At 47.2% G+C, this 57,671-nt stretch carries 49 protein-coding genes, 11 tRNA genes, 3 rRNA genes and 1 other annotated feature (2 of these 64 cut by a window edge); of the genes, 2 read left to right on the top strand and 61 right to left on the bottom strand.

Annotated elements, in window-relative coordinates:
• The 6 genes from ACUC6J_RS18450 to ACUC6J_RS18475 all read right to left on the bottom strand — a co-directional run.
• Positions 1-350: the 5' portion of an adenine phosphoribosyltransferase gene (locus ACUC6J_RS18450; protein ID WP_013372637.1), read on the bottom strand. The gene continues 163 nt to the left of window position 1, outside the view; only the first 350 of its 513 coding nucleotides appear in the window; the start codon lies at positions 348-350; the stop codon falls past the left edge of the window.
• 65 nt (positions 351-415) lie between these two features.
• Positions 416-2,812 carry a single-stranded-DNA-specific exonuclease RecJ gene (recJ, locus tag ACUC6J_RS18455; protein ID WP_016819131.1) on the bottom strand — a complete coding sequence of 799 codons (2,397 nt, stop codon included), beginning with the start codon at positions 2,810-2,812 and terminating at the stop codon, positions 416-418.
• A gap of 33 nt (positions 2,813-2,845) precedes the next feature.
• Positions 2,846-3,802 (bottom strand): cation diffusion facilitator family transporter, encoded by a 957-nt coding sequence (locus tag ACUC6J_RS18460; protein ID WP_017427788.1) that lies wholly within the window; start codon positions 3,800-3,802, stop codon positions 2,846-2,848.
• Between the two features lie 140 nt (positions 3,803-3,942).
• Entirely contained in the window at positions 3,943-4,857 is a 915-nt protein-coding gene (secF, locus tag ACUC6J_RS18465; protein WP_016819133.1) for a protein translocase subunit SecF, read from the bottom strand.
• Positions 4,847-6,103: a protein translocase subunit SecD gene (gene secD / locus ACUC6J_RS18470; protein WP_016819134.1), complete on the bottom strand. Its 1,257-nt coding sequence runs from the start codon at positions 6,101-6,103 to the stop codon at positions 4,847-4,849. Before secD ends, secF begins: the two co-directional genes overlap by 11 nt.
• Positions 6,104-6,193: 90 nt before the next feature.
• Entirely contained in the window at positions 6,194-6,451 is a 258-nt protein-coding gene (locus ACUC6J_RS18475) for a post-transcriptional regulator (RefSeq protein ID WP_013372642.1), read from the bottom strand.
• A 308-nt stretch (positions 6,452-6,759) separates the two neighbouring features.
• Between ACUC6J_RS18475 and spoVB the strand changes: the two genes are divergently transcribed.
• Positions 6,760-8,331 (top strand): stage V sporulation protein B, encoded by a 1,572-nt coding sequence (gene spoVB / locus ACUC6J_RS18480; RefSeq protein ID WP_447249257.1) that lies wholly within the window; start codon positions 6,760-6,762, stop codon positions 8,329-8,331.
• Positions 8,332-8,337: 6 nt separating this feature from the next.
• Here spoVB and ACUC6J_RS18485 read toward each other — a convergent pair whose 3' ends face one another.
• Positions 8,338-9,114 carry a DUF421 domain-containing protein gene (locus tag ACUC6J_RS18485; RefSeq protein WP_016819136.1) on the bottom strand — a complete coding sequence of 259 codons (777 nt, stop codon included), beginning with the start codon at positions 9,112-9,114 and terminating at the stop codon, positions 8,338-8,340.
• 206 nt (positions 9,115-9,320) lie between these two features.
• Here ACUC6J_RS18485 and ACUC6J_RS18490 point away from each other — a divergent pair, with 206 nt between their 5' ends.
• Positions 9,321-9,710, top strand: a complete 390-nt coding sequence (locus ACUC6J_RS18490; protein WP_016819137.1) for a TIGR04086 family membrane protein — start codon at positions 9,321-9,323, stop codon at positions 9,708-9,710.
• A 69-nt stretch (positions 9,711-9,779) separates the two neighbouring features.
• Here the strand turns inward: ACUC6J_RS18490 and yajC are convergent, their stop codons facing one another.
• The 54 genes from yajC to hemC all read right to left on the bottom strand — a co-directional run.
• Positions 9,780-10,115: a preprotein translocase subunit YajC gene (gene yajC, locus ACUC6J_RS18495; RefSeq protein WP_102999039.1), complete on the bottom strand. Its 336-nt coding sequence runs from the start codon at positions 10,113-10,115 to the stop codon at positions 9,780-9,782.
• 35 nt (positions 10,116-10,150) lie between these two features.
• The gene (gene tgt, locus ACUC6J_RS18500; RefSeq protein ID WP_019688330.1) at positions 10,151-11,290 is read right to left on the bottom strand and encodes a tRNA guanosine(34) transglycosylase Tgt; all 1,140 of its coding nucleotides are present in this window, start codon (positions 11,288-11,290) and stop codon (positions 10,151-10,153) included.
• Between the two features lie 20 nt (positions 11,291-11,310).
• Positions 11,311-12,339 (bottom strand): tRNA preQ1(34) S-adenosylmethionine ribosyltransferase-isomerase QueA, encoded by a 1,029-nt coding sequence (queA, locus tag ACUC6J_RS18505; RefSeq protein ID WP_102999040.1) that lies wholly within the window; start codon positions 12,337-12,339, stop codon positions 11,311-11,313.
• Between the two features lie 7 nt (positions 12,340-12,346).
• Positions 12,347-14,440: a SpoIID/LytB domain-containing protein gene (locus ACUC6J_RS18510; RefSeq protein ID WP_330720489.1), complete on the bottom strand. Its 2,094-nt coding sequence runs from the start codon at positions 14,438-14,440 to the stop codon at positions 12,347-12,349.
• A 225-nt stretch (positions 14,441-14,665) separates the two neighbouring features.
• A complete protein-coding gene (gene ruvB / locus ACUC6J_RS18515; RefSeq protein WP_016819142.1) occupies positions 14,666-15,673 on the bottom strand; it encodes a Holliday junction branch migration DNA helicase RuvB in 1,008 nt (335 codons plus the stop codon).
• A 50-nt stretch (positions 15,674-15,723) separates the two neighbouring features.
• Positions 15,724-16,338: a Holliday junction branch migration protein RuvA gene (gene ruvA / locus ACUC6J_RS18520; RefSeq protein WP_031462078.1), complete on the bottom strand. Its 615-nt coding sequence runs from the start codon at positions 16,336-16,338 to the stop codon at positions 15,724-15,726.
• Positions 16,335-16,838, bottom strand: coding sequence for a crossover junction endodeoxyribonuclease RuvC (ruvC, locus tag ACUC6J_RS18525; protein WP_016819144.1), 504 nt, complete (start codon positions 16,836-16,838; stop codon positions 16,335-16,337). The genes ruvA and ruvC overlap by 4 nt, the downstream gene beginning before the upstream one ends.
• 230 nt (positions 16,839-17,068) lie before the next feature.
• Positions 17,069-17,770: a BofC C-terminal domain-containing protein gene (locus ACUC6J_RS18530; RefSeq protein WP_447249258.1), complete on the bottom strand. Its 702-nt coding sequence runs from the start codon at positions 17,768-17,770 to the stop codon at positions 17,069-17,071.
• Positions 17,771-17,883: 113 nt separating this feature from the next.
• Positions 17,884-17,957, bottom strand: a tRNA-Pro gene (locus ACUC6J_RS18535).
• 7 nt (positions 17,958-17,964) lie between these two features.
• Positions 17,965-18,044: transfer RNA gene (locus tag ACUC6J_RS18540), tRNA-Leu, on the bottom strand.
• Positions 18,045-18,056: 12 nt separating this feature from the next.
• A tRNA-Arg gene (locus ACUC6J_RS18545) sits at positions 18,057-18,133 on the bottom strand.
• A 6-nt stretch (positions 18,134-18,139) separates the two neighbouring features.
• Positions 18,140-18,214, bottom strand: a tRNA-Gly gene (locus ACUC6J_RS18550).
• Positions 18,215-18,249: 35 nt separating this feature from the next.
• A tRNA-Lys gene (locus ACUC6J_RS18555) sits at positions 18,250-18,325 on the bottom strand.
• Between the two features lie 28 nt (positions 18,326-18,353).
• Positions 18,354-18,430: transfer RNA gene (locus ACUC6J_RS18560), tRNA-Asp, on the bottom strand.
• A 26-nt stretch (positions 18,431-18,456) separates the two neighbouring features.
• Positions 18,457-18,533 (bottom strand) — tRNA-Met (locus ACUC6J_RS18565).
• 30 nt (positions 18,534-18,563) lie between these two features.
• Positions 18,564-18,639, bottom strand: a tRNA-Val gene (locus ACUC6J_RS18570).
• Positions 18,640-18,649: 10 nt separating this feature from the next.
• A tRNA-Glu gene (locus ACUC6J_RS18575) sits at positions 18,650-18,721 on the bottom strand.
• 17 nt (positions 18,722-18,738) lie between these two features.
• Positions 18,739-18,830, bottom strand: a tRNA-Ser gene (locus ACUC6J_RS18580).
• Between the two features lie 3 nt (positions 18,831-18,833).
• Positions 18,834-18,909: transfer RNA gene (locus tag ACUC6J_RS18585), tRNA-Asn, on the bottom strand.
• A gap of 18 nt (positions 18,910-18,927) precedes the next feature.
• Positions 18,928-19,044, bottom strand: a 5S ribosomal RNA gene (gene rrf / locus ACUC6J_RS18590).
• A gap of 150 nt (positions 19,045-19,194) precedes the next feature.
• Positions 19,195-22,141, bottom strand: a 23S ribosomal RNA gene (locus ACUC6J_RS18595).
• 357 nt (positions 22,142-22,498) lie between these two features.
• A 16S ribosomal RNA gene (locus ACUC6J_RS18600) occupies positions 22,499-24,052 on the bottom strand.
• Together the 16S, 23S and 5S rRNA genes with 11 tRNA genes alongside form the textbook arrangement of a ribosomal RNA operon.
• A gap of 549 nt (positions 24,053-24,601) precedes the next feature.
• Positions 24,602-26,416: a LysM peptidoglycan-binding domain-containing protein gene (locus ACUC6J_RS18605; protein WP_447249259.1), complete on the bottom strand. Its 1,815-nt coding sequence runs from the start codon at positions 26,414-26,416 to the stop codon at positions 24,602-24,604.
• Positions 26,417-26,574: 158 nt separating this feature from the next.
• Positions 26,575-27,459: a branched-chain-amino-acid transaminase gene (ilvE, locus tag ACUC6J_RS18610; protein WP_447249260.1), complete on the bottom strand. Its 885-nt coding sequence runs from the start codon at positions 27,457-27,459 to the stop codon at positions 26,575-26,577.
• Positions 27,460-27,476: 17 nt separating this feature from the next.
• Complete coding sequence (gene pheA, locus ACUC6J_RS18615) at positions 27,477-28,376, bottom strand: prephenate dehydratase (RefSeq protein WP_290404202.1); 900 nt, start codon at positions 28,374-28,376, stop codon at positions 27,477-27,479.
• The gene (thrB, locus tag ACUC6J_RS18620; RefSeq protein ID WP_447249261.1) at positions 28,373-29,341 is read right to left on the bottom strand and encodes a homoserine kinase; all 969 of its coding nucleotides are present in this window, start codon (positions 29,339-29,341) and stop codon (positions 28,373-28,375) included. The genes pheA and thrB overlap by 4 nt, the downstream gene beginning before the upstream one ends.
• Positions 29,342-29,368: 27 nt before the next feature.
• On the bottom strand, positions 29,369-30,655 hold the full coding sequence (locus ACUC6J_RS18625) for a homoserine dehydrogenase (protein WP_447249262.1): 1,287 nt from the start codon (positions 30,653-30,655) through the stop codon (positions 29,369-29,371).
• A 43-nt stretch (positions 30,656-30,698) separates the two neighbouring features.
• The gene (locus ACUC6J_RS18630) at positions 30,699-31,136 is read right to left on the bottom strand and encodes an ACT domain-containing protein (protein WP_013372659.1); all 438 of its coding nucleotides are present in this window, start codon (positions 31,134-31,136) and stop codon (positions 30,699-30,701) included.
• A 157-nt stretch (positions 31,137-31,293) separates the two neighbouring features.
• Entirely contained in the window at positions 31,294-32,604 is a 1,311-nt protein-coding gene (obgE, locus tag ACUC6J_RS18635; RefSeq protein ID WP_447249263.1) for a GTPase ObgE, read from the bottom strand.
• A gap of 13 nt (positions 32,605-32,617) precedes the next feature.
• Positions 32,618-33,355, bottom strand: a complete 738-nt coding sequence (locus ACUC6J_RS18640; protein ID WP_025365643.1) for a Spo0B domain-containing protein — start codon at positions 33,353-33,355, stop codon at positions 32,618-32,620.
• A gap of 146 nt (positions 33,356-33,501) precedes the next feature.
• Positions 33,502-33,819, bottom strand: coding sequence for a 50S ribosomal protein L27 (gene rpmA, locus ACUC6J_RS18645; protein WP_013311590.1), 318 nt, complete (start codon positions 33,817-33,819; stop codon positions 33,502-33,504).
• A 5-nt stretch (positions 33,820-33,824) separates the two neighbouring features.
• Entirely contained in the window at positions 33,825-34,163 is a 339-nt protein-coding gene (locus ACUC6J_RS18650) for a ribosomal-processing cysteine protease Prp (RefSeq protein WP_016818432.1), read from the bottom strand.
• Positions 34,164-34,176: 13 nt separating this feature from the next.
• On the bottom strand, positions 34,177-34,488 hold the full coding sequence (gene rplU, locus ACUC6J_RS18655; RefSeq protein ID WP_013311592.1) for a 50S ribosomal protein L21: 312 nt from the start codon (positions 34,486-34,488) through the stop codon (positions 34,177-34,179).
• Between the two features lie 13 nt (positions 34,489-34,501).
• Positions 34,502-34,588, bottom strand: a sequence feature (ribosomal protein L21 leader region).
• A 96-nt stretch (positions 34,589-34,684) separates the two neighbouring features.
• A complete protein-coding gene (locus tag ACUC6J_RS18660; RefSeq protein ID WP_016818431.1) occupies positions 34,685-35,869 on the bottom strand; it encodes an Rne/Rng family ribonuclease in 1,185 nt (394 codons plus the stop codon).
• Between the two features lie 48 nt (positions 35,870-35,917).
• Positions 35,918-36,796 (bottom strand): M50 family metallopeptidase, encoded by an 879-nt coding sequence (locus ACUC6J_RS18665; RefSeq protein WP_016818430.1) that lies wholly within the window; start codon positions 36,794-36,796, stop codon positions 35,918-35,920.
• On the bottom strand, positions 36,789-37,634 hold the full coding sequence (locus ACUC6J_RS18670) for a peptidoglycan DD-metalloendopeptidase family protein (protein ID WP_447249264.1): 846 nt from the start codon (positions 37,632-37,634) through the stop codon (positions 36,789-36,791). Before ACUC6J_RS18670 ends, ACUC6J_RS18665 begins: the two co-directional genes overlap by 8 nt.
• Before the next feature lie 292 nt (positions 37,635-37,926).
• Positions 37,927-38,724 carry a septum site-determining protein MinD gene (gene minD / locus ACUC6J_RS18675; protein WP_013372668.1) on the bottom strand — a complete coding sequence of 266 codons (798 nt, stop codon included), beginning with the start codon at positions 38,722-38,724 and terminating at the stop codon, positions 37,927-37,929.
• A 3-nt stretch (positions 38,725-38,727) separates the two neighbouring features.
• The gene (minC, locus tag ACUC6J_RS18680) at positions 38,728-39,390 is read right to left on the bottom strand and encodes a septum site-determining protein MinC (protein WP_017427422.1); all 663 of its coding nucleotides are present in this window, start codon (positions 39,388-39,390) and stop codon (positions 38,728-38,730) included.
• An 82-nt stretch (positions 39,391-39,472) separates the two neighbouring features.
• The gene (mreD, locus tag ACUC6J_RS18685) at positions 39,473-40,003 is read right to left on the bottom strand and encodes a rod shape-determining protein MreD (protein ID WP_013372670.1); all 531 of its coding nucleotides are present in this window, start codon (positions 40,001-40,003) and stop codon (positions 39,473-39,475) included.
• On the bottom strand, positions 40,003-40,824 hold the full coding sequence (gene mreC, locus ACUC6J_RS18690; RefSeq protein ID WP_016818427.1) for a rod shape-determining protein MreC: 822 nt from the start codon (positions 40,822-40,824) through the stop codon (positions 40,003-40,005). Before mreC ends, mreD begins: the two co-directional genes overlap by 1 nt.
• A gap of 55 nt (positions 40,825-40,879) precedes the next feature.
• Positions 40,880-41,914, bottom strand: coding sequence for a rod shape-determining protein (locus tag ACUC6J_RS18695; RefSeq protein WP_013311600.1), 1,035 nt, complete (start codon positions 41,912-41,914; stop codon positions 40,880-40,882).
• A gap of 106 nt (positions 41,915-42,020) precedes the next feature.
• Complete coding sequence (gene radC / locus ACUC6J_RS18700) at positions 42,021-42,713, bottom strand: RadC family protein (RefSeq protein ID WP_017427420.1); 693 nt, start codon at positions 42,711-42,713, stop codon at positions 42,021-42,023.
• Positions 42,714-42,727: 14 nt separating this feature from the next.
• On the bottom strand, positions 42,728-43,336 hold the full coding sequence (locus ACUC6J_RS18705; protein WP_102998278.1) for a Maf family protein: 609 nt from the start codon (positions 43,334-43,336) through the stop codon (positions 42,728-42,730).
• Positions 43,337-43,358: 22 nt separating this feature from the next.
• Positions 43,359-43,601: a DUF4321 domain-containing protein gene (locus ACUC6J_RS18710; protein WP_013372674.1), complete on the bottom strand. Its 243-nt coding sequence runs from the start codon at positions 43,599-43,601 to the stop codon at positions 43,359-43,361.
• A 121-nt stretch (positions 43,602-43,722) separates the two neighbouring features.
• On the bottom strand, positions 43,723-45,000 hold the full coding sequence (locus tag ACUC6J_RS18715) for an SPOR domain-containing protein (protein ID WP_017427419.1): 1,278 nt from the start codon (positions 44,998-45,000) through the stop codon (positions 43,723-43,725).
• 172 nt (positions 45,001-45,172) lie between these two features.
• Complete coding sequence (gene murC, locus ACUC6J_RS18720) at positions 45,173-46,546, bottom strand: UDP-N-acetylmuramate--L-alanine ligase (RefSeq protein WP_447250307.1); 1,374 nt, start codon at positions 46,544-46,546, stop codon at positions 45,173-45,175.
• Between the two features lie 6 nt (positions 46,547-46,552).
• A complete protein-coding gene (locus ACUC6J_RS18725; protein WP_016818421.1) occupies positions 46,553-47,929 on the bottom strand; it encodes a bifunctional folylpolyglutamate synthase/dihydrofolate synthase in 1,377 nt (458 codons plus the stop codon).
• Positions 47,930-47,965: 36 nt separating this feature from the next.
• Entirely contained in the window at positions 47,966-50,632 is a 2,667-nt protein-coding gene (locus ACUC6J_RS18730; RefSeq protein ID WP_193191203.1) for a valine--tRNA ligase, read from the bottom strand.
• 434 nt (positions 50,633-51,066) lie between these two features.
• Positions 51,067-52,398, bottom strand: a complete 1,332-nt coding sequence (locus tag ACUC6J_RS18735) for a LysM peptidoglycan-binding domain-containing protein (RefSeq protein WP_447249265.1) — start codon at positions 52,396-52,398, stop codon at positions 51,067-51,069.
• Between the two features lie 125 nt (positions 52,399-52,523).
• Positions 52,524-53,435 carry an RluA family pseudouridine synthase gene (locus ACUC6J_RS18740; protein WP_019688413.1) on the bottom strand — a complete coding sequence of 304 codons (912 nt, stop codon included), beginning with the start codon at positions 53,433-53,435 and terminating at the stop codon, positions 52,524-52,526.
• Positions 53,432-54,736: a glutamate-1-semialdehyde 2,1-aminomutase gene (gene hemL, locus ACUC6J_RS18745; RefSeq protein ID WP_025365649.1), complete on the bottom strand. Its 1,305-nt coding sequence runs from the start codon at positions 54,734-54,736 to the stop codon at positions 53,432-53,434. Before hemL ends, ACUC6J_RS18740 begins: the two co-directional genes overlap by 4 nt.
• A gap of 31 nt (positions 54,737-54,767) precedes the next feature.
• Complete coding sequence (gene hemB / locus ACUC6J_RS18750; RefSeq protein ID WP_017427414.1) at positions 54,768-55,766, bottom strand: porphobilinogen synthase; 999 nt, start codon at positions 55,764-55,766, stop codon at positions 54,768-54,770.
• 48 nt (positions 55,767-55,814) lie between these two features.
• Positions 55,815-57,371, bottom strand: a complete 1,557-nt coding sequence (gene cobA / locus ACUC6J_RS18755; RefSeq protein ID WP_430211726.1) for a uroporphyrinogen-III C-methyltransferase — start codon at positions 57,369-57,371, stop codon at positions 55,815-55,817.
• Positions 57,372-57,375: 4 nt separating this feature from the next.
• A protein-coding gene (gene hemC / locus ACUC6J_RS18760) for a hydroxymethylbilane synthase (RefSeq protein WP_039276194.1) crosses the window boundary here: on the bottom strand, positions 57,376-57,671 show its 3' end. Its footprint extends 631 nt past the window's final position; only the last 296 of its 927 coding nucleotides appear in the window; the start codon falls outside the window, past its right edge — the gene reads right to left on this strand; its stop codon occupies positions 57,376-57,378.

Here is a 57,671-nt window from a genome sequence, read left to right on the forward strand (position 1 = left end):
GCAATCAGAACATTTTGCCCCGGCTCAATCGCATCCTTATGCATAGCCAGAGTATCCTTACCATATTCCAAACCGTATGCTTCCTCAATGGTTTCTCCAGGCAGCTTGCCACTCTTACGGATGGGAATAAAACCAACACCAAGCGCATAAGCCAGAGGTGCACCAACAACGAATCCACGTGCTTCCGGACCTGCAATCAAATCAATTTTTAAATCAGATACCAGTTCCTTCATATCGTTGATCGCCTTGCGATACAGTTCACCATTTTTCATTAGGGTCGTAATGTCCTTAAAACTAATCCCTGGTTGTGGAAAATCGGAAATTACCCGAATATATTCTTTGTAGTCCAACTTAGTTCCTCCTACTGTAAACTTCTAATTAGTATATACATTTTACAAAACTGCAAGGTAATATCTCAAGACGCACCTTTCATAAGCGACATGATCCAGCTCGTCATCTGGGTGGTGTCCGCATCCAGTAAATACCGCTCCATCTCAGCCATATTGTACAATTCCTGATAGCGCGGAGAAGCAGTTAAATCCCGCTTGGGCGGATTGGATACAAAACGAAATTGACCATCTGTACGAGTCAAAAATTCAAGATCCTCGAAGATGTCCAATACTTTGGATAACATGCGCACTGAACACGAGCACTGCCTGCTAAGAGCAGGTAGCATTGCTTTTTCATCAATTAGCTGTGTTCCCATTCGAGAAAGCACAATGTAAATACGCTTAAACAGCTCCCTATCGGGGCTCACGAGCCGGCCGCCACGCTCACTGATCGAATGAAGAAGAAACACGTTCTCTACATTCTCAAAGGTAGACCATAATGCATGAAACTGCTCGGGTGTATCTGGCGGCTCCAGTACGAACAGCGACTTCACAGAGTGCTGTGTATCTTTTCGACCATCACTAGGAGTAACGCTGCCATCTTTATCGTATAACCATAAGGATTCAGCGCCCACGGAGCTCGATGTCCGAAGCCGGGATGACGGATGGATCAACACCGCAACATCATTCTTTCGTTCCTCTAAGCTTGGATGGAAGATCCTCAGCCCTCGCTCCAGTTCGGCAAGTGGGTCCGATACTCCACGATAATCAAAAATTTGCGGAGCCTGCACACGAATATCCTGCATCATCAGCTGAAGTGAACGTTTACCGTTCCACTCGTTAATTGATAACTCGCCCAACAGATCTATGTCCGTTTGCTGCTGTAAAAAATCAGCCAAATCGCCACGTCGGAAGGCAATCGCATCCAACGATAAACCATTCTGCTCCAGCAATAGCTTCACATGGTTTTTCTCACGTCCCATTTTACGAGCCTCGCGCAATTGAAGCCCCTGTAATATGAATCGTGGAGAAGGATTTCCCATCCCAAAAGGCTGAAGTAATTCCAGTTCTTCAACCACTTGTAAAGACACCTCATCCAGACGACAGACCATATCAGCCTCAGCTATAGGGATAAAATCCTCCGGTGCCAAAATGGAACCTGCATAGCAGTTAAGCCGTTCTTCGAATAATTCCAGATTGTCACGGGACAGCGTCATCCCCGCTGCCGAAGGATGTCCACCAAAATGCTCCATGAGCTCATGGCAATCTGTAAGAGCACTGTATATATCCAATGCAGGAATAGAACGAGCAGAGCCTTTGCACATGCCTGTCTCCGCATCTATGCCCAGAATAATGGTCGGACGATAATACCGATCCAATAGCTTGGATGCCACAATTCCGACGACACCAACATTCCAGCCCTCACCAGCCAAAACAATCACAGATGGAAGCTTGCCTTCATTTAGTTTGGATGCTAATTGCTGCTCGGCTTGCTCCACTATGTGTTCGACCACTTGTTGGCGCTCACGATTGAGCAGATCCAGCGCATGCGCAAGCTGGTCTGCTTCCTCCTCTTTTTCTGTCGTCAGCAGGGAAACTGCTCGTCCCGCATGATCCAGACGCCCGCTCGCATTAATCCGCGGAGCCAATGCAAATGCGATGTTGACCGAAGTCACTGTGGATATCTCCACACCCGCTACATGAAGCAACGCCCGAATCCCTGGGAATGCAGTGTTTCTCATCGATTGAATCCCTCTACGTACTATCGTCCGATTCTCACCATGTAGTGGCATCAAATCAGCTACCGTACCAATAGCGGCGATTTCAAACCATTCCTCGGGTACTTCACTCAACAGCGCCTGAGCCAGCTTCAGGGCAACACCAACGCCTGCAAGGCCTTTAAACGGGTAGGGACAATCCGGTAGCTTCGGATTGATCAAAGTATAAGCCTCGGGAAGCACAGCAGGCGGCTCATGATGGTCAGTCACAATCACATCGATTCCTAAGGAAGTCGCATAAGCAATTTGCTCTACTGCACTAATTCCGGTATCCACTGTAATGACCAGCGTCACTCCCTGCTGATGTGCCCAATCCAGAGCATGGTTATGCAGACCATATCCCTCATTAGAACGATGGGGAATGTAAATATCATAAGATGCCTTCAGAAAACGCATAAGCTGAATCATCAATGATGTACTGGATACACCGTCCGCATCATAATCGCCATAGATTAATATATGCTCGCCGCGCTCCAGAGCCTGGCGAATTCTCGGCACGGCCTCTTTCATGCCAAGAAGCAGAAATGGGTCGTGTACATCGTCCACACTTCCGTACAAAAAGCGGTTTGCTTCCCCGGCCGTAGTGACGCCCCGGTTCACTAAAAGCCGGGACAACAATGGTGAAATCCCCAGCTCTTCTGTTAACGGTTGAGCCGCTTCCAGGTTAACCTCCGGGGTCTTCCATCTGTACTGCGAATGAAGCAATCCTATTCACCTTTCTTTCATAGTCGGCCTGCCTTATTGAAGCAAGGACGACGCATCATTATCTGGCAGTTCATGATTGGATTTATAAGGATACCCGGCTTGGTAAGAAATGAACTGCATTTGTACATGAGTTACCTGTGGAAAACGGGCTAACAGTAAATTTTTGGCTCGATCAGCAATTTCCTGCGCCTCCTGCACCGTAATCCGCGGGTTAACACTTATCGTCACATCCACTGTTATGAAATGACCCGTTTCCTGAGCATGTAAGTGTTCAACCGTTACAATACCATATACCCGTTGAATCGTCTCCATAAAGCGCTGGGAGTCTTCCTCCTGCAAGGGCTGTGCAGGCACCTGGTAAGCGGTATTCATTACCATGAGATATCCTTTACGCAGCACCAGACAGGCTACCAGCAAAGCTGCAGTTGGATCAAGATATAATAATGCAGGCCATTCCATTGCCTCGCCAGTCATTGCACCGATCATGCCGATCAATGCAATCAGCGATGCATATAGCGAGTACCGTTCATGGTTAGCGTACCGATCCGCTTCCGCTTTATGGCCGTGTTTAATCGAGTAGCGATATTGAAACTGAAACAACGCTTCTCTCAACACCAAAGCAATAAACACGGTAATTAATGCGTACAAACCGGGAGCTTGCGGTTCCGAACTGCTTAATGAACGAATAGCAGAAATAGCTAGTTGAAGTCCGCTCATCAGCACTAAAATAGCCAGCACCACAGATATAACCGTCCGAACTTTTTCACCGTTCCGCAACCGCGCCAGCATTCCGTGATCTGCACCACCCTTGGAAAACAGCATCTCCTGCAAACGGGAAGCACTATCCGCAGCCGTGTGCAGTGCATCCCCCATCAACGCCTTGCTGTTTGCTGCATAACCGACGGTTCCCTTTAGAACAGCCAGCGCGAGATTCCCTACAATTCCGCTCAACGCCGCAGTTTCTAATGATCGGCTGCGTTCGCTATTCACAACGTTTCCCCCTCAATCCTGAACTAACCATTTCCCGATAAAGCTCCAATCCAATATAACCGAATTCTTAAAACCTTAGAAAACCGCGCCCAAGCAGACGCGGCTTTCTCTTTAATTTATACTACTGGTATTTGCGTAACTTAAGACTTTGCAGTTTTGGCTGCTCCACCAGTTGTTGGCGTCTTTTGTTTTCCCTTCAAAGCTACCCACAGTGGGCTGGCAATGAAGATGGAGGAGTAAGCACCGAACAGCAAACCGATAACCATCGCAAGCGAGAACATCCGAATGGACTCGCCGCCAAAAATGAATAGGCAGACGGAGGCAATAAACACTGTAAACACAGTTGCGAGTGAACGCGTCATTGTCTGTGCAATACTGTGATCGACGACTTGCTCCAAGTCGGTTCTGGACTTTTTCTTTGCAAATCGCAGATTTTCCCGAATACGGTCAAAAATAACGACGGTGTCATTAATGGAGAAACCGACAATCGTCAGAATAGCCGTAATAAAGGTCAAATCCACCTCAAGCCGGAAAATCGAGAATATACTAATGACGAGAAACGCATCATGCAGCAGCGAAACAATTGCAGCAACCGCAAAACGCCATTCAAACCGGATCGAAATGTAGATAGCAATAGCCACAGAGGCCAGCAAAATCGCCCAGATTGCATTTCGCTCCAGCTCTTGCGCCATTTCCGTATCCACCGTATTGACCTCAAATGATGCTTTCGGATCAAGCTCTTTGTTAAAAGAGGTTTTGAATTCATTCACTTGCTGATCCGTCAATACCTGTGAAAAACGAATGCCGAAACGCTCTTTACCTGGTGTATAATCCACCTCTTTGCCGATCCCGTTCTTGTTCAGCAAAGCTTGAATCTGTTCTTGTGTAACTGTCTTAGTCAAATTAACATCCACGTTGGAACCGGAACGGAAATCAACCCCGTAATTCAAACCAAATATCGATAAGCTCAAAATACCAAGCAATGTGATAATAATCGAGAACGTGTAAAACCACTTGCTCATCTTGACATATTTATAGTCCCAATTAAAGCGCACTGATATCACTCTCCTTCACACCAAAATACTTGGCCTTCTTCACAGCATCTGCTTTAACCAGCAGATTGAGCAAGAAGCGCGAGAAGAAGATATTTGTCAAAATACTCACGACAATATCAACGATGAGCACGAGAGCGAATCCTCGAACGGAGCCTGTACCCAGACCAAACATGACGGCTGCCGCTATAATTGTCGTAATATTGGCATCCATAACAGTACGGAACGATGCCTTACTGCCTGCAATGACAGAAGAACGAATCGTTTTGCCTGACTTGATTTCTTCTTTAATCCGTTCATACGTAATGATATTGGCATCCACCGCCATCCCGATCCCGAGCACGAAGGCTGCGATACCCGGAAGTGTGAGCACGAAACCGCCCAAATAAAAAATCGCAAGCACCAGCCAGGTATGAACGATGAGACAGAAGCTAGCTATCAGTCCCGGTACACGGAACATTGCAATCATAAAGATCAGAATGATGACCGAGCCGATCAAACCAGCACGGATCGTCTGATCCAGTGACAGCTGACCCAGTGTAGCCCCTACACTCTGAGAATATTTTTCCGTCAGTTTAAGCGGAAGAGCACCCAGGTTGATCGTATCTGCTAGCTTGTTCGCCTCATCACGTGTGTAGCTACCTGTAATCGAAGCACTGCCATCCGTCAATTCACTACGGACTGTAGGTGCAGACAGTAATTCATCATCCAGGAAAATAGCCAACTCTTTATTCATAAGTCGCTTTGTGATTTCTGCAAATTTAGCTTTGTCTTTTACTTTGATACTAATCTCAGGCTTGTTCAGCTGATCATAGCCTACCACAGCACCATTCTCCACAAAATCATTACCGCGGAGCTCAATTTTGCTGTATTGACCCGGCTTTTTAGCATCTGCTGCCGTTGCACTACGGAATGTTAACTCTGCGGGTTTTTTTAGCATGGAGCGGACTTCCGCCTCATTAGAGACACCAGCAAGCCGCACGCGAATACGATTGCTCCCCTCAGTTGTTACTTCCGGCTCAGTCGTACCAAGCGCATTAATACGTCTCTCCAAGCTTTGTGCTGTTTGTATCAGAGACTGGCTGGTTACACGCTGCCCGGCTTCCAAAGGCTGGGCTTCATATAAAATTTCAAAGCCTCCCTTTAAATCGAGGCCTAGTTTTAAACTTTTTAGTAGGCCCGGGCTTGTCCCGACCATAACACCAGTAGTTATGAGCACGACCACGATGAAACTTAGAATTCTTTTCATTCCGTCCCATGTTCCCCTTTCATTCTCAATATTCCTATTATAGCTACCCCTCAAAAAGCAGTCAATTTGAACGCAAAAAAAGACCCCCTTCTATTCGAAAGTGGAGCCCCGTAATGCGGACATCGTCAAATAGTTCATAAAGCTCGTCGCTTTAAGGGAAAGTATATCGTTAACGAGCTTGTGCAGCGGAGGAATACCCTCCTTTTCATATTTATGGCTGACGCAATTCCACACGTCCTTACTGGTGACATGTTCATAACCTACAAGGATCAGCTCGTCTGCCTTACTTTGACAGAGTATCTCAATTGCGTCATCCCAATCCTGCTCATCCAGCTCTTCCATACCCACGATGGCCGTTCCTCCTCCCAGCGACTATCGGTTCCGCAGATCAGCAATTAGCGGGGTTATTGACTGCTTTATAGAACATTTCTGTCCTGATCTTGGAAAACCCTTCTTTTCATCGAAAAATAGCCGTAAATCAACAATATATGCATTCATTTCGCTCGTCAATAGCAGAATTCACCACTCTCCCTCTTGTAGTCTGGATCACCTTGTTTCTAAGCTGAAAAGCTTGTCATGAACATGGACAGGTTCAGCATATCTTCTAAAGAAACACATAGACGCAGAATTTCATTTTGGGGAAGAGGGAGTTGCGATTGAAAAAGCAGACATTCATTCATGGAGCAATTATTTTATTGGCAGCGGGAATCATCAATCGGCTACTGGGTTTTATTCCCCGAATCGCACTCCCGCGTATCATCGGCCCCGAAGGAGTCGGCTTGTACCAGCAGGGGTATCCCTTTTTTATTGTACTAGTGACTCTTATTACCGGCGGCATCCCTCTTGCGGTAGCCAAGCTTGTAGCTGAAGCTGAGACGGCGGGGCAACCCGAAATGTCGCGGCGTATTTTGCACACTAGCTTGCGCTTCACCATTACACTCAGCCTGATCGCCATGGCAATCTGTCTTGTGTTTGCACCTTGGATCACAAGCCATCTCCTGACCGACAGCCGTGTGTATTATACATTCGTGAGTATGAGCCCAATGATTGTCATTGTTGCTGTTTCCTCAGCTTATAGGGGCTATTTTCAAGGAAAACAAAATATGATCCCTTCCGCAAGCTCCTCCATTGCGGAAACCGTCATGCGCATTTTTTGCGTCATTTGGTTTGCTTACTTGTTACTTCCCCATGGGGTAGCCTACGCTGCTGCGGGTGCCATGCTTGGTGCTTTGGCGGGTGAATTCATTGGCATGGTTGTGCTGCTGTGGCAATACGTCTGGAACCAGCGAAAAGATCACATTCTTCAACCGAAGGCGCCTTTACCTTCAGAAGTTCATACCGAGCAATCATCCGTTTTGTCACGTCTTATGTCGATTTCCGTTCCCGTTACTGCTGGAAGGCTTGTCGGTTCCTTATCTTATTTGCTCGAATCTATCTTATGCATGCGTAGCCTCGCCGTAGCAGGCATTGCAACTGGCGTGGCAACTGCACAATATGGAGCCATGCAGGGCATGGTTATTCCTGTGTTATTACTACCTGGAGCCCTTACCAGTTCGCTGGCTGTTTCACTCGTGCCTTCGTTATCCGAAGCAGCAGCAAAAGGGCATATTACCGCCATTCACAAACGTTTGCATCAATCGCTTCGTCTTGCTTTAGTCGCAGGAGCTCCATTTGCCGTAATTATGTATGTATTAGCAGAGCCGCTGTGTCTGCTGCTCTACAATAATGGCGATATTGCGGGCATGCTTAAACTCATGGCGCCCTTTGCACTTTTTATGTACATTCAGGCCCCGCTTCAGGCAGCACTTCAGGCGTTAGACCGTCCTGGAAGCGCCTTATTGAACACCTTTATCGGAGCCATTATCAAAATTGGGCTGATTGTATGGCTTGCTTCCCAGCCTCAGTACGGTATCTACGGAGCTGTCATCGCCATCTGTATTAACAGTGCTATCGTTACCCTCCTACATGGCTTCAGTGTCAGCAGACTGCTTCGCTTTCGTGTACGTTTACTTGACTTCTGGAAAACCGGGATAGGCATGATCATTATGGCGGCAGCGGTATTATATACCTACAGACATTTAACGATTTTCGATCAAATGTGGCTCCAGTTTATTTTTGCCGCAGGCTTGGGAATTATTCTGTACCTTTTCCTGATGACCTTGATCAAAATGATCGACTGGGACAACCTCACACGCATTCCAATCCTGAGAAGATGGTTTAAAGCATAAAAAAGCTTAATCTGAAGATTCTCCATAGACCGGCGGTGTAATATATACATCCCCTCTATGGTTGACCGAGCATAAGAAAACATCCTTAAAATCTTTGTGTCCCTTCGCTTGAATCTGATTTTTAAGCCAAAAACGGTTCATATCCATCCGTTCCAAATTTCGATCCAGCACCTTGCCATCCATAATTAATGGAATCGGCAGTCCCTCATATCTAAACTTTCCACCGATTTGTGGAGAAGGGTGGACTCTATTTTCCTGGTGCTCTTTGCTTATCAAATCATTCTCGCTTTGTTCCTGCTTTATTTTTTCGCGTTTAGCGCCATCGTAAATATCCTTGCTAATCACCGTGAGTTTACCTGTTGTTTCCAGAATGACATATTCAACCTCGTCCAAACTTTCTATATTTTGTTCACGAAGTTGTAACAGCAAGTCATCTAAGTTATAACGCTGCTTCGCCATTTCGTCCTTGTTTAGTTGTCCATTGGAGAACAATACACTGGGCCTACCATCAAATAGTAAGCGCAGACGCCGACTTTTCAGACTGAAATAGGAAATCCCGATTTGCAAAATTAACAGCACTCCTAAAGGAATCAACCCTTCATAAAGTGGACGTTTTATATCCTCCAGGCTGAACACAGCAATTTCCGCAATCATAATGGATATGACGAGATCGAAAACAGACAGTTTTCCGATCTCCCTTTTACCCATCAAGCGCATCACCAGATATACAATAAAATACATGAGCAGCGTCCGAAAAATATGAGCAAAAATATCGTGACTCAATAGGTTCGCCTCCTCTCCTGTACTTGCGACAAGACATTAGTCGTTCATTGTACACGTATTCTGACCGTTCCTCACTTGGCTCATACAAAAAACAAAAGGCTAAATTATTGAAATAAAGAGAAAGACTGCTTACGACTTGGTACTAACCCGGGAAGCTTGGCCATAGAATGATAATAGTTCAAACCTTGGTACAGGAGGAATTATCCATGGAGCTCATTCGCCGCTGGTGTTCGTTTCGTCTGGCCCATCCCATTTTATCCGGCTTATTTTATGCCTTTGCATGGATGCTGTTTGGCGCATTGATTCTTTCAATACTCTTGTGGATGACACAGATGCAAGAACAGGATTTATCATTGTATACGTACATCGTCCACGCATTCGCCATGCTATCTGGCGGCTTCGTCGCTGGTAAAAGATCCACGAACAAAGGCTGGTATCAAGGCGGTATTACAGGCATTCTGTATGGACTAATCGTTCTTCTGGTCGGTTTTTTGGCATTGGATGCAGGCATGAACGGTAAAGACCTGATGCACTTAGGAATCGCGTTTGTCATAGGAGCAGGTGGCGGGATGTTTGGCATTAACTTCAGCAAGTAAGTCGACATGTATGCAACACAAAAAAACCGAGCCTCCTCTAAGGCTCGGTTTTTGCATTACAATCGCATATTACGATTTAGAAACAACTTCCTCAGTTGCAGTGTCTTTTGCAATCGCATTACTAATTGCACTGCGGTCAAAGGTCAGCTTTGTCACATCATTCACACGCAAAACAACCACATCGTCCGTAATCTCCACAATTGTACCGTGAAGACCTCCGATTGTAATTACTTTATCTCCCTTTTTCAAAGCTTGAAGCATCGATTGACGCTGCTTTTGTTTTTTCTGATTCGGACGAATCAGCAAGAAATAGAAGATTACAAACATCAGAGCCAGTGGCCAGATCATTTGAAAAAGTCCGCCAGCTCCACCAGGTGCAGTCGCAGCTGTAGCAAAATGAAACACATTAAATCCCCCTTTCGTATACTCTCCCCTAAAACTTAAAAGCCTTTATCATTATCATGAAGACCGTACTGCTCAAAAAATTCATCGCGGAAATCAAGCAGCCTGTCATCCATAATCGCTTGTCTGACATTACGCATCAATTGTATTAAGAAATGCAAGTTATGATACGTTGTCAGTCGGAGCCCGAAGGTTTCATCTGCTTTAATTAAATGTCGCAAGTAAGCACGTGAATAATTGCGACAAGTGTAGCAATCACAAGCCGGATCAAGCGGGCCAAAATCGCTTGCATAATTCGCATTCCGAACGACAAGACGTCCTTGACTTGTCATCGTTGTCCCATTGCGAGCAATTCGGGTTGGAAGTACACAGTCGAACATATCCACACCACGAATGGAGCCTTCAATCAAAGCATCCGGCGAACCTACGCCCATCAGATAACGTGGTTTGTTGGTAGGAAGCAGAGGAACCGTATAATCGAGCACTTCATACATCAAATGCTTAGGTTCACCTACACTCAGTCCACCAATAGCATACCCCGGGAAATCCATGGAAGTCAAATCTGCCGCACTTTGCTTACGCAGATCTTCATGCATGCCTCCTTGTACAATGGCGAACAGACCTTGATCATGAGGACGCGCATGTGCCTCCAAACAACGCTCAGCCCAACGGCTGGTACGTTCCAGTGACTTTTTCACGTATTCATACTCAGCCGGAAACGGTGGACATTCATCGAAGGCCATCATAATATCCGAGCCAAGTGAGTTTTGGACTTCCATCGCCACTTCCGGAGAAAGAAACTTCTTATCTCCATTTAAATGAGAGCGAAAATGAACACCTTCCTCTGAAATTTTACGCATTTCACTTAAGGAAAACACTTGGAATCCGCCGCTGTCTGTTAAAATAGGACGATCCCAATTCATAAACTTGTGCAGTCCGCCCGCTTCACGGACAATATCATGACCAGGACGAAGAAACAGATGGTACGTATTACTCAAAATAATTTGAGCATCCATCGCTTTCAGTTCCTCAGGGCTCATCGTTTTAACAGTTGCTTGAGTTCCCACAGGCATAAAGGTTGGAGTCTCAATAACTCCGTGGGGGGTGTGTACACGCCCCAGACGTGCTCCTGATTGCTTGCAGGTCTTAATATGTTCGTATCTTATTGCTGGTGCCATATTTTCTCTACCATCCTTAATTAATATATGAACATAGCGTCCCCGAAGCTAAAGAACCGATATTTTTGGTCAATCGCCTCCTGGTAAGCATGCATAATATTCTCTCTGCCAGCTAGTGCGCTGACCAGCATAACCAAGGTGGACTTAGGCAAATGGAAATTCGTAATCATTGCATCCACCACACGGAATTCATAGCCTGGATAAATAAAAATCTGTGTCCAGCCACTGCTGGCCTGTAGCACACCATCTACGAAGTTATTGCCCACCGTCTCCAGCGTTCGGCAACTGGTTGTTCCCACTGCCACGACTCTCCCACCGCGTGCCTTGGTTGCATTGAGTATATCTGCCGTTTCCTGTGACAATGAATAGTATTCTTCATGCATAACATGTTCTTCAATCGTATCCACCGACATCGGTCTGAACGTCCCTAAACCGACATGAAGTGTGATAAAGGCAACCGTAACGCCCTTCTCTTTAATTTGGTCCAGTAATTCTTCTGTAAAATGTAACCCTGCCGTTGGTGCCGCAGCAGAACCTTCGTGCCGAGCATAAACGGTTTGATACCGCTCACGATCATCCAGCTGTTCCTTGATATACGGAGGAAGCGGCATCTGCCCCAAGCGATCCAGAATCTCCTGAAAAATACCATCATATGAAAATGAAAGTACCCTTCCGCCCATATCTCCTTCTTCCTCAATAACCGCCTTCAGCTCATCACCGAAAACAATAACAGCTCCCTTTTTCAGCTTTTTGCCGGGTTTCACCAATGCTTCCCATCGGTCTCCCTCCAGTTGTTTAAGCAGCAGAACCTCGGCCTTAGCCCCAGTGTCTTGCTTGATGCCAAACAAACGTGCAGGAATTACTCTGGTATCATTCAGAACCAGCGTATCCCCTGGCTGAAGATACTGCACAATATCCGAAAATGTATGATGTCCCACTTCGCCGTTGTTTTTGTTTAACGTCAGTAATCTAGAAGCGGTCCGCTCAAGCAAAGGCGTCTGTGCAATTAATGTTTCAGGTAGTTCAAAATCGTAGTCGTTTACGTTCATATATTGGTCAGTCCTTAACTATATCCACATTTTTGTAATAGTGTTGCAAAATTTTCTTGTAATCATACCCCTGCTCTGCCAAACCGTTGGCCCCCCATTGTGATAAGCCCAAGCCATGACCATTCCCTTTACCTGTAAAAATAAAGCTTTGCGTTTTGTCGATGACTCGTGCATGGCGATCTTCATTCATGACGACCACCCCGTTACCACTTGAAGTGCTGGTGCCAGATGCAGACAGAATTTGGGTGCCTTGTGTGCCGCTTATATGAGTAGTAGCTCCATCAGCGCCTAATACAGTATAACTGCCGGTACTCGCAATATCAAACAGTGTGCTCGGCAGTCCCCCCATCGCTGAGCGATACATGTCCGGATATTTCACTTTTAAAGGGGTGCCATCTGCTTCAACCTCCAATACTCGCCCTGACGGACCTCGTTTGGTGACATCAAGGTGATTAATAGAGGATGGTACCGTGCCAGTTATTTTTCCTTGCAAGGACTTAGCAATTTGAGCTGCTGTAAAGGGGCCTCTAACCCATGCATAGTCTCCGGATTGAGGCACCTTTTCCAAAACAATCATCTCTTCGCCCGGCTGCGCCTTTGCTACGGGTGTAACCGTTGATTGGATTTGGGGAATAGGACGCACATTTGTATTTTCCGCAGTGACGGTGATTTTGTCTAACCCTGCTTCTGTAACTCCCTCCAGCTCCTTAGCATTATCCTCGCGAATATAGCCTGTCTTGCCACTGGAGAGAAGTACGTGATACCACTCTTGTGCTCCTTTTTGTGCCGAAGTATCTCCCGAGCTGTCCACGCTCGCAAACGCTTCACCACCACTATTCCACACCTCGGAAGCATCTGCTGTCACACCGCCCGCATTAGAAGAGAATACAGCTTCGACCACTTTGCCGCCACTCTTAATAACTTCACCAGCTGTTGCATCTACAGCCTCGTTGACATTCGCATGTTCTGAGCTCTTACCGTTGTAAGCTTGGCTTAGGGTGCCATCTACCACATTGCCGATCTGAAACCGATTGCCTTGGGCAAGCGCATAACTGCGAGCAGCTACCGCTTGAGCCTTGAGCGCTTCATCTGGCCATGAAGAATAGACCTCTGCTCCTACTACGGAATACAAATACTGCTCCAAAGGGACTTCATTTACAAGCGCCAGCTGTCCTGACGTCATGCCAATCTCCATGTCGCCGCGATATGTACGCTGTGATCTTTCGACCACTTGGATTCCATTATTACCGCCGTTGACAATTACCTTGCTGTTATTAGAGCCACTTAGCATGTAATGAGACATCGCCTGTGAGCCTGTCGTTACTCCTGCTTCCTGTCTTAGAATCAGACCAGTTTGAGTAGTATTCACTTTGGAAAGGGTGAGTCTGGGCTGCTTGCTCTCCAGTTCTGTTTTCAAGGCCGACAGCTTGCTGTCATTACTTTCTTCTCCAACCCATACAGCGTACTGGCCTCTTGATTGAATTACTGTAAAAGCATCAAAGCCTGCGGCAGCAATAGTCGTGCGAACAAGATTAGCCTCCTGCTCGGTTCCGTAGCTTCCCGTCGACCAATGTTTGTTTCCCTTAACTTCGGCCTGTGCTCCGGTTGCTAAGGAAATCCGCTGCACAGCAGCCTGTGCCGACTGTTCACTAGCATATAATCCTGCATACACTTGATAGACAGAGCTACCGTTTTTTGAACCGATAAAAACAGTAGGTTTATCATTAGTCTTTTGCAGAGCTTGAGCCGCTTTTATCGCAGTCGCTTCATTTCCTTCAAATACCTTCACTCGATAGCTGTCTACACTAAAACGAGCCGTACTGTCCGGCAGTCCCATCCAAGCCTGAAAGCTTCCCCCACTGTTCTGGCCGACACTCAGGCTTCCTGATGATTTCAAAGTTACAGCGGGGACTGTCGCTTTATATTTACTACCTAGATCCGCAAAGATCACTACACGAATATCTTCTTGGGCGGCAGCAGCGTGAACGCCCGAAGACCAAGGTATGCAAGCTGTAGCTAATACCATAATAACTGCTGCTCGTTTGAAGCCGCCTGTCCACGCTCCGAAAGTTTTTTTTCGGTTCAATGTTTCTCCACTCATTTCTAGCTCCCCCAATTCTAGCTGACTAGCACTTTTATTACATGATTTATCGGATCTCGACCTGCGTATTTCCCTTTAAATACATCGGCGGAATAAACCAAATTTTGAACCCGCTCGAATCGGACTTACACACTTCTTACCTCAATTTATCTGTCTATCCATTTCATATCGCCATACTTACGAATAGCATTCAATGATTTTTAAAAGTGCACCATGGTTTTCTAGTCACCGTGGGTCTGTTGGCATTGGAATTCCAAGGTGAGCATATGCCGCCGGAGTCACCGTTCGTCCCCGAGGTGTTCTTTGTAAAAGACCAATTTGTAACAAATAAGGCTCATACACATCCTCAATCGTCTGGCTCTCTTCGCCAATGGTCGCAGCAATGGTGTCCAATCCTACAGGTCCGCCCCGGAATGAATGAATCATAGCCTTAAGCATTTTATGATCAATTTCATCCAGCCCGAGTGGATCTATTTGAAGTCTCCTTAGTGCCTCAGCAGCCAACTCTGAATGAATAATACCGTCTCCGGCCACTTGGGCAAAATCACGTACCCTTTTTAACAGTCGGTTGGCAATCCGCGGTGTTCCCCGTGAACGCAATGCAATTTCCTCCGCCGCGTCCCCGACAATCTCAATTTCCATAATATCCGCATTCCTAGACACGATGTAAGCCAGCTCGTCTGTCGTATAAAACTCTAACCGACTAATAACGCCAAACCGGTCACGTAATGGCGCAGAGAGCAACCCAGCGCGTGTAGTAGCACCTATAAGAGTAAAGGGAGGCAAATCCAAACGCACCGAACGTGCACTCGGACCTTTGCCAATCATAATGTCCAACGCAAAATCTTCCATCGCCGGATACATCACTTCTTCCACTGTACGATGAAGGCGATGAATTTCATCAATGAACAAAACATCCCCCTCTTGCAGGTTGGTTAGCAATGCTGCTAGATCTCCCGGTCTTTCAATTGCAGGGCCTGAAGTCGTACGTAAATTAACCCCCAACTCATTGGCGATAATGTTAGCGAGCGTGGTTTTACCCAATCCAGGCGGTCCGTACAATAATACATGATCCAATGCTTCTTTACGCATCTTGGCTGCTTCAATATATACTTTCAGATTTTCCTTAACCTGATTTTGCCCGATATATTCATTTAGATAACGGGGGCGAAGGCTTAACTCCGCCGTCTGGTCTTCCATCATCAAATTGGCGGAAATAATCCGGTCATCCATATTCCATCGCTCCTCTTTTTACCAGAATCCTATCCACGGACATCAGCGTCCTATCCGGCAAACAACAGTTGCAAAGCCCGTTTCATCAAAATATCCGCTGAATCATCAGGTTTCGCATCTTTCTTCATTTTGCTCCATACCTTATCTAGCTCAGCATCCGTGTAACCGAGCGCCTTAAGCGCTTCACGCGCCTCACTCCAATACGAACCTTGACCTTCTTCTACAACAGGCTCCGCAAACAATCCGGTAGCCATTCCCAACGCCCCAATACCGTCCAGCTTGTCTTTCAAATCTAGAATCATACGTTGCGCCGTCTTTTTACCAATTCCCGGTAATTTGGTGAGAAATGTGATATTCTCCTGATAAATCGCCGTCACCACATGAGCAGGCGTACCGCCTCCCAAAATCCCAAGTGCCACACGCGGTCCAATACCAGATACATCGATCAGTTTACGGAATAATTGCTGCTCCTCACGGGTTGCAAACCCAAACAGTAAAATTGCATCTTCCCTTACATGATGATGAGTGTAAATAACCACCGGTCCTTCCGTTTTGGCGAACGCGTAAGGATTGGGACAAAATACCCGATACCCTACACCCTGCACATCCAAAACGACATATTCATTTTCCAAGTGAGCTACAGAACCACGCAAGAAATCTATCATTTTCGTAATACCTCATTTAATTTTGAATTTAGTCCATAGGAATGCGCATGACAAATAGCCACTGCCAAAGCATCCGCTACATCATCCGGTTTGGGCACAGCCTGGAGCTTTAGAAACATTCTAACCATCTCCTGTACCTGCTTCTTCTCCGCCTTGCCATACCCTACAATAGCCTGCTTTACCTGCATCGGCGTGTATTCCCCTATAGGCAAATTACGTTGTTTGGCAGCTAATACCAGCACTCCACGTGCCTGACTTACGGACATAGCCGTTGTAACGTTGCGATTAAAAAAGAGCTTCTCCAATGCTACCGCATCCGGCTTATACTTATCAATTAATTGCAACATGCCTTCATATACATGAAGTAGCCTGTCTTCTTCGGGGGTGTGTGCCTCCGTCTGGATGCAGCCATACTGCACAGGAACCACTTTACTACCAACCTTGTCTACAAATCCGAAGCCCACAATGGCAATACCCGGATCAATTCCTAGAAAACGCAAAAAAATCTCTCCCCTATCGCTCAAACATGACGTAACTAACCAACAGCCAGCACTATCGTCAATATACATGACCAAATCCCATATAAAGCGAACATATGTGTCGTTCTTTTCATTATAACAAAACTTTGTATCTAATAGAGGAAAAAGTTTAACCATGAGTGAAAACATAAAAAGAGACGCTACAAACCTCACCTCGTGGGCAAAGCCTAACGTCTCCGTACTTGGTGTAATCAATAATGCTGCTTTAATACCCTCTGTGTTCGCTCCACTGCAAAATCACTAAAAGTGGAGATTACACTGTTATACTCATTTATATCCTGTACACGGATTCCCTGCTGAAGTTGTTTATATACCCCTTCCGGCAAGGCCGTCTCCATTGACCCTATATCCAATTGAAAAAAGGTACGAATTACTTTTTCCTTTTTAGGTAGCCCTTCAAACAGTGTAAGCTGCCCATCAGTGCTTAAGCCCATATATGCGCGCTCTTTGCATGACTCTGACAAATCTTCCACTCTGCGCTCCAGCCACACTTCTCCTTTAGTATTAAGCCTTCCCTTCCAATCGGGATGTTGCTTCAGCAAATTTTCCAGCTGCTTTGAACTTAACGTTCCCAAGGAAGTGGTCTCCGTGCCACATACGTAGGTAGTTAACAAACGGGTCTTCCTGCTTATACCGGAAGCACGAATACTTTGCAATAGCTGCATCTGTGGGGATCGGTCTTCGGTCGGGCTATATGATAACTCCTCCATTTCCACCTCTGCCATAACGGGAGTAGCCAGTGGGTGCGACAGCATAGCCTGCATATGATTCGAAAACAGAACGCCCAAACCTGCCAGTAAACAAGCCGCACTAAAAATAGTACATGCCCACACTGCTCTTCCCCACTGTTTCCAGCGCCGTTTCATCTGTTTTTTCCAACTTAATCGCTTCACAGTAATCCCTTCCGTCCCACTTTTTGTGTTAGTGTGACCTGAAGATTACTGAATTATACAAAAGATAATAACATAAACAAAAAAGCCGCTGCTTCCAGCGACTTTCTTTTGAATCGGGATGACACGATTTGAACATGCGACCCCCTGGTCCCAAACCAGGTGCTCTACCAAGCTGAGCTACATCCCGAAATAGATGCCGGTGAGAGGACTCGAACCTCCACGGTTTCCCTCACGATTTTGAGTCGCGCGCGTCTGCCAATTCCGCCACACCGGCTTATGAAATTAATGGCGCGCCCTGAGAGATTCGAACTCCCGGCCTTTTGATTCGTAGTCAAACGCTCTATCCAGCTGAGCTAAGGGCGCAAATATTGGAGCGGACGACGGGAATCGAACCCGCGACCCTCGCCTTGGCAAGGCGATGCTCTACCGCTGAGCCACGTCCGCAATACAATTATATTCATGACGTATAAGTGCATGAATGGTGAGCCATGAAGGACTCGAACCTTCGACACCCTGATTAAAAGTCAGGTGCTCTACCAACTGAGCTAATGGCTCCCAACAGGGTAATGTAACTTTGTGAAAATGGCGGAACTGACGGGATTCGAACCCGCGATCTCCTGCGTGACAGGCAGGCATGTTAGGCCTCTACACCACAGTTCCATAATAATTCTCATTAAAAAGTTAATTGGTTGCGGGGGCAGGATTTGAACCTGCGACCTTCGGGTTATGAGCCCGACGAGCTACCGAACTGCTCCACCCCGCGATAATAGTAGGGAAATCTATTGAAAATAAATGGTGGAGGCTGAGGGGATCGAACCCCCGACCCTCTGCTTGTAAGGCAGATGCTCTCCCAGCTGAGCTAAGCCTCCATACTACCTATGACCCGTAGGGGATTCGAACCCCTGTTACCTCCGTGAAAGGGAGGTGTCTTAACCCCTTGACCAACGGGCCATGCTATAAAATAATTCTGGCGGAGAGAGAGGGATTCGAACCCTCGAGACGCTTTTGGCGCCTACACGATTTCCAATCGTGCTCCTTCGGCCAACTCGGACACCTCTCCATATGGCTCCCCGAACAGGACTCGAACCTGTGACAACTCGATTAACAGTCGAGTGCTCTACCAACTGAGCTATCAGGGAATAATAATTATAAAACTCGCTTGGCGACGTCCTACTCTCCCAGGACCCTGCGGTCCAAGTACCATCGGCGCTGGAGGGCTTAACGGTCGTGTTCGGGATGGGTACGTGTGGAACCCCTCCGCTATCGCCACCAAACATGAATTTGCTTCGCAAATTCTTCCGTAAGGTTATTCGGTTCATCACGGATTGTGTGAATGAATAGCCATACGCTTGTCGTATGTACTTCTACATACCTTCAAGGTTACACCCTGAAAACTGGATCCGAAACTTCATTGCGTCTTATCTTAGGATAAGCCCTCGACCGATTAGTATTGGTCAGCTCCATGCATTACTGCACTTCCACCCCCAACCTATCTACCTCGTCGTCTTCAAGGGGTCTTACTAATTGGGAAATCTCATCTTGAGGGGGGCTTCACGCTTAGATGCTTTCAGCGCTTATCCCTTCCGTACATAGCTACCCAGCGGTGCTCCTGGCGGAACAACTGGTACACCAGCGGTACGTCCATCCCGGTCCTCTCGTACTAAGGACAGCTCCTCTCAAATTTCCTACGCCCACGACAGATAGGGACCGAACTGTCTCACGACGTTCTGAACCCAGCTCGCGTACCGCTTTAATGGGCGAACAGCCCAACCCTTGGGACCTACTTCAGCCCCAGGATGCGATGAGCCGACATCGAGGTGCCAAACCTCCCCGTCGATGTGGACTCTTGGGGGAGATAAGCCTGTTATCCCCAGGGTAGCTTTTATCCGTTGAGCGATGGCCCTTCCATGCGGTACCACCGGATCACTAAGCCCGACTTTCGTCCCTGCTCGACTTGTAGGTCTCGCAGTCAAGCTCCCTTCTGCCTTTGCACTCTTCGAATGATTTCCAACCATTCTGAGGGAACCTTGGGGCGCCTCCGTTACTCTTTAGGAGGCGACCGCCCCAGTCAAACTGCCCACCTGACACTGTCCTCGTACCGGATCACGGTACCAAGTTAGAACCTAGATACGATCAGGGTGGTATCCCAAGGATGCCTCCCCTCAAGCTGGCGCTCAAGGTTCAACGGCTCCCACCTATCCTGTACAGATCGTACCCAAATTCAATATCAAGCTGCAGTAAAGCTCCATGGGGTCTTTCCGTCTTGTCGCGGGTAACCTGCATCTTCACAGGTATTAAAATTTCACCGGATCTCTCGTTGAGACAGCGCCCAAGTCGTTACGCCATTCGTGCGGGTCAGAATTTACCTGACAAGGAATTTCGCTACCTTAGGACCGTTATAGTTACGGCCGCCGTTTACTGGGGCTTCGGTTCATAGCTTCGCCCGAAGGCTTACCACTCCCCTTAACCTTCCAGCACCGGGCAGGCGTCAGCCCGTATACTTCGCCTTGCGGCTTCGCACAGACCTGTGTTTTTGCTAAACAGTCGCTTGGGCCTTTTCACTGCGGCCCCCTCGGGCTATTCACCCTACCGAGGCACCCCTTCTCCCGAAGTTACGGGGTCATTTTGCCGAGTTCCTTAACGAGAGTTCTTCCGCGCGCCTTAGAATTCTCTTCTCGCCTACCTGTGTCGGTTTGCGGTACGGGCACCTTCTCCTGGCTAGAGGCTTTTCTTGGCAGTCTGAGATCATGACCTTCGCTACTATAATTTTCGCTCCCCATCACAGCCCAGCCTTAACGATGTGCGGATTTGCCTACACATCAGCCTCACTGCTTAGACGGACATCCATCAGTCCGCGTCACTACCCTACTGCGTCACCCCATCGCTCATAACGGATTACGGTGGTACAGGAATTTCGACCTGTTGTCCTTCGACTACGCCTATCGGCCTCGCCTTAGGTCCCGACTTACCCTGAGCGGACGAACCTTCCTCAGGAACCCTTAGGCTTTCGGCGGATCTGATTCTCACAGATCTTTTCGTTACTCATACCGGCATTCTCACTTGAATGCAGTCCAGCGCTCCTTCCGGTACACCTTCAACCCGCATTCAACGCTCCCCTACCCCTGATGCAAAGCATCAAGCCATAGCTTCGGTGGTGTGTTTAGCCCCGTTACATTTTCGGCGCAGAGTCACTCGACCAGTGAGCTATTACGCACTCTTTCAATGGTGGCTGCTTCTAAGCCAACATCCTGGTTGTCTGTGCAACTCCACATCCTTTCCCACTTAACACACACTTGGGGACCTTAGCTGATGGTCTGGGCTGTTTCCCTTTCGACAATGGATCTTAGCACTCACTGTCTGACTCCCGGAACTAAATCTATGGCATTCGGAGTTTGACTGAGCTTGGTAACCCTTGCGGGCCCCGCACCCAATCAGTGCTCTACCTCCACGATTCTTCTTTCCGAGGCTAGCCCTAAAGCTATTTCGGGGAGAACCAGCTATCTCCGGGTTCGATTGGAATTTCTCCGCTACCCCCACCTCATCCCCGCATTTTTCAACATGCGTGGGTTCGGGCCTCCAGTGCGTGTTACCGCACCTTCACCCTGGACAGGGGTAGATCACCCGGTTTCGGGTCTACGTCCACGTACTCATTCGCCCTATTCAGACTCGCTTTCGCTGCGGCTTCAGCTCTTCACCTTAACCTTGCACGGGAACGTAACTCGCCGGTTCATTCTACAAAAGGCACGCCATCACCCGTGATTTTTCCAAAGGAAAATATCATAGGGCTCTGACTTCTTGTAAGCACACGGTTTCAGGATCTATTTCACTCCCCTTCCGGGGTGCTTTTCACCTTTCCCTCACGGTACTGCTTCACTATCGGTCGCCAGGGAGTATTTAGCCTTGGCAGATGGTCCTGCCGGATTCATACGGGGTTTCACGTGCCCCGCACTACTCGGGATCCGTCTCGGAGGGAACGGGTTTTGAACTACAGGGCTTTTACCTTCTCTGGCGGGCCTTTCCAGACCTCTTCATCTAACCGGTTCCTTTGTAACTCCATGTGAGACGTCCCACAACCCCAAGGAGCAAGCTCCTTGGTTTGGGCTAATCCGCGTTCGCTCGCCGCTACTGACGGAATCACTATTGTTTTCTCTTCCTCAGGGTACTTAGATGTTTCAGTTCCCCTGGTCTGCCTCTTACTCACCTATGAATTCAGTGAATAGTGACTGTCGATGAAGACAGCCGGGTTTCCCCATTCGGACATCCCCGGATCAAAGCTTGCTTACAGCTCCCCGAGGCCTTATCGTTGTTCGCCACGTCCTTCGTCGGCTCCTGGCGCCTAGGCATCCTCCGTGTGCTCTTTGTAGCTTAACCTAGACTTCTCTTTCAGAGAAAGAAAATGTCGATATCTGCTACCTTTATTTCACTTGTTTACACAAGATCAGCTTAAAGGAATATTCTAAAACGCAATTTCGTTTCGGTATCCAGTTTTCAAGGTGCAATTCGCTTCGTCGAAGCGAAGCCCGATGAATATTTCGGTTCCACACGATGTGTGAATGAAACATTCGTCGAAACTTGAGAGTTTGAACTCTCAAAACTGAGCAACGAGTGAGTAAGTTCAGGATATCCATTTCATTCACACGAATGTGATGAACCGAATTGAATATCCGGTCGCAGGTATATACACCTGCTGATTTGAATGCTTCCATTGCAGGAAACGATTCTCCATAGAAAGGAGGTGATCCAGCCGCACCTTCCGATACGGCTACCTTGTTACGACTTCACCCCAATCATCTACCCCACCTTCGGCGGCTGGCCCCTTGCGGTTACCTCACCGACTTCGGGTGTTGTAAACTCTCGTGGTGTGACGGGCGGTGTGTACAAGACCCGGGAACGTATTCACCGCGGCATGCTGATCCGCGATTACTAGCAATTCCGACTTCATGTAGGCGAGTTGCAGCCTACAATCCGAACTGAGACCGGCTTTTCTAGGATTGGCTCCACCTCGCGGCTTCGCTTCCCGTTGTACCGGCCATTGTAGTACGTGTGTAGCCCAGGTCATAAGGGGCATGATGATTTGACGTCATCCCCACCTTCCTCCGGTTTGTCACCGGCAGTCTGCTTAGAGTGCCCAGCTTGACCTGCTGGCAACTAAGCATAAGGGTTGCGCTCGTTGCGGGACTTAACCCAACATCTCACGACACGAGCTGACGACAACCATGCACCACCTGTCTCCTCTGTCCCGAAGGAAAGGTCTATCTCTAGACCGGTCAGAGGGATGTCAAGACCTGGTAAGGTTCTTCGCGTTGCTTCGAATTAAACCACATACTCCACTGCTTGTGCGGGTCCCCGTCAATTCCTTTGAGTTTCAGTCTTGCGACCGTACTCCCCAGGCGGAATGCTTAATGTGTTAACTTCGGCACCAAGGGTATCGAAACCCCTAACACCTAGCATTCATCGTTTACGGCGTGGACTACCAGGGTATCTAATCCTGTTTGCTCCCCACGCTTTCGCGCCTCAGCGTCAGTTACAGCCCAGAGAGTCGCCTTCGCCACTGGTGTTCCTCCACATCTCTACGCATTTCACCGCTACACGTGGAATTCCACTCTCCTCTTCTGCACTCAAGCTCCCCAGTTTCCAGTGCGACCCGAAGTTGAGCCTCGGGATTAAACACCAGACTTAAAGAGCCGCCTGCGCGCGCTTTACGCCCAATAATTCCGGACAACGCTTGCCCCCTACGTATTACCGCGGCTGCTGGCACGTAGTTAGCCGGGGCTTTCTTCTCAGGTACCGTCACCTCAAGAGCAGTTACTCTCTCAAGCGTTCTTCCCTGGCAACAGAGCTTTACGATCCGAAAACCTTCATCACTCACGCGGCGTTGCTCCGTCAGGCTTTCGCCCATTGCGGAAGATTCCCTACTGCTGCCTCCCGTAGGAGTCTGGGCCGTGTCTCAGTCCCAGTGTGGCCGATCACCCTCTCAGGTCGGCTACGCATCGTCGCCTTGGTAGGCCTTTACCCCACCAACTAGCTAATGCGCCGCAGGCCCATCCACAAGTGACAGATTGCTCCGCCTTTCCTCCTTCTCCCATGCAGGAAAAGGATGTATCGGGTATTAGCTACCGTTTCCGGTAGTTATCCCTGTCTTGTGGGCAGGTTGCCTACGTGTTACTCACCCGTCCGCCGCTAGGTTGATTAGAAGCAAGCTTCTAACTAACCCCGCTCGACTTGCATGTATTAGGCACGCCGCCAGCGTTCGTCCTGAGCCAGGATCAAACTCTCCATTAAAGACGTCACAAAGTAACGTCAACCTGTTTCATTTTCATCCACTCCAATGAGAAGAACCAAAGATGAAACAATATAGAAAGAGCGATTAGCTCATGTTGAAACTGACGAGATAAAATATCTCTTTTGGATTTTGTAAACAAAATCCGTACTCACTCGTTGTTCAGTTTTCAAAGATCAAACTTGCGTAACTCTTTACTTTAACTCACTTCGTTTCTTCACCGCATCTCAGCGGCGACTTAAATAATATATCATGTTTCTTTTATCTTTGCAACACTTTTTTTCAAGAGAATTTTTCAATTAATTCTAATTTGTTTTTATGTTGCTAATCATCTTGTAAAAGACAACTATAAGAATATACCACATGACTAAGCTAATTAGCAACATCTTTTTTAGTGACATTATTCATGTGTAGGATTACTGCATTTAAAAAAAAGAGACTATCATTCTCAACTAGCAGAATAACAGCCTCTTTAACATTTATTCCTTTCACCTTATGACTAACAAATCGGGACGGTAATAGCGTTTACCTCTTTCTTATATTTATCTGCGTCAGTCATTAATCCATGGATTTTGACGTGCACGAGCACTATAGGATGAGGAGCGAGATCTTCCTCCTGTCGATTTACGGGATTTATGCTTCTTAACAGTAGCATGTTCACTTGAAACCTTGGCTTTAGATGTTTCTTCCTTGGATGTACTGCTAGAGTTGTCTTTTGATTTGCCTTTAGACGCGCTATCGTCTTTTTTTGAAGAAGCACCTTCATTTTGCGATGGAATAGTCAGATTGTTACCTACCTCTTGCGTTCCCGGAGAGGCTGGCGCCGACTCGATGTTTCCTTCCCGGCATCCACAGTCTGGCATAAACATATAGGGCGTTGTATATCCCTCTAATGGATACATAGGTGCATTTCCATGTGCGAACGGAAGATATGGATGATTCGCGGCGTGTTGAGCCATTGGTTGGCTAAAGTCGGACACGTATCCACTTGCAGGCATACTATATTGTGGTCCTCCCCATGCGTTGCCCCACTGGCTACCCTGGACTGCACTCTCTGGTTGCTGCTGCGGACCCCCTTGGTGGATAAATGGAGGATAGACAGGATAGGATGTATTTTCAGACGCTTCATGACTCGGATAATATCCAGGGGTGCAGCAGCAATCTGAATAGGCAGGATAAGGTGTGGGATGAGCATGTATGGGTGCTGCTGTCTGCACAGGTCCCCAGCACCATGGATGCTCACAGTCATGATGATAGCCCTGATCTGCAACTACAGTAGGAGAGGCATGTTCTGCAAAGGAAGTATTTACAGGAGCATTCCCCCAATTCTGAGGAGACCCAATCCCCGGATACAACGAGTTCGGCATTGCATTTATTGGCGGACTGTAATCAAATGTCGGTTGCTGTAATGGCCATGAGGAATTTTCCATCGGCTTCGAGCTTGTGCAGCCACAAAACTTTTCAGTTACAGGTTGCTTTTCGATATTAATTGGAAGCTGCGGTTTAGGTGCAATCGGTTGAGTGACTATAGGTTGCATTTGTTGAGGTGGAGCAGGTTGAGTGACTATAGGTTGCATTTGTTGAGGTGGGGCAGGTTGAGTGACTATAGGTTGCATTTGTTGAGGTGGGGCAGGTTGAGTGACTATAGGTTGCATTTGTTGAGGTGGGGCAGGTTGAGTGACTATAGGTTGCATTTGTTGAGGTGGGGCAGGTTGAGTAATTATGGGCTGCAATTGAGGTGGAGCAGGATTTACGGGCGCCATATTGACAGGTGCCATGTTCACGGGTGCCATATTGACGGGCGCCATAGGAGCTTCAGGCAGTTTTAATTCAGGAAGCTTAGGAGGATTCACTGTTTCTTTCGGCTGTGTCATTTCTTCTTTAGGGCTAGGCATATTCTCCGGTTTAGGCTGTGTTAATTCCGCCTTGGGCTGGGTAAGTTCTTCCTTGGTCGGGGATTCGGTTTTAGGCTGTGTCATCTCTTCTTTCACTGCGGTATTTTTTTTATTCATAGAAAGATCAGATGCGTTTTCTTTGTAGTGTGGAATATTAACTGTTTCTCCAACCAGAAGTGCGTTCGGGTTTTTAAGTTGGGAATTGGCATCAATAATTATCTTAAGCGGTACATTCCACGCCTTGGACAACTTCCATAACGTATCACCTTGCTTAACCTTGTGTTGATAGACCGTTGACGGCTGTGTTTCCATCGTAACAGGATCTGTCGGAATTTTGATTTTCTCACCGATGCTCAACTGATTAGGGTCTGCCAATTGGGGATTGGCGGCAATAACTTTCTCTAGTGTCACATTATACTTCTGTGCCAGTAAGTATAGAGTGTCACCTTTTTTGACGATGTGTATTTTCACAGGTCACAAACCTCCTAGACTTTCGTTCGGGCGGGATAAACGCCCGGCTTCTGTTATTACATCCTATGCACCTCCCGGGCGAATGACCCCCTACAAACAAAAAAATCCTCTCAACCGAATACTCTTACAAGCATTCAGTCAAAAGGATCTCGATTATTTTAGTCCTGCCACACTTTATAGCCATCCTGATCCACAATCTTCCGGAACTCAGCCAGAAGCTCCAAAGTCACTGGACCAGCAACACCGGAGCCAATCGTACGACCATCTACTTCATAAGCTGCAATCACTTCTGCCGCAGTTCCCGTAAAAAACACCTCGTCCGCGACATATACATCATGCAATGAAAAAGGTTGCTCCTTAAGCGAATATCCAAGCTTAGCACACAAATCGATGATAGCATTACGAGTAATCCCCTCAAGCGCTCCCAAATAACAAGGCGGTGTGTACAACACTCCATTTTTGACAATGAAAATGTTGTCAGCAGAACCTTCCGTCACATATCCTTGGGAATTGAGCATAATAGCCTCACCTACACCAGCATAGTTAGACTGGATCTTCACCAGGATATTGTTGAGGTAGTTCAATGATTTAATCTTTGGATTCAAAGCATCCGGGATGTTGCGACGCTGAGAGACAGAGATTGTCTTCAGACCTGTCAAATAAGCTTTTTCCGGGTAAATGGCGAGCTGCTCGACGATAATGATGACACTCGCCTTTGCACAACGAAGGGGATCCAAACCTAGATTTCCAGCACCACGGGATACAACCAATCGAATATATCCATTACGCATTTCGTTAAGGCGAATCGTTTCAGCCATGGCTTCCAACATTTCATCAGGAGACAACGGAATGTTCAACTGAATAGATTTCGCAGAATCATACAGACGCTCTAAATGCTCCTTACATTTAAAAATATTTCCGTTATAAATACGAATACCCTCAAATATACCGTCTCCGTACAAGAAACCATGGTCATATACGGAAACCTTTGCGTTCTCCTTAGTTACATGCTGCCCATCCAGATAGATCCATTGTTCTGCCATTACAACCACACCTCCGATTAATGTTCCTTCAAAATAGGTTCGATCGCTGCTTCAACATACTTGTAGCTTGGATAAGAGCCAAGAATGCGTACATGGCACCCCAAAGCCTCGATCTCTGCAAAGGCTGCCGGAAGCAAAACGGAATGCAGAGATTCCAGAACTTCAATGTAAAAATAATAATTCCCCAATTGCTTTTTGGTCGGACGCGATTCAATACGAGACAGGTTTAACCTGCGCCATGCAAATGCAGATAAAACCTGATGCAGCGCTCCCGGGAAATCCTGTGGCGGCGTGACCAAAATACTGGTTCGCTGGCCTTCTGGCGTACGCGGGAACCTTACAGGTTGATGTCCAATCAAGACAAAGCGGGTAAAATTGTTATCGTGATCCGTCACCTTGCTGGCCAAAATGTCCAATCCGTGTTTGGCAGCCGCAAGCTTGGTTCCGAGAGCGGTCCAACCTTTACCTGGGTTATGTTTAACAATTTCGACGGCTTCGGCCGTACTTCCTGCACTCTCCAGCTCAGCTTGAGGAGCGAAAGCTTGTATGAATTCTTTACATTGGGGAAGCGCTACAGGATGGGACATAATCTTGACCACTTTGCTCAAATCCAGCTCGTCCTGATCCCCAAGAAATTCACTACGATGTCCAATAAGATTTTGAATCGAAGGATATACCCATTCCGCCTGCATTGGAATGTCTACCTCATGTACAAGCCAGTCCATATGCAAACTCACAGAGCCGTCAATCGTATTTTCAATAGGAATTACACTATAGTCTGCCTGTCCCTTGTCTATTGCCTGAAATACGTCTGCTATATGTTTGTAAAATAGAAGTTCACAGGGTGTATCTCCTAACAAATATTTAATCGCTTCATGAGAAACAGTCCCCTCAGGAAGAAGTGCAATTCGTTTCATATCGTAAGTTCCCCTTTAATCATATCCATAAAAGGGTGTGTATTCCCTTCTGTATATACTTTAACCCCTTCAACCTCTGGGCGCAATTTCAAAACAGACGCAGTGATCCCTTCTTTGTTCATTGTCTCCGTTAAATACAGTTCAAGCTCCGCTTTGCGATTTTCCCGTTGATCCATCAATGCCAGCAACGTCGGTCCAGCACCACTAAGGGCCACACCCAATGCACCATAATGGTGCGCATCCTGTAGGATCTCTGTCATACCCGGCACTAGTGCCGCGCGGTAAGGCTGATGAAGCTGATCCCGCATCGCTTCGGCGATTAGATCTGTTCGGCCCGATGCCAATGCCGCTACCAGCATTGAAGCATGACTTATATTATATACAGCATCCTTCAAGGATACGTGGGTAGGCAGGACCTCTCTGGCCTTCGACGTAGACAGTTGAAAATCTGGAATAACTACCATTACCTCTAGATTAACATCCGGTTCAATCCGTAAGTGCTTGGCATGCTCGCCATCCCACATAGCAGTAATAATACCACCAAACAGAGAGGCTCCGACATTGTCCGGATGCTTTTCGATAGCGCTTGCCATGTCAAATAGCTTGGAATCCGACAGAGGCGAGCCAATCAGCGTATTAGCAGCCACCAGGGCACCTACAATGGCGGAAGCGCTGCTGCCCAAACCACGGGTAAGCGGAATATCCGAGTACATCGAAATTTCCAGCTCAGGAACAGATACACCTGCTTCACGAAAAACCATTTGTGCTACCTTGTAAATCAAATTGGTTTTATCTTGGGGAACACCATTCATTTGATCTCCGTACAGATGAAAAGATGTCTGCTTGGCCTCTTTTAGTTCAATCCATGCGTATAGAGACAATGCCATGCCCAATGTATCAAAGCCAGGGCCCAGGTTGGCCGTACTAGCTGGCACACGCACTCTTGCTGTTTTCAAAACGGTCATACAGATGATTCCTCCTGCTTTTATTGACTATCCCTCTACCCGGTATACACTCTTGATGCGGCGAATCACGTCTAAAGTTTCAAAATGTTCCAAAACCTTTTGCATACTTGCTTTGCTAGCTAAATGAGTCACAATAATAATTTCAGCATCGGGATTAGTCTCATTCGGTTGCTGCACGACAGATGCCAAACTGACATTGAATTCAGCAAATACCTGCGTAATCTGTGCCAATACCCCCGCTTTATCATCCACGTGCAAAAGCACGAAATTTTTGAAATACACGTCTTCGTCATTGCTAATTTTCTTCGGATTGTAGGGTACGATTGCTTTAAGCCCATTTACGCCGAGTTTGAGGTTTTTCACTACAGCCACCAGGTCAGCCACAACTGATGTAGCTGTTGGCATTTCCCCTGCACCTGCACCATAAAACATGGTTTCACCCACCGCTTCACCATGTACATAAACTGCGTTGAACACCCCGTTCACCGAAGCCAATGGATGCTGCTTGCGCACCATAGTTGGCTGAACATTAATCGTAAATTCATCACCTTGACGCTCTGCAATGCCAAGTAATTTCATTTCATATCCTAATCTTTTAGCAAAAGCAATATCTTCACTGGTTACCTTGGAAATGCCGCTCACGCTTACATCCTTAAGCTCTACATTGGAACGGAAACCAAGGGTCCCAAGTATCGCCATCTTTCGGGCCGCATCCAATCCTTCGACATCTGAGGTCGGATCAGATTCTGCGTATCCAAGCTCTTGGGCTTCCTTAAGAACCTCCTCATACGAGGCTCCTTCCTGGCTCATTTTAGTTAAAATATAGTTTGTTGTCCCGTTCACAATCCCCATAATGCGGGTAATACGGTCAGAGGAGAAACCTTCGATGAGCGTACGAATGATCGGTATACCGCCCGCTACGCTAGCCTCATAAAAAATATCACATTGTTTTTCCTGTGCCTTTGCCAATACTTCAGAACCGTGCAATGCCATTAAGTCCTTGTTGGCCGTTACAATGTGCTTGCCCCTCTCTAGCGCTTCGAGAATGTACTCCTTCGTCTGATCAATCCCACCCATGACTTCGATAATCACATCAATTTCAGGATCTCGAATGACTTCCCACGGGTCCTCCGTAAGCTTGGCGGTGTCCACTTCAATGGCACGATACTTTTCTATGTTTTTTACAGCTATTTTTTCAATGACGATCGGTGAACCGACTTGTCTGCTCAAGTCTTCCTGATTACCCTCAACGATTCGAACGACTCCCGTACCTACAGTCCCCAAGCCTAACAATCCTACTTTGACCGGTTTCATCCATTCCCCTCCTGCTAACTTTTATCTAACGAACTGTATCGCCTCAGCCTTGCCCAATCAGGCGGACCCGCTTGACTCCAGAAATGCTCTCCAAGCCCTCCAGCAGAACACCCAATTCATCACTAAGCCTGGACATTTCTACTGAGATGACTACGTTGGCTCTGCCTTGCAGTGGAATACTTTGCTGGATCGTCAGCACATTACCTCCGTAATCTGCCACTCTGCCGAGCACCCTAGACAGCATGCCGGATTGATGCTCTAGATCAATAGAGATATTGACAATTCGCTCGCGCTCCAACTGGTTAACCAAATGTATGCCATCTTTATATTTATAAAAGGCGCTTCGGCTTAGCCCAACTTGCTCCACAGCATCATGTACGGTTTTAACATCTCCCGAAGCCAGCAGCAGTTTTACCTGTATGGTCTTAACAATAGCTTCAGGCAAAATATCTTCCCGTACCAAGTAATAGCGCTCTTTCAAGAACGTCCTCTCCTCAAAGACTTATGTTTTTGTATAGAGGACATTATATCGAAACTCATGAAAATCGGCAAGCTAACAATACAAAAAACGGCTACTGCCTTCTATAGAATTCCCTATAGTGCAGTAACCGTTCAGGTTTTAAAGCCTTATTTAATTTTTAGTAGTAGCTGCTACCTTCTACAAATTCGAACTCGAAATCAGCAATGCGTACAGATGTACCATCTGTGGCACCACGCTTACGTAGCTCAGCATCCACACCCATATGACGCAACGTTCTTGCTAATTTTAAGATGGCATCATGCGAATTCATCTGCATGCGCTTCATCATGCGCTCAATTTTGGGGCTGTGCACCACGAATGTGTCGTTTTCACGTACGATCGTAAAGCCCTCGTCTTCGGCCGTATCCAACTTAAATACCTTACGTTCATTGACTTCGGCTACTTCCTCAACAATCGGCTCGTCCGGTATTTGATCCAACAGATCAGCAGCCCGATAGAGCAGTTCCTTTACACCCTGACGTGTCAAAGAGGAAATAGGCATGATTTCAAGGTCAGGACGTATCGCAGCAATTTGCTCTTTGAAGTGAGCAAGATTTTCTTCAGCTTCCGGCATATCCATTTTATTGGCCGCCACAATTTGTGGACGCTCAGCCAGAGCTGCATTATATTGCTTTAATTCGTCGTTTATTTTGGTCCAGTCTTCAAACGGGTCACGTCCTTCAGAGCCCGCCATATCCACAACATGGATAATGATTCGCGTCCGCTCAATATGCCGCAGGAATTCATGACCCAGTCCAGTGCCTTCATGAGCTCCTTCGATCAAACCAGGCAAATCGGCCATCACAAAGTTCCGCTGATCCCCCACATCTACGACGCCCAGATTTGGGGTAATCGTTGTAAAGTGGTATGCGCCAATTTTAGGTTTTGCGGAAGTTACAACTGACAACAAGGTAGACTTTCCTACACTAGGAAATCCGACCAAGCCTACGTCAGCCATCACTTTTAACTCAAGTGTAATATAACGTTCTTGCCCCTCCGCACCGTTTTCAGCCAATTCAGGCGCTGGATTGCTCGGTGTAGCAAAACGAATATTACCGCGTCCTCCGCGTCCTCCTTTAGCTACAACGACCTGTTGACCATGACGTGTCATATCTGCCAATACTTCACCAGTGTCATCATCCATGATAACTGTTCCCGGTGGTATACGGACGATCATGTGCTCTGCGTTGGCTCCGTGTTGGCTTTTGTTGCGACCTTTTACTCCACGCTGGGCTTTAAAATGCCGTTGGTATCGAAAATCCATCAAGGTGCGCAAACCCTCATCTACACGGAAAATCACATCTCCACCGTTCCCTCCGTCACCACCAGCTGGGCCACCATTAGGAACATATTTTTCACGGCGAAACGCAATTAATCCGTCTCCACCGTCACCGCCTTTAACAAAAATCTTCGCTTTATCTACAAACATGGTTACACCTTCCTTATGTCTGGCACTGCATTCGAATTTGAAGCATATCTCCTGTAGGGAGCTTCTCTGTTCGAAGGCGTTCACTTCCAAGTACGGATCTGACCTGCTTTAGTATATTTAAGTCGGCAGGTATGTCACTTCCTTCAAAGCGGACGATAACATCATTCTGATCCATACCGAAATAAAGTGTCAATCTGCGCACTTCTCCCCAGGACGACCGGCCCCCGCCATATTGATACGCACGCACCGTTTGTATGACGGCCGAGGCAAGCGACTCGCCGTCTTCGGGAGACATGACAGCGTCTAACTTTAACTCTTCCTCAACCTTTACCGACAATTGTAAATTTCCGGCGTTCACGCGAAAAGACTGCAAATAAAACACCAGCGAGGGAATACCCAGCTTAGATATTTTACTGTCTTCCGACACCCGCCCTTTTATTGTTTCCACATAAGCAGCTGATTTATCATGCTTATTCATACGAATATAGCCATAAAGCACCTGTAAATCATTCATCCAGTCATGCCGATGATGGTTAAGCGTCGCTATCGCTGTACGCTCAAAAGAACGCAAAGCAGCTTTCCGCTCAAGTTCAACCTGTCTATGGGTATACCACATACCAAAACAAGCAGCAGCTACAGCCCACACAGCTAGTATGATAATCGTTAATGCTTTGGGATAGAGCAGTGAAAAAACCAAAGGAATCAGAATGGAACCCAACGCCAGATAAGGCGCTCTTATCCGCTGGAACATGGCTTCTCTCCGTTCTGCGATAATTAAATGGACTAGTCAACAACCTTAATCCAGTATAGCACAGACTAACTTTCCAGTTCATTACCATCATGCAAAAAAGCCTCCGACAAAAGTGCCGGAGGCTTTTCAGCGTGTCTAAGCCGCTATTAAGCTTCTACAGTAGCTGCTACTGGAGCAACGTCGATCGGGTAGATGCTCACCTTTTTGCGATCACGGCCCCAACGTTCGAACTTCACAACGCCGTCCACTTTCGCGAACAGAGTGTCGTCCTTACCGATGCCCACGTTCGTGCCCGGGTGAATTTTCGTTCCGCGTTGACGAACCAAGATGCTACCGCCGGTAACTGCTTGACCGTCAGCACGTTTCACTCCAAGACGTTTCGATCTGCTGTCACGTCCGTTTTTTGTGGAACCTACACCTTTTTTCGATGCGAATAACTGAAGATCCAATGTCAATTTCAACATGATGTCTACCTCCTTCTTTGTTTATTTTCTATTTGAATATACTTACCGTATGATTCAGCAATGCTTGTCAGCATAATCACCATGGATTCCAACAACAGTTGAACCTGTGCGTTCGCATCATGATAACTTTCAGGAGATAGATACGCGCTTAAAAAGCCGTTTTCCATTTCCGTTTCCATTTCAACGTCCGTAAGAGCTACAATCGAATTGACAGTTCCTACGGTTACCGCCGAAACACCAGCACATACGATATCTTCGCCAGATTTAGCAAAATTCGCATGACCTTTAACAGAAAACCCCTGTATGCTGCCATCCTCCAGTCGTATAATACGCACGATAATCAATTATCGCACCCTCTTACGCTTGGATTTTTTCAATCGTCACTTTCGTGTACGGTTGACGATGACCTTGCTTCACATGGTAGTTCTTTTTAGGTTTGTATTTGTATACGATGACCTTTTGACCTTGACCATGCTTCTCAACTTTAGCCGTTACAGAAGCTCCAGAAAGAAGCGGTGTACCTGCTGTCAAGCCATTGTCGCCGGACACTGCCAGAACACGATCGAACGTTACAGTTTCACCATCATTAGCTTCCAACTTCTCGATGAACAATACGTCGCCCTCTTGAACTTTGTATTGCTTACCACCTGTTTCGATAATTGCGTACATTTGCTTGCACCTCCTTATGTCTCAGACTCGCCTAATAGCAGGTGGCAGTTTCTTTAAGATACTGCACTTCAGTACCTGATTGGAGCGGTTACAGCATGTGCAGCCAATCTTACGCATCACACATACTAAATGATTGTAGCACAAGCTTCGTACACATTCAACCTTTAGTTTTGAAATAATTTTGATTACGCACGTTCTATACGAGAGTCTTTTCTTCACGCACTTTTTTGCGGGTCATTTCCAGTAAACCTAACCGCGTCCAACCGACAACATAGGATTTAGTCCGGTCCTTTTTTAATCTTGCCTCCAGCACAGAGGATACTTCCCTACGATTCTCCTCTTGTTCCATATCAATAAAATCAATGATGATAATACCACCAATATCACGGACACGTACCAGGCGGGCAATTTCTTCTGCTGCTTCAATGTTAGTCTGGGTCACCGTCTCTTCCAGATTACTGCCGCCCGTAAACTTCCCAGTATTCACATCAACGACGGTCAATGCCTCCGTATGATCAATGACAATGTATCCGCCACCCTGAAGCCATACCTTTCGCGCAAAATCGCGTTCCAACTGCTCATGAATGCCATAAGCTTTGAAAATAGTTTCTTCTGCACTGCGAAATATACTTACATGAGCTTTCGCAGAACCGATCTGTTGCAGCATTATTTCTGCATCCTTTGCTTGCTCCTCACTGTCAATGACCAGTTCATCCTGCTCAGGTGTAAACACATCGCGAATTAAACGCTGAACGATACTCAGATCCCGGTGCAATTCACACGGTGCAGAGTGTTCGCCCGCTTTACGCTGAATAGCCTCCCATTGCTTACGTAGTTGATTCAGATCATTTTCAATCGCCTCTATACTCATTTCCTCTGAAACAGTACGAATGATGACCCCTTCCTCACCCGTGCGCAGTTGCTCTCCCATTGCTTTCAAACGGGCACGTTCTCCCTCACGCTCAATCTTCTTGGATACGGCCACATAATCAGCACGGGGCATGTAAACAATCCAGCGGCCGGGAAGTGAAAAATGAGTGGTCACCCTGGCTCCTTTGCTACCAACTGCCTCTTTTAATACCTGTACTACGATTTCCTGCCCCACCTTTAACAGTTCAGAAATGGACGGCTTTACCTCTGGCTGCTTGTCCAAATGAGCATGAAGTACGTCATCCACATACAAAAAGGCATTCTTGCGCTGTCCAATGTCAACAAAGGCGGCTTGCATTCCCGGTAGCACATTGACCACCCTAGCTTTGAAAAAAGAACCTAGAATTCCCCGTTTTCGCGGTAGTTCAGCCGCATATTCAACCAACCGTCCCTCTTCCAACAGTGCCATTTGGGTCATCTGCTGTTGGCATTGTACAATCATTTGCTTCATGGTTTTTCAACCTCTCTGAATACAGCCTCTTCCTCAATTCATAAAACATTATTTGGGCTTGGATTCTCCACCATTTGGCGGGCGTGCCGCAAAATAAGAGCGTATAAGTCGTTGCTCCGGCAATACAGCTACAATCCGTCCCTGTTCATTCATAACGTAAACCATATGATATCGATCTCTTCTGAAAAGACGCAAAACAGGCTCCAAATGTTTCACTGGCAGGGATACAATAGGTAAAGCAATGCTTCCTTTAGCCGCTTCGCGGTAAAAAAGCTCGTCCCTCCCCAGCAAAAAACGTATAAAACGGTAAGGGATATTCCGATAATCCACAATATTAGAATAAAGCAAAAAAATCCCTACCGCCAGCAGATTTAAATGTAAAGGCTCATCTTGCCTTAATAACGGCGAAATACCATACAGGCAAAACAGCAGACTGGTTACGATACTGGCTCTAAAAGTCCATACTAATGTGCGATGATAAGAAAAGAATAAGCTAATCAGTGACTGTAATATTTTCCCACCATCGAGCGGTAAAATGGGCAACAAATTAAACAATGCAATAACAGCATTCCCTTGAATTATATAATTTACATAATCATGCTCCAACCCACTCACATGCCTAAGCCACAAAAGGATGATGATCATGATTCCGTTTTGCAGGGGGCCTGCTAGGGCAATGACAATCTCCTTCCACGCATTGAGCTTCCCCTGATCTTCAATGACAGCCACTCCTCCAAAGGGTAACATCTGTATGGAAAGTAAGCGCGCTCCCAGCAACGAAGCAGCTGTCGCATGACCTAGTTCATGTATAAACACCAGTGTAAATAAAGTCATGATCTCGATAAAATGTCCAGTTAACACAGAGGTCAGCATAACTAGTACAAACAGTGGATGCAGTGATAGGGTCACCCCTCGGACATTAATCAAGGGCTACCACTTCCGACGGGTCAATGTATTGATCCCCTCTTTGAATTGCCAAAAATAAAGTTGCCACCTCGCTACCGCTGTGACTTGCTGGCAATACACCGATCTCTTCACCCTCCTGAACCCAATCGTTCACTTTTAAGATAGAGCGTGAAAGTCTTCCGTAAGTTGCTGTGATGCCACCAGTGTGACGAACTGTAACCGAAATCCCACTTTTGGGATGGTTTAATACGTCTAATACACGTCCTGCATCTATACTTTTAACAGCGATTGCCCCGTTATCGGTAACATTCGGCGTAATTTCTACTCCTTTAAGGCTCAGTACAAACGGCTGTGTTATATTGCCTTCAATCGGTGGAGAGCCCTTTCGACTAGCGTCTACCTGGTTCGTTTCATGCTCCTCGCCAAAAATCGGTAAAAAGGAAGGAGCTCCGTCAAAATAAGTTTTATACCATTGTCCGGCGGCTACAAAATCCATGTCCTTATTCAAGGCATCCGCGACAAACATTCTCAAATTTACTGCATAGGGAATATCCCAGCGAAATAAGCCCCATACCACTCCAAATAACACTGTTGCTATGACAGTTCTGCGCCAAAAGGAACTCCAAAAAGACGGACCACGATTTGCCCCAAAAGATTGCTGCCAACGTTGTCGATCATTTTTCCACTCGGTTTCTGGGTCTCTGGGCGAGTTGGCACTGACTACAGGCATCGATTTCATTTCTCTGTACCCGTACCTGTCCTGATCTGTGCCTGAGGAATACGCCTCCGCTTTGTTTCCCTCGATTAGCTGCTGTATACGTTCTTTTCTGCGCTGCTTGATTCCGGAATTTTTGTTCATCTTATTCAGCCCCCTCAGCGAGGTAAGTTTATTACATCTTATGAGGACGGGCTTCAACTTATGTTGTCCGGGTGGGAATTACATACCCTAAAAAATCAAAAAAACCGGCGCTAGCGCACCGGATATGTTTTGTATTTATAACATTTATGTAATGAACTAAATTTACGAACCATTATCATAGAAATTAAAAAAGCAAACCAAAAACACTTAAATAAGTTGCCACTTATTTAAGTGTCTAGTATTACAAATGAACGCTACTGTAACACTTACCTTAGAAATCTTCCTGTTTTCCTTATCCACCCATACCAAAAAATTTCTTAAAGCGTGTCATCACGCTCTTCTTCTGGTCCAGCTGCATAAGAGGCACAGTATCGCCCAAGATTCGTCTCGCAATGTTCCGATAGGCAATCGCTGCCTGTGCATCCGGATTCATAACAGTAGGCTCTCCTGTATTAGCTGCTTTAATTACCATTTCATCATCCGGTACAATCCCAATAAGGTCTATGCTAAGCACTTGTAGAATCCCATCAATATCTAACATATCTCCGGATTTAACCATACTATTGCGAATGCGGTTAACCACTAATTTAGGTGATATCACATGTGAACTTTCCAGTAAACCAATGACCCGATCTGCATCGCGTACAGCAGCATTTTCTGGAGTAGTTACAACAATGGCCTGATCCGCACCGGCAATGGCATTTTTAAAGCCTTGCTCAATACCCGCAGGGCAGTCGATCAATATATATTCAAAATCCTTCTTAAGCTCTAAAATAATATCCTTGACCTGCTCCGGCGTAACAGCACTCTTGTCCTTGGTTTGAGCAGCTGGCAGCATATACAACTCCTCAAAACGCTTGTCCTTAACCAGTGCCTGATTCAGACGGCAACGACCTTCCGCTACATCAACAAGGTCATAAATAATCCGGTTTTCCAGACCCATCACAACGTCTAGATTACGCAAACCGATATCCGTATCCACCAAACACACCTTTTTGCCGAGCAGTGCAAGCGCTGTTCCTATATTGGCTGACGTCGTCGTTTTGCCGACGCCGCCTTTTCCTGAAGTGACGACGATAGCCTCTCCCATGTGCTACACCCCTTTGAACACGTTAAAATCGCGGCCCAGACGCACAATATTGCTCATTTTGTCTATTTGCATAGCGCCATCCTTGAGATACGCAAATTCCATGCCGGATTCACGCGTCTCCCATTCATCTGGTGGACGGCTGATCATTTCGGAAATTCGCAGCTGTGTTGGTGCAAAATAGGAGGCCGCGATAATCGCTTCACTATTTCCCTCCATCCCTGCATGCGCCATGCCCCGCAGAGCGCCAAGGACATAAATATCACCGGTACAAGTTATAATTCCACCCGGGTTAACATCTCCCAAAAAGAGTAAGTTTCCATCGTGATGAAGCACTTGTCCTGAGCGGATAATCCCTGTCACCGTGTGAATGGGGGGCTTGCCCTGCACTACCGCAGGCAATCCGGGTGATTCTACAGACCTGATGAGCAGATTACCCTTCTGCTTTAAAATCTCCAGAATACTTTCCTTCTGCTCCTCCGTTACTTCCCGACTTCCCAGCTTAATATCCACATGAATGATCGGGCCTGTTAAAATATTTTGATGACTGTGCTCCAGCTTAAAACGCAGCTCACCCAGCAAATCCTCAAATTCGCATTGATCGTCCAGCAGGAATACCAGGCCATCTTTGATGCCTTTAATCGTGACATGATTCGATTTCACCGCCATTAGCCTGTCCCTCCTATCTCAATCATTTCGTCCCCGGGACGTCAAATCCCTGCTAACCCGGACAAAATGTGTGTAAAAAGACCTAGACAGTCTCTTCCTTTTTCACACGGGTACCCAAACGCTGTAATTGCTTGCGAACAGGGACATAAATGATGAGGGCGAACAGAAAATGGATAAATAAATCAGGAATCATATACTGAGCAAGTGCCCAATTGAAAGTCTGATGATTCAGCTGGAACAGCTGATCAATGGCAAAGAGCATAGAATCCAGCAAGAAACTACCAATCAACACGGCCGCCATCATAATGGGCATCGGTGCACGTCTAGCTGTAAACACAAGCCCTAATAAGTATGCAGACAATCCCATTGCAAAAGAATAAGGGCCAATGATAAACCCGTAGTACACTACGTCATGAATAAGTCCAAAAACAATACCTAGCACCAACGCTGTATGACGGCTGTAATACACAGATACAAACAAAATTACGACATACACAAAATTTGGGACCATTCTTGAATGCCAACTATCCGGGAGAAGCCACGGAAGAATCGTTCCTTCAGCTATAAACAGGACAAACAGCAGCAGTATCAAAACCTGACCGCGCATCTTCATTATTCCGGTACCTCAGGAGTGTAGAGGACGAGCAGTTCTTTCCAATCCACAAAGCTGGCTGCCGGTTTAATAATCGCTGTCCGTGTTTTGCCGAACTCTCCAACCTGAATTTTCTCCACCGTTCCAATCATTAGGTTTTTGCGGAACTTCCCGCCTGCACCAGACGTAATAATCTGATCACCCTTTGCGATTGGATCTTTTTCTTCAATGCGAGTCATTTGAAATCTGTTCGTACCCGGATCATAGCTTTCAATCATACCAAACGATTGATTTTCCTTACCCAAGACTGTCGCTGCAATAGCATAAGAATTCGGATTTTTAGGGTCCAATGTAGTCAACAGCGTAACGGTAGACGTAAAATTCCCCGTGCGGCTAATGACTCCAACAAATCCTTCAAGTGAACTGACTTCCTGACCAACCTTGGCTCCATCCTTCTCACCAATATCAATCACGAGCGTTTTGGAATCATTGCTAACACTGTTCACTTGAGCAACACGATAATCATAATTATTTTTCGCCTTTTGCGTTTGGGTGAACTTCAGTTCATTCTGCAATCTGGCATTTGTCTCAACATAATTATGAGTCTGAATCTGGTCACGAGTCAGCTTAGCCACGGCTATTTTTAACCGCTCATTTTCTTCGTAAATACTACGCATATTGCCAATATCTTCAAAGAAGCCCGCTATTGCTGAAGCGGGCCTGTAAAAGATACCTTGCACAAAGCCAATTGAATCTCTGGCGAACTTCTCGGGCCAGGTTAAGGAACTTCTCTGTCCAAGTGTAATCCCCATAAGGGCAATAAACAGAACGATTCCGATCAATAGAACAAATAGTCTTTTATTGCCAAACAGCTTAAACAGTTCCTACACCCCCGATTCAACGTTTGGAACGGACGGCAGAACTGCTGCGCGATTTGAACAAATGGATATTTTCCAGTGCTCTACCCGTACCGATTGCCACACAATCCAGAGGATTTTCCGCTACGATCACCGGCATTCCGGTCTCACCTGCCAACAGCTTATCCAGGTTGCGCAGTAGTGCTCCACCACCAGTCAGTACAATTCCTCTATCCATGATGTCCGCCGCCAGCTCGGGAGGGCATTTTTCCAATGTTACTTTGACTGCGTCCACGATCGCATTCACGGTGTCTGACAATGCTTCGCTAATTTCATCGGAGGTAATCGTAATTGTCTTCGGCAAGCCTGTAACCAGATCGCGTCCGCGGATTTCCGATGTTTCCACTTGCTCTAATGGCATTGCTGAACCAACTTCCATTTTCAACTGCTCAGAAGTCCGTTCACCAATCATCAGGTTGTATTGACGTTTCACGTATTGAATAATAGACTCGTCCATTTCATCGCCAGCCACTCGTACAGAACGACTTGTTACGATCCCTCCCAAGGAAATGACCGCAACTTCGGTTGTACCTCCACCGATATCGACAACCATACTGCCCGTAGGCTCCCATACCGGCAGATCAGCGCCAATTGCCGCTGCAAACGGCTCTTCAATCGTGTACGCCTCTCTTGCGCCTGCTTGCTTGGTCGCATCTTCAACAGCACGCTGTTCCACTGCAGTAATGCCCGAAGGCACGCAAACCATCACGTTCGGATGGCGTGGAAACAATGAACGTTGTGCTTGCGCCTGACGGATGAAATATTTAATCATCGTTGCAGTCGTATCAAAATCGGCAATGACTCCATCCTTCATTGGACGAATTGCACGGATATTTCCCGGTGTGCGACCGATCATTTTTTTCGCAGATTCCCCAACAGCCTCAATGGTTTTTGTATCTGTACGCAATGCGACTACAGATGGTTCACGAACCACGATTCCCTTACCTCTTACGTATACAAGCGTGTTTGCCGTCCCCAAGTCAATTCCCAAATCTTTTGTAAAGCCACCCAGCATGATGTTAATCTCCTTTTCTCTTCCCTGAAATCTGTTATCCCTGTATAAACGGTTTATTCAGGCCGGTTTATCCGGTCGTGTTTAAATGTTTGATTTAAATATTATATTATATCAGACCTTGTTCCTTCAAACTTACAAAGGTCCCGTCCCCGATCACAATATGATCAAGCACGTCGATACCCACGATGTTGCCCGCTTCCATCAAGCGGCGGGTCAACTGGATATCTTCCGGGCTTGGCTTCGGATCACCGCTCGGATGGTTATGAGCGCAAATAATCGAAGCACTGCTGCACTTGATTGCAGCCCGGAATACTTCACGAGGATGCACGATGGCGGAATTCAGGCTGCCCATAGATAGCGTTTCCTGAGCAATGACATGGTTTTTGGTATTTAGAAACAGGCAAACAAAATGCTCTTTCTGCAAATAACGAAGCTGCTCGAACAGCAGATCTGCCACATCCCGCGGGCAACTAATCACCGGGGTCTCCAAGTGGCGTGACAATGCCAATCGACGCCCGAGTTCGATACCCGCTTTTAGCTGTATCGCTTTAGCATTTCCAATACCCTTAATCTGGGTCAACTCGCTCAGACTCATATCCACCAGTTGACGCAGATTCCCTGCCTGCTGCAAAATACGCTGCGCTAAATGCACAGATGATTCTCTTTGTGTTCCTGTACGCAGTAGTATTGCTAGCAACTCCGCGTTGCTCAAGGCATCCGCCCCATATGTCATCATGCGCTCTCTTGGTCGTTCTTCATGGGGGAGGTCGCGAAGCATCAGTATTGGCGACTCCAGCATATGTTTATCCCCTTTTATGGACGCAGCACATTTACTCCAAAATCGGACAGCATGTCCGACAGCAAAGAAAGCGGCAATCCTACGACGTTAAAATAACAACCCTGAATAGATTCCACCAACGTAGCACCCATGCCTTGAATGCCATACGATCCTGCTTTGTCAGACGGTTCACCAGTATTTACGTATGCCACAATTTGTTCTTGGCTCAAAGGCTTCATTGTGACATCCGTTTGGCGATGTCTAACAAGCATCTTGCCGGTTCCGGTATGTATGCAGGCTACCCCGGTGTACACACGGTGTGTTCTTCCCTGCAATGCAGTCAACATGCGAACCGCGTCCGCATGGTCGGCAGGCTTGCCCAATACCGAATCCTCCAGCACGACAATCGTATCACTGCCAATCACCAATCCAGCTTCCTGGGACTGTGCGGCAGTGCGCACGACCGCTTCGGCTTTGCGGGCCGCAAGGGTCTCCACGATTTGCTGAGGCGTCCAGCTCTCAGGCGTGCTTTCATCCGCATGACTCGGCACCACCTCAAAGGGGAGTCTCAAATATGCGAGTAATTCCTTCCTTCTTGGTGAAGTCGATGCCAGAATAATGCGGGGCGTAATTTTCCCGTCCATAAGGGAAGCTCCTTTTCATCAGTTAGAGCCTGCGGTACAGCCAGAATGCGGCGATGATGCCGATCAGACTAAGCAGGCTCAATTCAAAATTTATCGTTATGTTGTAGCTGATAATATCCAGATCCGCTCTCGGTGACCAGGATATCGTAGTGGGGTGGGTCAGAAAGGAAAGGACTTTGACCGATTGAAGGGCCTTAGCAATCCAGGCACCCAAAAGCCAACCGAGCAACAAAAACAGTATAAGCATTCCTACATTTTTTTTCATCCTGATCTTCCCTCGCCATTTTTTGACACCTTCATTATTATACGGTGATTTGTACTGCAATACAAACAGAAATCCGGCATGGGGAACTATTTCCAGTTCCTTGCCGGAAAGTATGGTTAGTCTACTGTTTTATGAATTGAATAAATTCCTTCTCACGCAAAACATATTCCATCATGGAGGACTGAATCTCCCAAATGTGTTCCTTGGCTGTATTCTTGTTATATTCTCCAAGTGCAGAGACTGCGCTGTTCATCGCCTTTTCAAGCGAGGTAGCGGTGGCAGCCGCTTCCTTCGGAAGACCAGTGGGAAGTGCAGCGACATTTTGTGTCCACTGCTGATGCAGGTCGTTCAGCTCGCTCATGTCGGAGGCTGACACCGCATTTGAGCCTTCTTCTCTGAGCAAATTTGAAGAAAGTCCGCTCAGCTTCCCCACTAATGAGTTGCTTAACTGAAAAAAGGTAGTGAGTTTATCACCATTACCTCCGTAAGCCGCTTTTTCGAATCCAGGTAATTCGAGCTCGCGGACATACAATTCCACTCCTTGTGTCTTCAATTGATTACTGAGCAACTTGGCTTGCTCCCTATCCGACGATATTCCTGCATATACCCGGTTTTGATCCTCGCTATCCCCTCCTGCTGCAATGCCTGCCTTCAACAGTTCTTCCTTTGCCTGTAAAGCCCGCTCTGGAGTGCTGAAAACCCCATATTGCAGCAAATAATAGGTTTGTGGAGGCACTTGAGTTGCTACGACGGCGACAGGGGCAGCATTCTCTTTTGCATACGTGTTATCGACATCAACAGATTCTTTAAAAACAGGCACAGCCTCATCAGCAGAAGGATCAGATCCCGGGACCATACCGCCTCCGTTAAACAGTAACAACAAAATATATCCGAACATGCCTCCAGTCACCAACGCGCTGGCTACAGAACCGATTAATCTCCATCTGGAAGGGTGAGGTGGACGCTTTCTATACTCTTGACCGGAATAATAGGTTTCCTCAACCTCAACATCGTCCTCTTCCGGACTTTCCGGTAGAATGTCCGCATCTGACCAGGAAGCTGCCGAACGACCAAAAGGGTCGTCCCATCCCTCTTGTACCCTCAATGTTGGAGTAAAGCGCCGAGTTGCAGTGCGTTTGTTCGTCTCCACAGGCTTACCAAGCTCTGAATGTTGTGTAGTTCGAGTATGTTTCTCCATACTGCTAGTCCGTTCCATACCTTTATGCTGGTTATCCGTTTGATAAAGCTCATCATCGTGATATAACTCCGTATCTCTGATCGTGTCACGCTGTCCGTTCGTAAATGACTCATTTTGGTTCGGAAGCACCTGTAGCTTATCCTCCCGGCTTGTTTCCGGCAACTGTTGATCGAACCGGAATGTCATCTTGGCCTTGTTCATGGATGCACTCCCTCCTTGTCCCATACTTCCTCATAGTCTGTTGTATGAGTCAAGCTGAGAAAATATGCCTCAGCTTTACAAAAAAAGGGTATCCCGAAACACCTTCGTGTTCGGAATACCCTTCAAAGCTATAATACATTGGCGTAACAGCCCATGTTCATACGTATTACACTTATTGCCCGCGAAGATGGCGTGCTAACGCGTCGCCAGCTTTCCAGATATCTCCTGCTCCCATTGTCAGCACAAGATCGCCTGGTTGTAACCGATCTTTCAGCTCTTCGATCACAGCTTCTTTGGTTGGTAAATAGATTGCATTCGCATTGCTGTTTTGGACGATTAAATCCACCAGTTTGGAAGAATGCACACCTTCAATCTGTTTTTCTCCCGCTGGTGAATAAATATCGGTAATGATCACTTCACCAGCCTCGCTAAACGCACGGCTGAACGCATCCAGCAGGAAAAAGGTACGACTGTAGCGTTGTGGCTGGAACACGGCAATAATACGCTTGCCAGTTGCTCTCGCTGCACTGATCGTAGCCTCAATCTCTGTTGGGTGATGCGCATAATCATCAATAATCAAAATGTCATTGCCTTCACCTAGCACTTGAAAACGACGTTTCGCTCCATGAAATTCCACAATAGTTGCAGCAATTTGATCAAATGGAATCCCTGCTTCCAGACATGAAATCACGGTAGCCATCGCATTATACATGTTATGTTTACCAGGTACAGACAATTCAATCGTTCCGAGTGCTGTTCCCTTACGGCTCATCGTAAAGCTTAATCGGCGGTCACCTAGTTGGATATCTGTCGCCATGTAATCCGCTTCATGCTCTACCCCATAAGTAATGACCCGAGTTTGGAGCTGAGGCAGCATCTCTCGGATGTTCTGATCATCTGCGCATACAATAGCTGCTCCATCCGGCCGAATTTGGCTCAAGAATTGCACGTAAGCACTTTTCAGGCGATTGAAGTCCCCATCGTAATTTTCCAAATGATCTGCTTCAATATTGGTTACGATCCCCTGCCAAGGATGATATTGTAGGAAAGAACCATCGCTCTCATCCGCCTCGGCAACGACAAACTCGCTTTTCCCCGCTTTGGCGTTCGTCCCCAAATTCGTGATTTCGCCGCCGATAATATACGTTGGGTCAACGTTACATCTCTCCATAACCAGAGCGATCATAGAAGAGGTTGTCGTTTTCCCGTGCGCACCCGCAACCGCTATACCCTTACGTTCGTTAAGCAAGCGAGCCAGCATCTGCGAACGGTGCAGTGTTGGAATATTCAATTCTTCTGCTGCCACCCGCTCTACATTGTCACGTGACAATGCTGTTGAATAGACGACGATATCTGCGCCCGCAATATGTTCAGGCGTGTGTCCAATATATATTTTTGCGCCTTTTGCCGCCAGTTTTTCTGTCAGCTCCTGTGATGCCACATCTGAGCCAGTCACGGTATATCCCATCTCCAGCATGACCCGAGCAATCGCGCTCATCCCGTAGCCGCCGATACCGATAAAATGAACATGTTCCGAAGTAATCAACAAATTTCACCAACCTTTTTCCGAATCGGTTTGATACATAAGGGTAGCCCGTACATCCGCAATAAGATACAGCGTGCCGGACACCACCCCCAGATCTTCCGCTTCCGTATGTGACTGAAGCAGGTTTAAAGCCTTTTTCCAGTCACCTTCTACAATAATTTTTAAATCCGTTTTGGCATAAGACGGCCGCAGCTTCTCCACGAGATGAGCCAAATCAGCGGCATTCATTTTGCGGCGAAAATCGGGCTCGGTCAGGATAAGCGTATCCACTAGTGGCAGTATATGCTGCAAGTATGCCTCATGATGCTTGTTTGATAGCATCCCCATCATTAAAACCAATTTTTTGTACGAATACACTTGTGGGAGACTCTTGGCCAGCGTTTGCGCCCCTTCTGGATTATGAGCCCCATCAAGGACAATTCTCGGCGAGGTACTGACTTGTTCGAGACGCCCTGCCCAGGCAGCTTGCCTAAATCCCTCCAGCAGATCCTCATCATCCAACACAAAAGCCATATACTGACGTAGGACTTCAAGTGCCATCAGAGCTCCTGCCGCATTAGAACATTGATGCTCACCTAACAACGTGATGTCGATTTCCATATGTCGGAAGGGTCCGGCGAATGAAAAGGTCTGACCTGTTTCATTCCCGTTTAACCGTTCATACGTAAATTGTTCCCCTGCCAGGTACAAGGTAGCTCCTTGCTTGGCCGCCGTTTCACGTATGACCTGAATAGCCTCGGGCTGGGAAACACAACTGACGACAGGTACGCCCGGCTTGATGATCCCAGCCTTTTCTCTTGCAATCTGTTCCAGTGTATCTCCCAAAATGTCCGTATGGTCATAGCCGACATTCGTAATGACCGAAACGATAGGACTCACGATATTAGTTACATCCATCCTTCCCCCGAGGCCTGTCTCCCATACCACAACATCTGGAAAAGCTACCGTAGCATAGTACAAAATAGCCAACGCTGTGGACACCTCAAACATCGTAGGTGATCCCAACTCACTATCTGCGATTTCTTTCACCAACGGATACAAGCGATTGGCCAGTGAAACCAGCGTTTCATCTGGAATATCGGTCCCGTTGAATTGAAAACGGTTCGTAAATCGGGTGATGTACGGAGAAGTAAAGGTCCCAACATCGTATCCACATTTCAGAAGCACAGAGGTTAGAAAGGCACAAGTCGAGCCCTTACCGTTGGTTCCTGCAATATGAATAAATTTCAGATGTCGTTGCGGATCACCCAGCCTACTCATCAGCTGTTCGATTCGTTCCAGTCCGGGTCTAATGCCAAACGGAATCAACCCATTAATCCATTCCACTGCTTCATCATAACTTTGTAAAGGGGCTATGTCGCCGCCCCTGATCGTATCTGACATCCTCTTCACCTTCAGGTCATTTTATTGTGAGTGAAATTATCCCTTGAGTTCTTCAATACGTGCGATAACTTTAGCGCGCTTATCTGAGTAATCGGCTTGCTTGGCCTTCTCTTCCTCGATGACTTTGGCTGGTGCCTTCGCCACAAAGCCTTGGTTGGAGAGTTTTTTCTCCACGCGCTCCACTTCACTGTTCAAATGCTGAAGTTCTTTTTCAAGTCTGCTAATTTCCTGGGCAATATCTAGCAGTCCGGCTAACGGCAGGTATAGCTCTGCGCCGCTAACAATAGATGTCATGGCTTTATCTGGAGCGGTGAACTCTAAGCCTGCGTCGAATTCAGACGTGTTACAGAATCGACGTACATACTCTCCATTGCGGTTAATGATATCAAGAACGGCTTGATCGCCGGGTTTTATGAGCAATTCAATTTTTTTACTCATCGGCACGTTGACTTCAGCGCGGATATTGCGCACAGCACGAATCACGTCGATCAGCAAATTCATTTCAGCGACCGCGTCCTTATCCTCGAAAGCAGGATCGTAAGCAGGCCAAGCGGCCAGTGTGATCGTTTCTCCCTCATGCGGAAGGTGCTGCCATATTTCCTCGGAGATAAACGGCATGAACGGATGAATCATGCGCAGTGTCCGATCCAAAACGTATGCAAGTACCGATTGTGTTTTCTTTTTCGCCTCTGCATTATCGCCATATAGGGAAAGCTTCGCAAACTCAATGTACCAGTCGCACAAATCATCCCAAATAAAGTTATACAGAAGGCGGCCTGTCTCGCCAAATTCATAAGCATCTATTAGACGCGTGATGTCGCGTGAAGTTTCGTTTAGACGGTGCAGAATCCAACGGTCAACGGTGCTCAAGTCACCAGCAATGTCTATATCTGCCGCAGTGACGCCTTCCAGATTCATCAGCGCAAAGCGTGATGCATTCCAGATTTTATTGGCAAAGTTACGCGCCTGCTCCACACGTTCCCAGCGGAAACGAAGATCTTGTCCAGGTGTGCTGCTGGTGGAGATCATATAACGCATTGCATCGGTACCATATTGGTCGATCACGTCGAGCGGATCAACACCATTGCCCAGGGATTTGGACATTTTTCTTCCTTCCGCGTCACGAACCAAACCGTGCATAAGTACATCCTTGAACGGAATCTCTTCCGTGAACTCCAGCGCGGTAAAGATCATACGCGATACCCAGAAATAAATAATGTCATAGCCTGTCACCAGAACATTCGTCGGATAATAGCGTTTGAGATCCTCTGTCTGCTCAGGCCAACCTAGGGTCGAAAACGGCCATAAAGCAGAGCTGAACCAAGTATCGAGTACATCCTCATCCTGTTTGAGTTTTCTACCGGCATATTCAGGCAAAGTGGTAGGGTCCTCCGCCGATACAATAACTTCTCCGGTTTCCTCATCATACCAAGCCGGAATACGGTGTCCCCACCATAATTGACGGGAAATACACCAATCCCGCACATTTTCAATCCAATGCAGATAAGTACGCTCAAAGCGATCCGGTACAAAGTTTACACCGTTGCCAGCCTTCTGTGCTTCAATCGCCTTAGCTGCCAGAGGCTTCATTTCCACGAACCATTGCGTCGACAGATAAGGTTCTACAACTACGCCAGAACGCTCACTATGACCTACTTGGTGTACATGCTCTTCAATACGAATCAGTACACCCTGCTCTTTCAAATCAGCGACGATTTGCTTACGGCAATCGCTGCGATCCAGTCCCTGATATTTGCCTGCTTCAGCATTCATCGTTCCCGTCTCGTCCATCACCGTAATTTGAGGCAACTGGTGACGTTGACCCATTTCAAAGTCATTCGGATCGTGAGCCGGTGTGATTTTAACCGCGCCGCTACCGAAATCTTTATCTACATAGTCATCCGCAATGACCGGAATTTCACGCCCGATGATTGGAAGCACAAGCGTTTTGCCGATCATTTGCTTATAGCGTTCATCTTCTGGATGTACAGCTACAGCCGTATCGCCCAGCATCGTTTCAGGGCGTGTAGTGGCTACAGTAATAAATCCGCTACCGTCTTTCAGAGGGTATTGCAGGTGGTACAGATTTCCGTTCACCTCTTTGTATTCCACCTCAATATCCGACAATGCGGTACGTGCAGCAGGGTCCCAATTAATGATGCGTTTACCGCGATAAATCAGACCCTTTTTGTACAGTTTAACGAATACTTCGCGTACCGCTTTGGACAGTCCCTCATCCAATGTAAAACGTTCACGAGAATAATCGAGAGAAAAACCCATTTTCTCCCATTGATTGTGGATATTGTCCAGATAAAGATCTTTCCACTCCCACACTTTCTCCAAAAACTTCTCACGGCCCAAATCATAGCGAGTCAAACCTTCTTCACGTAGCTTCTGCTCTACTTTTGTTTGAGTAGCAATACCTGCATGGTCTGCCCCTGGCAGCCACAAGGCATCATAACCCTGCATCCGCTTGGCGCGGATAATAATATCCTGCAAAGTAAAGTCAAGAGCATGTCCAATATGCAACATACCCGTAACATTCGGTGGTGGAATAACGATAGTAAAAGGCTCTGCCTCTGGATGTTGCCCGGCGCGGAAATAGCCCTTCTCCATCCACGTTTTGTACCATTTTTGTTCTGCTGATTTGGGATCGTACGTTGTTGGCATTTCCAAGGTTGTCTTGTTGTCTTGTTCTGACATATCAGGATACCTCCATGATTTTCAATTGGCAAATAAAAAAAGCCCTTCATCCTCAAAGGACGAAAGGCTGTTCTCTCGCGGTACCACCTTTGTTTCACCCCTAGTGTATGTATCCACTGATCCATTACACATGGTGTGACACTTTATGCAGATAACGGTTGCGGACCGGCCTTATTCTACCGTGAACCTCTTACCTTCCGAAGGAATGAAATGAGGAACCGTTCAAACAGGCGACTCCCGGGTGACTTCGGCCAGTAGCTTCCTGCGGAACCTCACAGCGCTGCAATTCCACTCTCTGAAGGGCTTGCTGCCTACTCTTCCCGATCTCAGTCTTTCAATAACTATACCACATCATACATTTCCCATTGACTATAGTCAACACCCATTTCTCATTGACGATAGTCAGCACTTCGTCGCATGTTTCAGCAACCGAATCAAGGGATGTACAATACCTGCCCTTCTTCTACATGATGCTCTGCCAATCTATTATACAATTGAAGCTCCCGTGTGCTGAGCTGATAACGGTCTGCTATCGTTTCCAGTGTATCCTCGCGCTGTACAATGCATAACCGCACCTTGCGGAAAGGCGTTTCATCCTGTGTATGGAAAAAAAGATTTTTCCACTTGGCATCCTCACGCTCTTCCTCGGCTTTCTGATCCTGACCTTGCGGTTCATGTTCCAGCTGCTGCTGGTGTTCGGCTTCCTTCACCGAACGGCTGGATTGAAGCAATGATGAGTAGACAACCTGGTCCGGCTCGTCTGCTCCTTCATTCTTTTTACTGTTAAGCGCCACGCGCATCTCTGGCTTTTCCTCAGTAAAGGTATCCTGAACTTCATGGTTTACCTGTTCTGACGCTTCAGGCCTGAAGTCAAAGTCATTCCCCTGACTTGCTTCCAACTGCGGCTCCAGATAAATCTCCGACTCTGTGGCAGAATGTGGCTCTGACAGCAAAGGGTCGTATGCTACATTAGGAGATGCAGAGGATACTTTGGGCTCGTTCCCTTCCGTCTCTGCTTCCTCTTGCTGAAATGCCCACACTTCCGACGCCTCTTGCTCATGCTTAACTTCGGAAGAGCTGTCTTCAACTACTTTTCCCGTCCACGGCTCATAATATCGGTTCGGATCTACTATCGGATCATAAGCTTGATGCTCCAATGATGGCTTCTGTTCCCCTTGATCCTCTGACGACTGTTCCCAGTAAGCTGACTCTTGTTGTGCTGGTACTTTGTATGAAGTTTCCGGGTCTGAAATGTTGTTGTATACCGAGTCTTGGGTAGAATAAACCTCTTCGTGACGATGCTCTCCAGCGCCGTAAAGAGATGGAGCCGGATGTTCAGGTGCATGCACCACAGTAAATTCCTCATCCAGCCAAACCGCCGTCTCCTCTGCATGCGAGCTTTCCACCCCATGCAAAGAAAGCACCCCTGTAATGTTTAGACTACGTAAAGAGAGCAGGTCCACATCAAAATTTTCAATTTCCACTGAGATATCTTCCAATCTTCCTACCCGGTTAAGCGGAATGGTAATTTCCACAGGGATCAAATGATGAAGCTCGCTCGTCATCTGTTCAGGTGTGCGGTACACGCCCTCCAGCAGCAAATGCCCTCGCAAAGCGGCATGGTCGCCGTGGGTTACAACCTGAATGCGTGGCAGAAGCTCAATTTCCTCCAACTCGGCAATCCCGGCAGCTTCCTCCGTCAAATGAATGCGTTCATAGATATCAAAACGCAAGCCTTGCGGCTGATCATTCTGTTGTTTATTCAAGGATGGCATCCTCCTTTGGGCAGCCTCCGCACATCCTCTGACTCGTGTCAGGCGCACGGAAACTCCATATTGCAAACCGTTTCTAGGTTCAAGTATATGCGCCAAAATAGAAGGCATGCCATCTTTTATAGCTGTTTGTGCAGCTTTTGAAAATCATCCGGCCAAGCATCCTCGACGATAATCGTTTCGCCGCTCAGCGGATGACAGAAGGTGAGGCTCTCTCCGTGAAGGGCCTGTCTGCCAAAATCAGCAGCACGACCGCCGTATAATACGTCCCCAAGCAAAGGATAGCCAGCATGACTAAGATGTACGCGTATCTGGTGCGTCCGACCTGTCTCCAGCGTCAGATACACGAGACTGACCGCATTCGGACCACTCCCCCATACTTCACCAACTTCCACATGGGTAACCGCCTTCTGTCCAGTTGGGGATACACGGCGGCGCTGTTTATGATGCCTATCCTTGCCAATCGGCCAATCCAACGTCCGCAGCGATGGAGGTACTTTCCCTCGTACCAAAGCTACATAGCGACGACCGATGTCTTTAGCTCGCATTTGTTCGTCCAGCTTGAGCAACGAAAATTCATTTTTGGCATATAGCACCGGGCCTGTCGTGTCCACATCCAGACGATGTACATGCCGTACTGCTGTATGAATGTCGTTGATTTCATAGTAGGATGCGACAGCATGATCCAATGTTAGCGGACCATCCTTTACACCACCGTCTGGATGGACCGCCATCCCCGCTGGTTTGTGTACAACCAAGCAAAAATCATCCTCGTATAGTATCTTCAAATCATACCAACGTGGGATGACGCCGAGGTCCACTACAGGAAAAAGGGCCAGCCGTAGCCGGTCCCCTGTAAGTTCAATCCCTTTTTCATGCCGTAGCCTGCGCCACAGCTTGTCCGGTAATCCCAGACGGTTCAGCAACCAGCGGTCCACAGCTTCAGCGCGATTTTCATCAGTTGCAATTTCTCGCCCTGGTGTGACTTCCAGCCACGGTCCTCTTCTTTTCCAGCTGCCTTTCCAACTCATAGACGTTTGAGCGCGCGATAGTTCGCTTCAATGGTCGCATCAATATCCTCAACTGTATGCACACCTGATACGAACATGCCCTCAAATTGAGATGGAGCTACACTAACGCCCTCATTGACCATTTCAGTAAAGTAACGGCGGAAGTGGTCCTGATTACTCGTTTTAGCAGTGTCAAAATTGACAACCTTCTCGTCTGTGAAGAACGGACACACCATAGAACCGACACGGTTAATCGTGACAGGAATCCCCAGCTCTCGCGCGTTACGTTCGAATCCGGCTTGAAGCCGTGCTGCCCGCTCTTCCAGACGATCATATACTTCCGGTGTCAGCAATTTTAGCGTCGAATAACCTGCTGCCATAGCCAGCGGATTTCCGCTCAGCGTACCCGCTTGATAGATCGGGCCAGATGGTGCAATTTGCTCTAGAATGTCGCGACGGCCGCCATATGCACCTACAGGTAGGCCACCACCAATCACTTTGCCCAGACACGTAAGATCAGGCGTCACACCAAAGCGCCCTTGAGCAGAATGAAGTCCTACCCGGAATCCAGTCATCACTTCATCAAAAATCAGCAGACTTCCGTACTGTCGGGTTACCTCACGCAAACCTTCCAAAAATCCAGGCTGTGGCGGTACAACACCCATATTGCCGGCTACTGGCTCGACAATAATCGCAGCAATCTCTTCGCCAAATTTCTCAAAAGCCAGCTTCACCGACGCCAAATCATTATAAGGGACAGTGATTGTATGTGTGGCCACGACTTCAGGTACACCCGGACTATCAGGTAGACCTAGGGTCGCAACACCAGAGCCCGCTTTAATCAGCAAGCTGTCTGCATGACCGTGATAAGAACCTTCAAATTTAAGAATTTTACTGCGTTTCGTAAATCCACGCGCGAGTCGGATCGCACTCATTGTTGCCTCGGTTCCCGAGTTGACCATTCGAACAATGTCCATGGAAGGAACACGCTCACATACGAGCTTGGCCATTTCCGTTTCCGCAAGCGTTGGGGCTCCGAAGCTGGTTCCTTTTACAACAGCAGCCTGTAAGGCTTTAACCACTTCAGGGTGCGCATGACCCATAATAAGCGGTCCCCACGAACATACATAGTCTATATAGGATTGACCGTCGATATCATATACACGTGATCCTTCCCCACGATCAATATATACCGGTGTTATACCCACGGATTTAAAAGCTCGAACCGGACTGTTTACGCCACCCGGAATATATTGTTTTGCCTCATCAAAGGCTGCTTTGGAACGCGTATCCTTGCGTACCGTTCGTTGTTCGTCGATCATTCTAATCACTCCTGTCTTCTGAAAAATACACTTATTGCTTCAACCATCTTGCCGCATCCTTGGCAGAATAGGTAATAATCATATCTGCACCGGCACGCTTCATGCTTGTCAGAATCTCCAGCACCATCGCCTTTTCATCAATCCAGCCTTGGAGGGCTGCCGCTTTGACCATTGCATATTCACCACTGACATTGTAAGCCACCATAGGCAAATCAAATTGGTCCTTAATGGTGCGCATTACATCCAGATAAGAAAGAGAAGGCTTCACCATCAGCATGTCTGCACCCTCCATCACGTCAGACTCCGCTTCCCGCAACGCCTCACGTGCATTGGCAGGGTCCATCTGATAGGATTTGCGATCACCAAACTGCGGCGCAGAATCAGCGGCTTCCCGGAAAGGACCATAAAAAGCAGACGCATATTTGACGGAATACGACATAATTGGAATATGCGAAAAACCTTCCAGATCGAGTCCCTGCCGAATCGCCTGTACAAAACCGTCCATCATATTAGAAGGAGCGATAATATCTGCACCGGCTCTGGCCTGAGAAACGGCTGTACGTACCAGCACCTCCAGAGATTCATCATTCAATACTTCACCGCACACTTCACCATCATGCTCATGCATGTGTACCATACCGCAGTGTCCATGGTCCGTAAACTCACACAAACAAGTATCTGCCACGACCAGCAGTTCGGGATAACGCGATTTGATCAAACGAGTAGCTTCCTGAACAATACCGTTGTCCACAAAAGCTGAAGTCCCTACACTGTCTTTGGTTTCTGGTATGCCAAACAGGAGCACAGCAGGAATGCCAAGCTCACTAATTTCTTTCAGTTCTTCCTCCAGCCGATCCAGAGAAAAACGGTATACACCTGGCATGGAGCTAATCTCCTGTTTCACTCCAGTACCAAATGTTACGTAGATCGGTTGGATGAAATCAGACGGATTCAAAACCGTTTCACGCACCATGCTGCGGATGGCAGCTGACTGACGCAAACGACGATGTCTGGTAAAAGGGACACTCATAATTACAAACCTCCATTTTTTTATACATTCATTTGTAAAAAATAAAATTTATAATGTCATAACCGTACTTGATTGTTTCCAGTCACATAGCGATTGAATTAGACTTTCAATGGTCGCCTTCTCTGACATCAAACTGACAGTCAATCCGGCTTGGGTTGCTGTCTCACCAGTTAAGGGGCCGATCACAGCGATCGTAACTCCCTCCAGCAGCGATACTGGATCACTGATCCCCATTTGTCTGAGGGCTTCCATGAAAAAGGTTACGGTTGAGGAACTGGTAAACGTAATCGCGTGAATGGCACGCTCCTCCAGCAGCTTGAGAAGTTCATCATCCTGTGTGTTGGCAGCCAGCACCGTTTGATACAAATCAGCCTCGGTCACATGCAGTCCCATCTCTCTCAGCTGATCCGGCAGCCATGAACGAGCGAGATCACCTCTTGGAAGAAATACGTTTTGCCCTGGTTGCAAATCTTGCTCGAACGTTTCAAGCAATCCCTCTGCCTGAAAAGGACCTTCGATCTGTTCTGCTACAATTCCGTGTTTTCGAAGTGCGTCTGCTGTGGCTGGTCCGACTGCGGCAATACGAGCTTTGTATAGCGCACGTACATCCTTGCCCTGTTCCTTTAAATGAGTGAAAAAGTATTCCACTCCGTTAACGCTGGTAAAAAACACCCAGTCATATTCAGGAAGTCGCGCAAACGCCTCTTTGATTTTCTGTTTTGCCTGCTCGTCCGAAGGGACGACGGTCTGGATAACTGGGAACTCATAAGGTTCGCCGCCAAGCTCCTCAATCCGGTGAACCAGACTGCTGGCCTGCGCGCGTGCGCGAGTAACCAAAATTCGCTTCCCAAACAAAGGCATATCCTCTGCCCATTTTAACTGTTCACGCTGATTGACCACTTCTCCGACAACGATGACGGCGGGCGGTTGAAAATTCGCTGCCTTCACCTTGGCTTCAATATCCGCCAGCGTACCCACTAGCGTATCTTGCTCGGCGCGGGTCCCCCAACGGATCAAAGCAACTGGAGTATCGGACGGCTTACCATGCTTTATCAGTTGATCACTGATATAGCCGATCTTCGCTACACCCATCATAAAGATCAGTGTACCCGTTGCGTTCGTTACTTTATCCCAATGAATACTTTTATCTAGTTTATCAGGACTTTCATGACCTGTAATGATAGACAGCGACGAGGCCATCTCCCGATGCGTAACAGGAATGCCTGCATAGGCAGGCACGCTGATGGCTGATGTGATGCCAGGTATGATTTCATAGGAAATACCGTGTTTACGCAGTAGCCCGGCTTCCTCGCCGACTCGCCCAAAAATAGTGGGGTCTCCCCCTTTGAGCCGGACGACTGTCTTTCCTTCCAAGGCTAAATCCACCAGCAGCTGATTAATTTCCTCTTGCTTCATGGTGTGACGATCTGGCAGTTTGCCGACATATATTTTTTGGGCCCCTGGCTTCATCAGCCCCAAGAGGCGAGGGCTTGCCAGTCTGTCATACACAATGACATCGCCCAGTTGAATGCACTCCCAACCCTTGACCGTAATTAATCTTGCATCTCCGGGTCCTGCACCTACTAAATATACCTTTCCCACCATTCCACTATCCCCTCACCTGCGCCAGAATCTGTTCCGCTCCTTTGGCTATCAAACTGGCCGCCACCGCTTCTCCCAGCTTCTGCGGATCATTTCCCTGGAGCGTTTCCTTCAAAATAACCTCGCCATCTGGCGAACCTACCATCCCTGTGAGGCTGATTTCTTGACCAGCCCAAACCGCATGAGCTCCGATTGGCACTTGGCATCCCCCATTTAACACACCCAGAAAGGTTCGCTCAGCCGCAACCGTAGCCGAGGTATCCTGGTGGTTGTAGAGTTTCAACAATGCCAATAGCTCATCAT

The organism is Paenibacillus sp. JJ1683 (assembly GCF_053006485.1).

What these genes read in the sequence shown, in the direction of transcription:
- thrB (WP_447249261.1), bottom strand. Translation starts at nt 29,341, where the DNA reads ATGACCGTTTTGAAAACAGCAAGAGTGCGTGTGCCAGCTAGTACGGCC.
- ACUC6J_RS18740 (WP_019688413.1), bottom strand. Translation starts at nt 53,435, where the DNA reads ATGAGTTGGAAAGGCAGCTGGAAAAGAAGAGGACCGTGGCTGGAAGTC.
- ACUC6J_RS18510 (WP_330720489.1), bottom strand. Translation starts at nt 14,440, where the DNA reads ATGAGTGGAGAAACATTGAACCGAAAAAAAACTTTCGGAGCGTGGACA.
- ACUC6J_RS18490 (WP_016819137.1), top strand. Translation starts at nt 9,321, where the DNA reads ATGGAGCTCATTCGCCGCTGGTGTTCGTTTCGTCTGGCCCATCCCATT.
- rplU (WP_013311592.1), bottom strand. Translation starts at nt 34,488, where the DNA reads ATGTACGCAATTATCGAAACAGGTGGTAAGCAATACAAAGTTCAAGAG.
- ACUC6J_RS18670 (WP_447249264.1), bottom strand. Translation starts at nt 37,634, where the DNA reads ATGAACAAAAATTCCGGAATCAAGCAGCGCAGAAAAGAACGTATACAG.
- ACUC6J_RS18725 (WP_016818421.1), bottom strand. Translation starts at nt 47,929, where the DNA reads ATGTCAGATACGATCAGGGGCGGCGACATAGCCCCTTTACAAAGTTAT.
- minD (WP_013372668.1), bottom strand. Translation starts at nt 38,724, where the DNA reads ATGGGAGAGGCTATCGTCGTCACTTCAGGAAAAGGCGGCGTCGGCAAA.
- ACUC6J_RS18730 (WP_193191203.1), bottom strand. Translation starts at nt 50,632, where the DNA reads ATGTCAGAACAAGACAACAAGACAACCTTGGAAATGCCAACAACGTAC.
- ruvA (WP_031462078.1), bottom strand. Translation starts at nt 16,338, where the DNA reads ATGATAGATTTCTTGCGTGGTTCTGTAGCTCACTTGGAAAATGAATAT.
- hemB (WP_017427414.1), bottom strand. Translation starts at nt 55,766, where the DNA reads ATGAGTGTCCCTTTTACCAGACATCGTCGTTTGCGTCAGTCAGCTGCC.
- rpmA (WP_013311590.1), bottom strand. Translation starts at nt 33,819, where the DNA reads ATGTTGAAATTGACATTGGATCTTCAGTTATTCGCATCGAAAAAAGGT.
- radC (WP_017427420.1), bottom strand. Translation starts at nt 42,713, where the DNA reads ATGCTGGAGTCGCCAATACTGATGCTTCGCGACCTCCCCCATGAAGAA.
- ACUC6J_RS18715 (WP_017427419.1), bottom strand. Translation starts at nt 45,000, where the DNA reads ATGAACAAGGCCAAGATGACATTCCGGTTCGATCAACAGTTGCCGGAA.
- ACUC6J_RS18710 (WP_013372674.1), bottom strand. Translation starts at nt 43,601, where the DNA reads ATGAAAAAAAATGTAGGAATGCTTATACTGTTTTTGTTGCTCGGTTGG.
- minC (WP_017427422.1), bottom strand. Translation starts at nt 39,390, where the DNA reads ATGGCGGTGAAATCGAATCATGTCACGATTAAAGGCATCAAAGATGGC.
- ACUC6J_RS18640 (WP_025365643.1), bottom strand. Translation starts at nt 33,355, where the DNA reads ATGTTCCAGCGGATAAGAGCGCCTTATCTGGCGTTGGGTTCCATTCTG.
- pheA (WP_290404202.1), bottom strand. Translation starts at nt 28,376, where the DNA reads ATGAAACGAATTGCACTTCTTCCTGAGGGGACTGTTTCTCATGAAGCG.
- ruvB (WP_016819142.1), bottom strand. Translation starts at nt 15,673, where the DNA reads ATGGATGACCGGATTATTTCCGCCAATTTGATGATGGAAGACCAGACG.
- tgt (WP_019688330.1), bottom strand. Translation starts at nt 11,290, where the DNA reads ATGGCACCAGCAATAAGATACGAACATATTAAGACCTGCAAGCAATCA.
- secD (WP_016819134.1), bottom strand. Translation starts at nt 6,103, where the DNA reads ATGAAAAGAATTCTAAGTTTCATCGTGGTCGTGCTCATAACTACTGGT.
- queA (WP_102999040.1), bottom strand. Translation starts at nt 12,339, where the DNA reads ATGAACGTAAACGACTACGATTTTGAACTACCTGAAACATTAATTGCA.
- hemL (WP_025365649.1), bottom strand. Translation starts at nt 54,736, where the DNA reads ATGATCGACGAACAACGAACGGTACGCAAGGATACGCGTTCCAAAGCA.
- obgE (WP_447249263.1), bottom strand. Translation starts at nt 32,604, where the DNA reads ATGTTTGTAGATAAAGCGAAGATTTTTGTTAAAGGCGGTGACGGTGGA.
- ilvE (WP_447249260.1), bottom strand. Translation starts at nt 27,459, where the DNA reads ATGGCAGAACAATGGATCTATCTGGATGGGCAGCATGTAACTAAGGAG.
- ACUC6J_RS18660 (WP_016818431.1), bottom strand. Translation starts at nt 35,869, where the DNA reads ATGAAGCAAATGATTGTACAATGCCAACAGCAGATGACCCAAATGGCA.
- cobA (WP_430211726.1), bottom strand. Translation starts at nt 57,371, where the DNA reads ATGGTGGGAAAGGTATATTTAGTAGGTGCAGGACCCGGAGATGCAAGA.
- mreD (WP_013372670.1), bottom strand. Translation starts at nt 40,003, where the DNA reads ATGAAGATGCGCGGTCAGGTTTTGATACTGCTGCTGTTTGTCCTGTTT.
- ACUC6J_RS18705 (WP_102998278.1), bottom strand. Translation starts at nt 43,336, where the DNA reads ATGGACGGGAAAATTACGCCCCGCATTATTCTGGCATCGACTTCACCA.
- ACUC6J_RS18695 (WP_013311600.1), bottom strand. Translation starts at nt 41,914, where the DNA reads ATGCTGGGTGGCTTTACAAAAGATTTGGGAATTGACTTGGGGACGGCA.
- ACUC6J_RS18625 (WP_447249262.1), bottom strand. Translation starts at nt 30,655, where the DNA reads ATGAAACCGGTCAAAGTAGGATTGTTAGGCTTGGGGACTGTAGGTACG.